This window comes from Dyadobacter sp. CY326, assembly GCF_021390515.1.
GTDB lineage: Bacteria > Bacteroidota > Bacteroidia > Cytophagales > Spirosomataceae > Dyadobacter.
The window spans coordinates 57,672-114,745 of the sequence record NZ_JAJUXI010000011.1 but is presented as its reverse complement, the minus strand read 5'-3'; the positions used below and the strand labels follow the sequence as shown (position 1 = coordinate 114,745).

The 57,074-nt window shown below is 43.5% G+C and carries 63 protein-coding genes (2 of these 63 cut by a window edge); 13 read left to right on the top strand and 50 right to left on the bottom strand.

From position 1 onward, the window contains the following. From LZG73_RS21265 to LZG73_RS21245, 5 genes are all read right to left on the bottom strand, one after another. On the bottom strand, window positions 1-268 hold the 5' portion of the coding sequence (locus tag LZG73_RS21265; RefSeq protein WP_233854365.1) for a LytTR family DNA-binding domain-containing protein. The gene continues 515 nt to the left of window position 1, outside the view; only the first 268 of its 783 coding nucleotides appear in the window; the start codon lies at window positions 266-268; its stop codon lies off the left edge, out of view. Next, the gene (locus LZG73_RS21260; protein WP_233854363.1) at window positions 252-1,700 is read right to left on the bottom strand and encodes a histidine kinase; all 1,449 of its coding nucleotides are present in this window, start codon (window positions 1,698-1,700) and stop codon (window positions 252-254) included. The genes LZG73_RS21265 and LZG73_RS21260 overlap by 17 nt, the downstream gene beginning before the upstream one ends. 21 nt (window positions 1,701-1,721) lie before the next feature. Further along, window positions 1,722-2,381, bottom strand: coding sequence for a hypothetical protein (locus LZG73_RS21255; RefSeq protein ID WP_233854361.1), 660 nt, complete (start codon window positions 2,379-2,381; stop codon window positions 1,722-1,724). A gap of 32 nt (window positions 2,382-2,413) precedes the next feature. Continuing rightward, window positions 2,414-4,573, bottom strand: coding sequence for a TonB-dependent receptor (locus LZG73_RS21250; RefSeq protein WP_233854359.1), 2,160 nt, complete (start codon window positions 4,571-4,573; stop codon window positions 2,414-2,416). Window positions 4,574-4,699: 126 nt separating this feature from the next. Further along, entirely contained in the window at window positions 4,700-5,335 is a 636-nt protein-coding gene (locus LZG73_RS21245; RefSeq protein WP_233854357.1) for a DUF1080 domain-containing protein, read from the bottom strand. A 95-nt stretch (window positions 5,336-5,430) separates the two neighbouring features. On the opposite strand from LZG73_RS21245, the gene LZG73_RS21240 reads away from it, so the two are divergent. Continuing rightward, entirely contained in the window at window positions 5,431-5,940 is a 510-nt protein-coding gene (locus tag LZG73_RS21240) for a fasciclin domain-containing protein (protein WP_233854355.1), read from the top strand. Between the two features lie 65 nt (window positions 5,941-6,005). Here LZG73_RS21240 and LZG73_RS21235 read toward each other — a convergent pair whose 3' ends face one another. After that, window positions 6,006-6,425, bottom strand: a complete 420-nt coding sequence (locus LZG73_RS21235; RefSeq protein ID WP_233854354.1) for a nucleoside-diphosphate kinase — start codon at window positions 6,423-6,425, stop codon at window positions 6,006-6,008. A gap of 202 nt (window positions 6,426-6,627) precedes the next feature. Between LZG73_RS21235 and LZG73_RS21230 the strand changes: the two genes are divergently transcribed. From LZG73_RS21230 to LZG73_RS21215, 4 genes are all read left to right on the top strand, one after another. After that, complete coding sequence (locus LZG73_RS21230) at window positions 6,628-7,662, top strand: bifunctional oligoribonuclease/PAP phosphatase NrnA (protein WP_233854352.1); 1,035 nt, start codon at window positions 6,628-6,630, stop codon at window positions 7,660-7,662. Window positions 7,663-7,719: 57 nt separating this feature from the next. Then, entirely contained in the window at window positions 7,720-8,619 is a 900-nt protein-coding gene (locus tag LZG73_RS21225) for an FKBP-type peptidyl-prolyl cis-trans isomerase (protein WP_233854350.1), read from the top strand. A gap of 85 nt (window positions 8,620-8,704) precedes the next feature. Beyond that, window positions 8,705-9,280 carry a non-canonical purine NTP diphosphatase gene (locus LZG73_RS21220; protein ID WP_233854348.1) on the top strand — a complete coding sequence of 192 codons (576 nt, stop codon included), beginning with the start codon at window positions 8,705-8,707 and terminating at the stop codon, window positions 9,278-9,280. A gap of 28 nt (window positions 9,281-9,308) precedes the next feature. Further along, a complete protein-coding gene (locus LZG73_RS21215) occupies window positions 9,309-10,205 on the top strand; it encodes a PPK2 family polyphosphate kinase (RefSeq protein ID WP_233854346.1) in 897 nt (298 codons plus the stop codon). A 64-nt stretch (window positions 10,206-10,269) separates the two neighbouring features. Here the strand turns inward: LZG73_RS21215 and LZG73_RS21210 are convergent, their stop codons facing one another. From LZG73_RS21210 to rpsL, 39 genes are all read right to left on the bottom strand, one after another. Further along, window positions 10,270-11,223: a hypothetical protein gene (locus tag LZG73_RS21210; protein WP_233854344.1), complete on the bottom strand. Its 954-nt coding sequence runs from the start codon at window positions 11,221-11,223 to the stop codon at window positions 10,270-10,272. Between the two features lie 324 nt (window positions 11,224-11,547). Further along, window positions 11,548-12,141 (bottom strand): hypothetical protein, encoded by a 594-nt coding sequence (locus LZG73_RS21205; RefSeq protein ID WP_233854343.1) that lies wholly within the window; start codon window positions 12,139-12,141, stop codon window positions 11,548-11,550. Between the two features lie 101 nt (window positions 12,142-12,242). Further along, complete coding sequence (gene gpmI / locus LZG73_RS21200) at window positions 12,243-13,775, bottom strand: 2,3-bisphosphoglycerate-independent phosphoglycerate mutase (RefSeq protein ID WP_233854341.1); 1,533 nt, start codon at window positions 13,773-13,775, stop codon at window positions 12,243-12,245. A gap of 43 nt (window positions 13,776-13,818) precedes the next feature. Beyond that, window positions 13,819-14,151, bottom strand: a complete 333-nt coding sequence (locus tag LZG73_RS21195; protein ID WP_233854339.1) for a septum formation initiator family protein — start codon at window positions 14,149-14,151, stop codon at window positions 13,819-13,821. Window positions 14,152-14,205: 54 nt separating this feature from the next. Then, on the bottom strand, window positions 14,206-15,477 hold the full coding sequence (eno, locus tag LZG73_RS21190; RefSeq protein WP_233854337.1) for a phosphopyruvate hydratase: 1,272 nt from the start codon (window positions 15,475-15,477) through the stop codon (window positions 14,206-14,208). Window positions 15,478-15,568: 91 nt separating this feature from the next. After that, window positions 15,569-16,672: a glutamine-hydrolyzing carbamoyl-phosphate synthase small subunit gene (gene carA / locus LZG73_RS21185; protein WP_233854335.1), complete on the bottom strand. Its 1,104-nt coding sequence runs from the start codon at window positions 16,670-16,672 to the stop codon at window positions 15,569-15,571. A 150-nt stretch (window positions 16,673-16,822) separates the two neighbouring features. Further along, entirely contained in the window at window positions 16,823-17,401 is a 579-nt protein-coding gene (gene rplQ, locus LZG73_RS21180; protein WP_233854333.1) for a 50S ribosomal protein L17, read from the bottom strand. Between the two features lie 72 nt (window positions 17,402-17,473). Beyond that, a complete protein-coding gene (locus LZG73_RS21175) occupies window positions 17,474-18,463 on the bottom strand; it encodes a DNA-directed RNA polymerase subunit alpha (RefSeq protein WP_233854332.1) in 990 nt (329 codons plus the stop codon). A gap of 124 nt (window positions 18,464-18,587) precedes the next feature. Next, complete coding sequence (gene rpsD, locus LZG73_RS21170) at window positions 18,588-19,193, bottom strand: 30S ribosomal protein S4 (RefSeq protein WP_233854330.1); 606 nt, start codon at window positions 19,191-19,193, stop codon at window positions 18,588-18,590. Between the two features lie 86 nt (window positions 19,194-19,279). Continuing rightward, on the bottom strand, window positions 19,280-19,675 hold the full coding sequence (rpsK, locus tag LZG73_RS21165; RefSeq protein ID WP_026631249.1) for a 30S ribosomal protein S11: 396 nt from the start codon (window positions 19,673-19,675) through the stop codon (window positions 19,280-19,282). 41 nt (window positions 19,676-19,716) lie between these two features. After that, window positions 19,717-20,094: a 30S ribosomal protein S13 gene (gene rpsM, locus LZG73_RS21160; protein ID WP_233854328.1), complete on the bottom strand. Its 378-nt coding sequence runs from the start codon at window positions 20,092-20,094 to the stop codon at window positions 19,717-19,719. Between the two features lie 4 nt (window positions 20,095-20,098). After that, complete coding sequence (ykgO, locus tag LZG73_RS21155; RefSeq protein ID WP_015813811.1) at window positions 20,099-20,215, bottom strand: type B 50S ribosomal protein L36; 117 nt, start codon at window positions 20,213-20,215, stop codon at window positions 20,099-20,101. Window positions 20,216-20,256: 41 nt separating this feature from the next. Beyond that, window positions 20,257-20,475, bottom strand: coding sequence for a translation initiation factor IF-1 (gene infA / locus LZG73_RS21150; protein WP_026631247.1), 219 nt, complete (start codon window positions 20,473-20,475; stop codon window positions 20,257-20,259). A gap of 12 nt (window positions 20,476-20,487) precedes the next feature. Continuing rightward, on the bottom strand, window positions 20,488-21,285 hold the full coding sequence (gene map / locus LZG73_RS21145) for a type I methionyl aminopeptidase (RefSeq protein ID WP_233854327.1): 798 nt from the start codon (window positions 21,283-21,285) through the stop codon (window positions 20,488-20,490). An 8-nt stretch (window positions 21,286-21,293) separates the two neighbouring features. Further along, entirely contained in the window at window positions 21,294-22,607 is a 1,314-nt protein-coding gene (gene secY, locus LZG73_RS21140; RefSeq protein WP_233854326.1) for a preprotein translocase subunit SecY, read from the bottom strand. A 60-nt stretch (window positions 22,608-22,667) separates the two neighbouring features. Then, complete coding sequence (rplO, locus tag LZG73_RS21135) at window positions 22,668-23,114, bottom strand: 50S ribosomal protein L15 (RefSeq protein ID WP_233854325.1); 447 nt, start codon at window positions 23,112-23,114, stop codon at window positions 22,668-22,670. Window positions 23,115-23,126: 12 nt separating this feature from the next. Next, on the bottom strand, window positions 23,127-23,306 hold the full coding sequence (rpmD, locus tag LZG73_RS21130; RefSeq protein ID WP_031528736.1) for a 50S ribosomal protein L30: 180 nt from the start codon (window positions 23,304-23,306) through the stop codon (window positions 23,127-23,129). A gap of 32 nt (window positions 23,307-23,338) precedes the next feature. Continuing rightward, window positions 23,339-23,854: a 30S ribosomal protein S5 gene (gene rpsE / locus LZG73_RS21125; protein ID WP_082217001.1), complete on the bottom strand. Its 516-nt coding sequence runs from the start codon at window positions 23,852-23,854 to the stop codon at window positions 23,339-23,341. Between the two features lie 14 nt (window positions 23,855-23,868). After that, window positions 23,869-24,222, bottom strand: a complete 354-nt coding sequence (rplR, locus tag LZG73_RS21120) for a 50S ribosomal protein L18 (RefSeq protein WP_233854324.1) — start codon at window positions 24,220-24,222, stop codon at window positions 23,869-23,871. Between the two features lie 43 nt (window positions 24,223-24,265). Next, window positions 24,266-24,823, bottom strand: a complete 558-nt coding sequence (gene rplF, locus LZG73_RS21115; protein WP_233854323.1) for a 50S ribosomal protein L6 — start codon at window positions 24,821-24,823, stop codon at window positions 24,266-24,268. Window positions 24,824-24,844: 21 nt separating this feature from the next. Continuing rightward, window positions 24,845-25,243 (bottom strand): 30S ribosomal protein S8, encoded by a 399-nt coding sequence (rpsH, locus tag LZG73_RS21110; protein ID WP_026350532.1) that lies wholly within the window; start codon window positions 25,241-25,243, stop codon window positions 24,845-24,847. Window positions 25,244-25,319: 76 nt separating this feature from the next. Next, on the bottom strand, window positions 25,320-25,589 hold the full coding sequence (gene rpsN, locus LZG73_RS21105; RefSeq protein WP_233854322.1) for a 30S ribosomal protein S14: 270 nt from the start codon (window positions 25,587-25,589) through the stop codon (window positions 25,320-25,322). A gap of 26 nt (window positions 25,590-25,615) precedes the next feature. Further along, on the bottom strand, window positions 25,616-26,176 hold the full coding sequence (rplE, locus tag LZG73_RS21100) for a 50S ribosomal protein L5 (RefSeq protein ID WP_233854321.1): 561 nt from the start codon (window positions 26,174-26,176) through the stop codon (window positions 25,616-25,618). 73 nt (window positions 26,177-26,249) lie between these two features. Then, window positions 26,250-26,591, bottom strand: a complete 342-nt coding sequence (rplX, locus tag LZG73_RS21095) for a 50S ribosomal protein L24 (RefSeq protein ID WP_233854319.1) — start codon at window positions 26,589-26,591, stop codon at window positions 26,250-26,252. 41 nt (window positions 26,592-26,632) lie between these two features. After that, window positions 26,633-27,001, bottom strand: a complete 369-nt coding sequence (rplN, locus tag LZG73_RS21090) for a 50S ribosomal protein L14 (RefSeq protein WP_026631237.1) — start codon at window positions 26,999-27,001, stop codon at window positions 26,633-26,635. Between the two features lie 3 nt (window positions 27,002-27,004). After that, entirely contained in the window at window positions 27,005-27,268 is a 264-nt protein-coding gene (rpsQ, locus tag LZG73_RS21085; RefSeq protein ID WP_233854317.1) for a 30S ribosomal protein S17, read from the bottom strand. 15 nt (window positions 27,269-27,283) lie between these two features. Beyond that, window positions 27,284-27,478 (bottom strand): 50S ribosomal protein L29, encoded by a 195-nt coding sequence (gene rpmC, locus LZG73_RS21080; RefSeq protein WP_233854316.1) that lies wholly within the window; start codon window positions 27,476-27,478, stop codon window positions 27,284-27,286. Window positions 27,479-27,514: 36 nt separating this feature from the next. After that, entirely contained in the window at window positions 27,515-27,946 is a 432-nt protein-coding gene (rplP, locus tag LZG73_RS21075) for a 50S ribosomal protein L16 (RefSeq protein ID WP_026631234.1), read from the bottom strand. Window positions 27,947-27,990: 44 nt separating this feature from the next. Continuing rightward, the gene (rpsC, locus tag LZG73_RS21070; protein WP_233854315.1) at window positions 27,991-28,848 is read right to left on the bottom strand and encodes a 30S ribosomal protein S3; all 858 of its coding nucleotides are present in this window, start codon (window positions 28,846-28,848) and stop codon (window positions 27,991-27,993) included. A 19-nt stretch (window positions 28,849-28,867) separates the two neighbouring features. Beyond that, window positions 28,868-29,257: a 50S ribosomal protein L22 gene (rplV, locus tag LZG73_RS21065; protein WP_233854314.1), complete on the bottom strand. Its 390-nt coding sequence runs from the start codon at window positions 29,255-29,257 to the stop codon at window positions 28,868-28,870. 53 nt (window positions 29,258-29,310) lie between these two features. Further along, complete coding sequence (gene rpsS / locus LZG73_RS21060) at window positions 29,311-29,589, bottom strand: 30S ribosomal protein S19 (RefSeq protein ID WP_026631233.1); 279 nt, start codon at window positions 29,587-29,589, stop codon at window positions 29,311-29,313. Between the two features lie 9 nt (window positions 29,590-29,598). Next, a complete protein-coding gene (rplB, locus tag LZG73_RS21055; RefSeq protein ID WP_233854313.1) occupies window positions 29,599-30,423 on the bottom strand; it encodes a 50S ribosomal protein L2 in 825 nt (274 codons plus the stop codon). Between the two features lie 41 nt (window positions 30,424-30,464). Beyond that, a complete protein-coding gene (gene rplW, locus LZG73_RS21050; protein ID WP_056280041.1) occupies window positions 30,465-30,752 on the bottom strand; it encodes a 50S ribosomal protein L23 in 288 nt (95 codons plus the stop codon). A gap of 2 nt (window positions 30,753-30,754) precedes the next feature. Next, complete coding sequence (gene rplD, locus LZG73_RS21045; RefSeq protein ID WP_233854312.1) at window positions 30,755-31,384, bottom strand: 50S ribosomal protein L4; 630 nt, start codon at window positions 31,382-31,384, stop codon at window positions 30,755-30,757. Window positions 31,385-31,388: 4 nt separating this feature from the next. Continuing rightward, entirely contained in the window at window positions 31,389-32,009 is a 621-nt protein-coding gene (rplC, locus tag LZG73_RS21040) for a 50S ribosomal protein L3 (protein ID WP_233854311.1), read from the bottom strand. 280 nt (window positions 32,010-32,289) lie between these two features. Further along, window positions 32,290-32,595, bottom strand: coding sequence for a 30S ribosomal protein S10 (gene rpsJ / locus LZG73_RS21035; RefSeq protein WP_026631228.1), 306 nt, complete (start codon window positions 32,593-32,595; stop codon window positions 32,290-32,292). Between the two features lie 140 nt (window positions 32,596-32,735). Beyond that, the gene (gene fusA, locus LZG73_RS21030) at window positions 32,736-34,856 is read right to left on the bottom strand and encodes an elongation factor G (protein WP_233854309.1); all 2,121 of its coding nucleotides are present in this window, start codon (window positions 34,854-34,856) and stop codon (window positions 32,736-32,738) included. 226 nt (window positions 34,857-35,082) lie between these two features. After that, on the bottom strand, window positions 35,083-35,550 hold the full coding sequence (gene rpsG, locus LZG73_RS21025; RefSeq protein ID WP_233854307.1) for a 30S ribosomal protein S7: 468 nt from the start codon (window positions 35,548-35,550) through the stop codon (window positions 35,083-35,085). A gap of 117 nt (window positions 35,551-35,667) precedes the next feature. Beyond that, a complete protein-coding gene (gene rpsL, locus LZG73_RS21020) occupies window positions 35,668-36,081 on the bottom strand; it encodes a 30S ribosomal protein S12 (RefSeq protein ID WP_026631225.1) in 414 nt (137 codons plus the stop codon). 411 nt (window positions 36,082-36,492) lie between these two features. Here rpsL and LZG73_RS21015 point away from each other — a divergent pair, with 411 nt between their 5' ends. The 8 genes from LZG73_RS21015 (at window position 36,493) to LZG73_RS20980 (ending at window position 46,562) form a co-directional block, all read left to right on the top strand. Beyond that, on the top strand, window positions 36,493-38,436 hold the full coding sequence (locus LZG73_RS21015) for an OmpA family protein (protein ID WP_233854305.1): 1,944 nt from the start codon (window positions 36,493-36,495) through the stop codon (window positions 38,434-38,436). A 128-nt stretch (window positions 38,437-38,564) separates the two neighbouring features. Next, window positions 38,565-39,758 carry a deoxyribodipyrimidine photo-lyase gene (locus LZG73_RS21010; protein ID WP_233854303.1) on the top strand — a complete coding sequence of 398 codons (1,194 nt, stop codon included), beginning with the start codon at window positions 38,565-38,567 and terminating at the stop codon, window positions 39,756-39,758. A 150-nt stretch (window positions 39,759-39,908) separates the two neighbouring features. After that, a complete protein-coding gene (locus LZG73_RS21005; RefSeq protein ID WP_233854302.1) occupies window positions 39,909-40,490 on the top strand; it encodes a LemA family protein in 582 nt (193 codons plus the stop codon). 37 nt (window positions 40,491-40,527) lie between these two features. Further along, window positions 40,528-40,971, top strand: coding sequence for a TPM domain-containing protein (locus LZG73_RS21000; protein WP_233854300.1), 444 nt, complete (start codon window positions 40,528-40,530; stop codon window positions 40,969-40,971). Window positions 40,972-40,976: 5 nt separating this feature from the next. Continuing rightward, complete coding sequence (locus tag LZG73_RS20995) at window positions 40,977-41,750, top strand: YgcG family protein (protein ID WP_233854298.1); 774 nt, start codon at window positions 40,977-40,979, stop codon at window positions 41,748-41,750. A gap of 177 nt (window positions 41,751-41,927) precedes the next feature. Then, a complete protein-coding gene (locus LZG73_RS20990; protein WP_233854296.1) occupies window positions 41,928-42,836 on the top strand; it encodes a hypothetical protein in 909 nt (302 codons plus the stop codon). Between the two features lie 161 nt (window positions 42,837-42,997). Then, window positions 42,998-44,488, top strand: coding sequence for a peptide MFS transporter (locus LZG73_RS20985; RefSeq protein WP_233854294.1), 1,491 nt, complete (start codon window positions 42,998-43,000; stop codon window positions 44,486-44,488). Window positions 44,489-44,516: 28 nt separating this feature from the next. After that, window positions 44,517-46,562 carry a M13 family metallopeptidase gene (locus tag LZG73_RS20980; RefSeq protein ID WP_233854292.1) on the top strand — a complete coding sequence of 682 codons (2,046 nt, stop codon included), beginning with the start codon at window positions 44,517-44,519 and terminating at the stop codon, window positions 46,560-46,562. Window position 46,563: 1 nt separating this feature from the next. On the opposite strand, the gene LZG73_RS20975 is transcribed toward LZG73_RS20980, so the two are convergent. The 5 genes from LZG73_RS20975 to LZG73_RS20955 form a co-directional block, all read right to left on the bottom strand. Continuing rightward, window positions 46,564-47,727 carry a DNA-binding transcriptional regulator gene (locus tag LZG73_RS20975; RefSeq protein ID WP_233854290.1) on the bottom strand — a complete coding sequence of 388 codons (1,164 nt, stop codon included), beginning with the start codon at window positions 47,725-47,727 and terminating at the stop codon, window positions 46,564-46,566. Window positions 47,728-47,759: 32 nt separating this feature from the next. Continuing rightward, window positions 47,760-49,007, bottom strand: coding sequence for an MFS transporter (locus LZG73_RS20970; protein WP_233854289.1), 1,248 nt, complete (start codon window positions 49,005-49,007; stop codon window positions 47,760-47,762). Between the two features lie 37 nt (window positions 49,008-49,044). Then, window positions 49,045-51,651 (bottom strand): family 20 glycosylhydrolase, encoded by a 2,607-nt coding sequence (locus LZG73_RS20965; RefSeq protein WP_233854288.1) that lies wholly within the window; start codon window positions 51,649-51,651, stop codon window positions 49,045-49,047. A gap of 141 nt (window positions 51,652-51,792) precedes the next feature. After that, window positions 51,793-52,776: a nucleoside hydrolase gene (locus LZG73_RS20960; protein ID WP_233854287.1), complete on the bottom strand. Its 984-nt coding sequence runs from the start codon at window positions 52,774-52,776 to the stop codon at window positions 51,793-51,795. Between the two features lie 84 nt (window positions 52,777-52,860). Further along, on the bottom strand, window positions 52,861-57,074 hold the 3' portion of the coding sequence (locus LZG73_RS20955) for a S8 family serine peptidase (protein ID WP_233854286.1). Its footprint extends 1,192 nt past the window's final position; only the last 4,214 of its 5,406 coding nucleotides appear in the window; its start codon lies beyond the right edge, outside the window — the gene reads right to left on this strand; the stop codon is at window positions 52,861-52,863.

The window sequence follows — 57,074 nt, the reverse complement described above, 5'->3', positions numbered from 1 at the left end:
TTGCATATTGATCATATGCCGTTGAAAAAATCACAAGCGGCATTTTTGTCAGTTTTGAAAGCATTTCGAAACCGTTCAAAAGTGGCATTTCAATGTCCAGGAAAATCACGTCCGGAGCAAACTTGTCAATTTCAACCAGACCTTCGGCGCCGTTTTTTGCTTCTGAAACAATAGAAAACACTTCGCTATGCTTTTCCAAAAGTCGGCGGAGCCGGCTCAGTGCAAGCGGTTCGTCATCAATAAGGATCGTTTTAAGAGGGAATTGCATGGGTGGATTGGTTATTATGCTCGATAGCGGTTCTCTGAATGGAAATATTAACGGATTTGCGCGGCTCATTGTGCAGTTCCAGACGGGCCTCGTCTCCATAAAGCAATTTCAGCTTGTCCTGAACGCTTCGCATGCCGTAACCTGCGCCCATTGTGTCCGGAAACCCTGGCCCGTTGTCATGCACACACAAGTGCAGCCACTCGTCCTTTTCATAAATCATCACGATAATTTCTCCCTGTTCAGCCATTTTTGAAATGCCATGTTTGATTGCATTCTCGACAATGGGCTGCAAAATAAACTTGGGAACCTGTAATTCTTTCAATGCAGGATCGGTGACTTCAACGGTAAATTTCAGCCGGTCACCAAATCTTACTTTTTCAACTTGCAGGTAAGTCGCCACCATTTCAAGCTCATTGTTTATCGTGTCGAAATAGTCATTCGTTTTCCTGCCGGTTGTGTATCGGAAAAGTTTGGAAAGCAGAAGTGTCATTTCCTCCGCCTTATCCGGGTCTTCATGGACGAGGCTTGCAATGCTGTTTAGCGAATTATACAAAAAATGCGGGTTAATGCGTGCTTGCAATGCGTCCAGTTCGGCGCGGGTTTTCAATTTTTCAAGATTAAGCAACTGATATTCCTGATCAGAAATTTTCCGGGAAATCTGTTTGCCTTCCCTGCTTAGGAAATAAAAAACATTTGCAACCACAATCGGCCCCCACATATACCAATACCAGGGCGCGTTTTGGGCCGATTCGTTGGGATACATTGCGCGGTAATTGCTAACAAGTGACACGCCAAACATAAAGTAAATGGCCATGCTCAGCAAATTATTGAAAACCAGCACAATCACCGACAAAATCAAATGCTTGACAAAAGCGCGTTTTATAAACACATCGAGCCAGAGTGTAAGCCCTTGCGTGAGGAGAATCGTAAACACACCGGCGGTAACATTCTGCGAAACCAAATATTGATAAAGCTTGATCCGGACGGGCTCGTCGGTGAAATAGATTTCAGCCGTAAAGTAGGCGATCGCATTGATCCCGTACAAGATCGTCGCGCCGAGGATAACGGCGACCAATGTTCCCATCCAGCCCTGGTTTTGAATGATGCCAATGAGACTGAATTCCCGCCAGTTGAATGACTTTTCTTGTGAAGTAAAACTGAAATTAGCGCCTTCCACTTTCGCGCCAGTCAAATCCACATCAGTGAGGCTGCTGAAACTCAGATCCGCATTTCGCAGGTCCGAGTTTCTGAATGTTGTCCGATCAAGGGCGGAGAAACGGAGCTTGGCATTGCGCAAATTGGCCCCATCGAAATTGATATCTTTAAGGCTGGAAAAGCTGAAATCAGCGTTTTCAAGATCCATATTACTAAAATCCCTTCCATCGAGTGATGAAGCCGTCATGCGCAAGCGCTTCCTTCCTTTATCGTCCATATGCTTGTTATAAGGCGCTTTTTACTGATTACTTTGGGCAAGCATCCATTCGGTTTCCAATTTTCCCCAGTCGGGATGGATGCTGCTTTCGGGCTTGAACGAGGCAAATTTCTGGGTTGCTTTTTCCAGCATTGGCTTCGCCGCTTTCTTTCCGCCACCATATTCTTCGGGTGTAAAGAACAAGCTTGAACCTTCCAGATAATAAATTCTTGGGTTTTCAGCATTTATGGCTTTTGCTGACGAAAGGTAACCATTGAATTTCTCGCCATCTGTTTGCCATCTGTTCATTGCATCTGCGGCCAAATGGATTTGTGACTGAAATGCCCGCATAACCAATATTTCATCATTCGGCTTGCCCGCCAATGTTTCCGCTTCTTTCAATAAGGCATCTGCTTTATCGAGATACTTGTCTTTTTCTTCAAGGCTCACGCCTACAAAGCCGAGCATTACATTACTATATGCTGCATAATATTTCGGGAGCCATTCTTTGGTTTCGGCGGCGGCTATTCTTTCAAATTGATTGGCGATTTCCTGCAAAGCTTTGGCATCCGGTTTTGATTTATCCAAACCTTGCAATGCCTGAATGTTGGCTGTCATAGCCTGCGTGTACTTTTCATTTTGTGCCAAAACCATGCAAACCGTCGCAAGGCAAGCGAAAGCGGTGAGAATTGTCCTTTTCATAATAATTGAGATTTAAGTTGATTTTATGTTGATTAAATGTCATCCTTTGTCACCCTGGCCTTTTTCGAAAGCATGATCTGCATGCCAACGAAGAAGCTTCTATAACTCTGCGGACCAACCGCATAGCGCGATTTGCCGTCGGGCGTGTAGCGGTAAGTGAATACATTTTTGGTGTTCAGAATGTTGTCAACCGAAGCATAAAACACGACCAGGTTGCCCAATACATTCTGCAACTTGCTGGCTTGCAGGTTGACATTGTGTGTGGGTGCTGTTTTGTCTGCCAGGAATTTGTCGTTGTTTGGATTGTAATAGGGCCTGCCGCTTGTGAATGCGTAGGTCATGCTCACATTGGTCGTTATTTTTTCAATCCACTTTTTGGCGATCAGACTAATGTTGTGATTTGAAATAAAGGTTGGCGTGACCGATTTTTCAAACTGCTGGAAAAGCCTTTTGGAATCTACAAAACTGTATGTTACCCAATAATCGAAGTTTTTGATCGTCTTTTGGTCCCGCCAGAAAAAGTCGAAACCGCTTGCATAACCTTTTCCTGCATTGTTGGTTTCGCCCCAGGGAAAGCGATAAGGATCGGCGTCAAAATGCTGTCCTGTGTATTCGCGAACGAGTTGCGCGTAATTTTTATGGAAAGCCTCAATGCGGAATGTGCGCTGGTTTTTAATGATCTGATAGTTGAGTATCAAATGATCGGCGCGCTCATAATGGAGGTTTTTATCGGTGTAAAGATATTTGTAATCAGGGTTTTGGTAAAATTGCCCCGCCGCTAGCGAAAATTGACTATATCTTCCTGTTTTATATGCAAAGGAAAGTCGCGGGGCGAGGTTAGCATCTTTTAGCAATGATGAATATTCCGTTCGCAACCCAATGCGGCCTGCAAGCTGTCTCGTAATGTAAATTTCCGATTCGACAAAAGCGGCTGCGTAACGATCATTGAGTTTATAATACTTCCCGCCAAAGCCATTTTTCAAACGGATTGCATGCGCCTCAGCGCCAATAAGCAATGTGTTGTTTCCGGAAAGCAGCCTGCTCAGGACAAGCCGGGCTTGTGTTCTTTCGTCAAAACGATCAAAATTGAATGCGGCCAGCGTTGTATTATCATTGTTTCTGCTGTAAGAAAAGCCCGAATTCAGCGACCAGCGTCCATCTTTCCACGAATCGGTGTAAGTGCTGGTGAAGAATGCATTCTTATTTTCAAGATCGAGCCGGGTTTTGCCGGATTCGCTGAGTGGATCGCTGGAATTCATACTCAAATGACTATCCGAATACATTCCGTAGACTTTTAGGAGGCCATTTTTTGTTGGTTTTAAGCGATAAGTTAATGAAGAACCTTTGAATTCAGGTGCCTGCACCCAGTCCACATTTTGCTTGACCAATGCAAAAAGCGGCTTCAAATTTCCATAATAGGCAACGGCTGAAATGGATTGATTTTTGGTCGCATAATCGTAATTAAGCCCTGCATTGGCCAGGTTCAAACTGATTCCCAAGCCATTGTTATTCACCTTATCTGTCGTGTTAAGCAGCAGAACGGAAGACAAAGCCTGTCCATATTGCGCAGAATAACCTCCTGTGCTGAATGAAGTGCCTTTGAACATGAACGGATTGAACCTCCCGCGCGACTGCACATCGGGCAAGGAGCTGAAAAAGGGATTTTGAACAATCATTCCGTCGATAACGACCTTGGTTTCGAGGCCGGAGCCGCCTCTGACGAAAAGCCCTTCCTGCTCTCCCACCCGCTGCGCGCCAGGTAAAAATTGCATTGCGCCGGTGATGTCTGCGGCTGCTCCGGCGGTGGTTACAATGTCGAGCGGTTTCAGCATTGCCATCCGCTTTTCATCAGAAGCTTCGAATGCCCCAGCCGTGATCACGACTGTATTCAGCTCATTAGCAATCTCTTCTAAGCTGATTGAGAGATCGGTTGCATTATCTTTAACGCCAATATTTCTTTCAAAAATTTCGTAGCCGACATAAGTTGCAGCCAGCGTCGCGGTGTCTTTTTGTGAAGTCTGGAAATTAAATGTGCCATTGGCGTCTGTCGTTGTGCCGTCGTAAGTGCCTTTCAGGAAAACATTGGCGCCCGGCAACGCATTTCCTTTTTTGTCCGTAACCTTGCCGCTGACCGTTTTTTGCGCGTATGCGAATGGCGAGATCAAAAATAATAAACAGTAAAAAAGCTTCATGGCTAACAGCATTGTGTTTTTGATGACACAAAACTATCAGCCATGAAGCCTGTTGTTAAGCGAATTCCGACGAACTGCTTATTTCGAATGTATGAACTACGTCAGAGCCGGAATGAAGAATTTTGTTTAAAGCTCTTCAACCGTAATATTTTTCCAACGCACTTTAATTCCGCCGCCGTCGTGGATCTGAAGGGCGATTGAACCATTACCAGCACCGATTTTTGCATCTGTGAAATCAACCATTGAATTGCCATTCAACCAGGTTTTAACATTATCACCTTCGGCCCGGATCCTGAGCGTGTTCCACTCGCCCATTTTCAGGAAACCTTCTTTTTCGTCAGGAATCTGAACAAGCCAGTTGCGGCCGTATGATTCGTAAATGCCGCCTGTGTCATGATTTGGCGGCGCAACTTCAACTTGCCAGCCCGAAACTTTTGTGCCGTCGACAGTTGAACGGAAAAACACGCCGCTGTTTCCGTTTGCCTCTTGCTTGAATTGAAGGGAAAGGTCGAAGTTTTTGTAAAATTTGTTGGTCGTCAAATAACCATACTGCTTGTCGGGACCGCTTTCGCAGATCAACTCGCCATTTTCCACAAACCATTTTTCGGTTCCGTTGATCTTCCAGCCTGTAAGATCTTTTCCGTTAAATAATTTGACCGGCTTTTTTAACGGACTGGAAACGGGTGCCTTAAAAACAAAAAATGCTGAATTCAGCAGCAGAATGACCGCAGCAAGCACTGTCAGTTGTCTAAACTTTAACATAAGGAATTGGGGGTTAGGATTAAAAAAAACTTGGTTAGAATTCCGTCAAGATACATTTTCCATTAGTTTTACGAAAATTAACCAATGTGAAAGCTATGAAAAAAAACCGTTTTGTAGGGCGTTGTCTGACATTTTTTTTGCTTGTACTCCTGCCATCAGGGCTGATCATTTCGTGCAAGGAAGACGAGGACGACATAGTAAAAGGCAAAACGATCACGGAAGTCATTATTGAAAACGACAGGTTTAGCATTTTGGAAGAAGTCATTCTTCATGCAAAAATGGGCGATGCATTAAGAACAGGTGACGTAACTTTTTTCGCTCCCGACAATGCGGCTTTTGGTAAAGCAAATATTTTTGACTCCAAAGGCTTTATTGCACTTCCAGCCGATTCTGCCAAAAAATTTCTTCAAAACCACATCATTCCGAAAAAGCGAATCGAATATGCACAGTTCGTTGCTGGAAAAGAGAAATCGCTTACGGGAAAAGAAATTACATTCACGAAAACGGATAGCGTGATCATTGTTAATCAAAACAATATCATTGTTCCCAACATTGGCGCTGCAAACGGTGTGATCCACATTATTGACAGCCTGATCGTCAAGTAGGACTTCATATAAAAATAGCGGCCCGGCTGAGAAATCAACCGGGCCGCTATTTTTGTGCTTGTTCCTTAAAACTGCTCAGTCTGCGCAAAGAAGAAGTTTCCTTCAATTTGCGCATTCTCATCAGAGTCAGACCCGTGGATGGCATTTTGCTCGATCGATTTTGCAAATAATTTACGGATCGTCCTCTCGTCCGCATTCGCAGGATTGGTTGCTCCAATCAATGTCCGGAAGTCAGCAACTGCATTTTCCTTCTCCAAAATCATTGGAACAATTGCACCAGAGGACATATATTGGCATAGATCATTGTAAAAAGGACGCTCGCTGTGCACCGCATAAAACGCTCCTGCATTCGCAGGCGTAAGCTGCGTTTTCTTCAAGGCTACAATCCGAAACCCGGCCTCTTCAATCATTTTGATAATTGCTCCGGAATTACCGTCCTGAACGGCGTCCGGCTTAATCATTGTGAATGTTCTATTTGTTGGCATACAATTGGCTAAATTTTATTTTGCTGCAAAACTACAATTTTTCATTTTATATCCTCTGTCCTTTCAAGCGATCAGGTTATCCATGTTAAATCATAGCCTGATAACCAGCCTTTCGGGCGCAACATTGAGCAAATCCCAACAGTTTTATTAATTTTGTGGGCTCATTGAAAACCAAATATTCTTCTTTTCGAATTAAGTAACTGTGAATCAAACCGTTGAAGAGCTAAGCTCTTTTCTTTCCCATTCCCAAAAAATCATCATTACGATGCATCGTGACCCGGACGCCGACGCGCTCGGATCGTCGCTTGGCTGGGCAAGTTATTTAATCAAAAAAGGACACGAAGTAACAGTTATCAGCCCGACCGACTACACGGCTAATCTGCGCTGGCTGTCTGGCATTGAGCATGTGCTGGTTTATGACAAACCGGGGGACCATTCTAAATGCAAGAAGAAAATTGAGCAGTCCACATTGATTTGCTGTCTTGATTTCTCTGCGCTTTCCAGGCTTAAAGATTTAGGAAAAGTGGTTGAAGAGGCTGCTGCACCCAAATTAATGGTGGACCATCATCTGGAACCTGAACATTTCGCAAAATGGATGATCTGGGATACTTATGCTGCCGCAACTGCACAGCTTATTTATGCGCTCATCAAGGAATTAGAAGGCAATTTACCAACACAGGAAATCTTTGACATTCCAATGGCTGAATGTCTTTATGCCGGCATAATGACGGATACGGGATCTTTCAGGCACGGCAATGTGACGCCGGAAGTTCATTTGGCAGTCGCAGATTTAATGTTGACAGGCTTCGATTCGAGCCGGGTGCACCGATTAATTTACGACAATGCACCGCTTTCCCGCCTGCAATTCCTGGGTTATGTCCTTTCTCAAAAACTGGTTGTGCTGCCGGAATACAGAACTGCATATATGGTTTTGACAGAGGCAGAATTGCAGAAATTCAATTCAAGCACGGGGGAGACGGAGGGAATTGTAAATTATGGCTTGCAGGTCGAAAATGTGGTTATGTCTGCCATGTTTATTGAGCGAAAAGGAGAAGTAAAAATATCTTTCCGATCGGTCGGCACTTTCTCAGTAAGGGATCTGGCGAGCAGTCATTTCAATGGCGGCGGACACAAGAATGCTTCGGGCGGAAGATCGGAACAATCAGTGAATGAAACAGTTGCTACTTTTTTAAGTATCCTTCCTTCATACCAACAAGCACTTTTAAACGTTGACTAATCTTAATTTCCAACACCAAAATTCACCAAATATTTTTTTTCCAATTAACACAATCCAATGAATCTTAAAACAATCGGTTATGCGATGGGCATAACTATTCTCGCAGCCGCTTGCAACCAATATAAGACGCAGGTTACTGACTCCGGTCTGAAATATCAAATATTTGACCACAAAGACGACGCAAGAAAAGCGAAACTGGGAGACATCATGACATTCCACTTTGTTTTGAAAAACGGCAGCGACTCTACACTTCGTGACACATACAAAGAAGGCACACCTCAAAAAATGGTTTTGCAAGCGCCTCAATACAAAGGCAGCTTTGAAGAAGGACTTGCTTTGCTCGCAGCCGGCGACAGCGCGAAAATCATGATCAATGCGGACACAATGTTTGCAAAAATTGGTCAGCCGATGCCTCCAATGATCAAAAAAGGATCGGATCTCAACTTTACAGTGAAGGTGGTGAGCGTGCTTACTTCTGAGGAATTCCAAAAGCAACTTTCCGAAGCTGGAACGAAGCAAAAAGCAATCGATGCGAAAGTGATCGAGGATTATCTTGCTAAAAACAATTTGAAAGCAAAAGCGCAAAAAACTGCTTCCGGACTTACTTATGTGGACGAAGTGGTTGGAACGGGCGACAGTCCAAAAGCGGGTGACAATGTGAAAGTTCACTATACAGGAAAGCTTCTCGATGGTAAAGTGTTTGACAGCTCTAAAAACGGCGGCAGACCTCCTATTGATTTTCAGGTTGGCGTAGGAATGGTTATTCCAGGCTGGGAAGAAGGAATTATGTTGATGAAAAAAGGCGGAAAACGCACTTTAATCATCCCATCTGGATTGGCTTATGGAGCTGAGGGATCGCCGGGAGCAATTCCAGCAAATTCTGTTCTGCTATTTGATGTGGAATTAATCGACTTCGGAAAAGCGCCTGCGCAGCAGCCTGGTCCTCCTGCAAGATAATTTAACAGATATTAATAAGACGGCCGCTTCGCAAGAGTGGCCGTTTTTTTATGTAAAATGCATTTTGAACAAACCATAAAAACGAATGAAACTTTGCTTTGCCACCAATAACCTTCACAAACTAAAAGAGATTCAGGCATTACTGGGTAACCAGTTCGAGCTGGTTACTTTATCTGACATTGGCTGCGATGCGGATATCCCGGAACCGTTTGAAACCATTGCTGAAAATTCCGCGGCGAAAGCTCGATATGTTTGGGAAAACTATGGCGTTAACTGTTTTGCGGACGACACTGGATTGGAAGTGAATGCATTGAATGGCGAGCCCGGCGTTTATTCGGCACGATATGCCGGACCCCAGCGGAACTCGGATGATAACATTGCATTGCTTCTTGAAAAACTGGTTAATGAGGATAATAGGGCAGCACGTTTTCTAACCGTAATCACGCTGGTTATCGACGGCGTTTATCAACAATTTGAGGGAACCGTTGCTGGTGAGATCATCAACGAAAAGCGCGGCTCAAATGGTTTTGGGTATGATCCTGTTTTCGTGCCAGATGGATACAGCCGCACATTTGCCGAGATAACATTGGAAGAAAAGTCGCAGTTAAGCCATCGTGCACGTGCCTTTGCACGCCTGGTCGACTTTTTGAGACATTCATAATGCAGTAATTTACTTAAACTTAACCCATATGTCTGACTTCAATTCAGCCGAATATCGCGTTGACGGAACGCAAAAATTTGAGATTAAAAAAGCAAAAACACGATTTAAGGATATTTATAAAGACAAGGATGAATATGAGGCGATGCAAATTGAGATGGCCAAGGAGCTGGACGTTTTGCAAAGCATGATGTATGCACACAATCGCTATGGCTTGCTGGTTATATTTCAGGCAATGGATGCTGCTGGAAAAGACGGCACAATCAAGCACGTGCTTGCGGGCGTGAATCCTGTTGGTGTGAAAATACATTCATTCAAGCGCCCGACAGAAACTGAGCTTGAACACGACTTCCTCTGGCGCAGCAACCTTGTTTTGCCCCAGAGAGGCACAATTACGATTTTTAACAGAAGCTATTATGAGGAAGTTTTGGTCGCAAAAGTAAATCCGGAGATCATTACTGAATCGCAACGCCTTCCCGCCGAACTCACGAAGGATATGGATAAGCTTTGGAAACACCGTTACTCGGACATTCGAAATCTGGAAAAATATCTTTACAGGAATGGCATCAGGGTCATTAAATTCTTCCTGAATGTGTCCAAAGAAGAGCAGGCTTCGAGGCTCATTGAGCGAATTGAAGATCCATCCAAAAACTGGAAGTTCGAAGAGCAGGATGTCAAGGTTCGTGGTCAATGGGACGAATATATGAAGGCTTATCAGGATTGCATTAACAACACGGCCTCAAAGAAAGCGCCTTGGTATGTTATCCCGGCAGACGACAAAAAAAATCTCAGACTCGTTGTGTCAGAGATCATTGTCGAAGAACTGAAAAAAATGGATATGAATTATCCCGCGTCCGGACCCGAGCGAACTGAGGAATTGCGTCACTTCATCGACGTGATCAATGCGCAAAATGATGCTCAGGAATAAAACAAAAAAGGCGGCTGATTGCTCAGCCGCCTTAGATAGTCATGCATGGTGTGAAGTTGAATTCTTATTTCTTGATCGTGAAGTTTCCACCACCAATTTTATATCCTTCTGAGTAAAGCTCCACGTTGTATTTTCCTGGACGGAACTGTGAGCTGTTATCGTACAACATTTCAACTTTCTGATTGTTGTTTTGATATGCAATCGACTCACGTGTTGTGAATTTTGATGGAGCTCCGTCGATTTCGAATTCTCCTGATCCAGTTGCATCATCGGCAACAACCGCTCCTTCTGGATCAAGCACACGAACATAAATGTCTTTCGATTCTTGTGCTGTCAACTCGTTTTCAGGAAGTGTAAATACCAACTTAATTTTATCCACGCGGCTCGATTTGTATTCTTCTTTTTCTTTAACCTTTCCTCTTGAATTAACAGTAAGGATTTTCAAGTTTTGCGCTTTCAAAGAAGCAGCCTTCGTTACTTTTTCGCTAAGCTCCTTGTTAGCAGCAGTAAATGTTACTACTGAATCTGTAAGTTCAGCCTGACGTTGAACCAATTTCTCACGTTCGCTCGTCAATGAACCAACATGCGTGCTTAAAGAGTCATTCGATGCAACCAGGTGTTCGTTTTCAAGTTTCAATTGAGCGATAACCTCATCTTTTTCAACCAGGAATTTTTCGTATTCCTTGATTTTACCAAGATATTTATTAGTCTCAACTTTTTTGCTTCTGCTGAAAGCTAACTTATCTGCTTCAAGTCTTTCTTTAACCTTCGTCAGCTCAGTAACATCACCGCCTAATTTTTCAATTTCAGCAATCTTCGAGTCCAACACTGTCGAAATCGAGTCTAATTTGGTTTTCGTTACAGCCAATTCTCTTGCTTTTTCAACAACCATTGTTTCTTGCTGTGTCAACTCAGTTTTTTGAGTCGTAAACAGATAACCAAACATAGCTGTTGCCAGACCTAAGATGACAACCATTGCCCAGGCAATGCTTTGCTTGTTTTTTTGTTCTTGTTCCATCGATTAGAGAATTTATTATGTGATTTAGTTTTTCATGTGACAGGTTAGAAATTTATCCGGGCCTACATGGTATTTGGTAACAAAAACTCTAATTCTATGCCGATTTGCGATAAGAAGCATTGTGACGATTTCTAACTGCATTGGCATTATGCAAATAATACCAAAAAAGAGCCTCAGGTGAATTCTAAGGCTCTTTTCAATTTCAAATATAAATGATCTAAAACCGACGATTAGACGCCGTAAGGCGACGCCTCAAATCTAAATTGGGTAATGTTTACCCAATTTATGGCGTTACAGAACAATTGAAAATCATTTTGCAACCCGCTATAATCCTATTTTCGCCGTAACATTGAATGTCTTAGCGTCCATCAAGACCAGTTTCTGATAGCCTTGGATCGTATAGCTCGAAACTTCAACCAAATTATTCTTACGCGTACAAGCGAGCTCAATATTTCGCTGTGACTTGTAAATTCTATTTTCAGACTGAACTATGGCTTTTACTCGCACTGGTTGCTGCGTTGCGCTGTCAACTTTGATCATTAAATATCGCACGGGAAGGTTTTCGCCCGCTTTGAGCTTGTATTCAAAAACAGATGAATCACTTTTCGTGACGGTGTAACTCTTAGCATACGCGGGCTTATTAATGTCAGCCTGTGCGAAAAGCTCTAACTCTTTCTTCCAATCAATTTGTGTTTCCTGCTGGCTTTCTTCCTTGCCATTCAATGTCACTTTCTTAGCGACTTTTGGCTTTATTTCGTTGAGATATGTGATTTGATTATCAATGAATCCTTTCAAATCGTAATAAACTTTTGGCTCGTTATCGACCGTGCCAGCCTTGTCACATGCGCTTAACGAAAGGCAAATGACCAAGAGAAGACAAGAAAGTTGTGTGGAAGATTTAATGTAAAGTCTTTTCAAGAAAGCATGCATTGCAAATTGACTGTGTATTCGATGAACGGTAAATAAAACAGAGAGCCCAATGGACTCTCTGAAAACAACATCGTTGAGACGGGTTTAGTTTACAAAATACTAACGCCCGTCATCTCTGCCGGCTTGGCAATTCCCATTAATTCAAGAATTGTAGGAGCGATATCCGCGAGCTTGCCGTCATTTATAGGTTCTTGGTAATTATTGTCTACTAAAATACAAGGAACCAGATTCAATGAATGGGCAGTGTTTGGAGAACCATCATCATTGGTCATATAATCCGAATTGCCGTGATCGGCAATGATAATGGACGAATATCCATGTTCCAAACCTGTGGTTACCACAGCCTGAACACATTGGTCAACTGTTTCGCAGGCTTTAACAGCTGCTTCAAAAACGCCCGTATGCCCAACCATGTCGGGGTTCGCAAAATTCAAGCAAACGAAATCAACTTCCTCTTTTTCTAATTCCGCGACGATCGAGTCTCTGATTCCAAAAGCGGACATTTCCGGTTGAAGATCATACGTGGCAACCTTTGGTGAAGCGCAAAGCAAACGACTTTCCCCTTCGAAAGGCTTTTCGCGGCCTCCGGAAAAGAAAAATGTAACGTGCGGATATTTTTCAGTTTCTGCAATCCGAATCTGTTTTTTGCCGGCTGCTTCCAAAACTTCACCGAGTGTGTTGTTCAAATTGTCTTTGTCAAAAATCACCTCAACGCCTTGATATGTATCATCATAATTCGTCATTGTGATGTAACGGAGGTTAAGCTTGTGCATATTTTGCTCATGAAAATCCTGTTGTGTCAAAACCTCAGTGATCTCACGACCGCGGTCCGTGCGAAAATTGAAGCATAAAACCACATCGCCATCCGCAATCACCGCAACTGGCGTTCCGTCAGGATTAGTTGCAACGATGGGCAAGATGAATTCATCAGTAACGCCTGTTTCGTACGAGTCTTTGACAGCTTTTAGCAAATCAGTTGATGCGACATGCGCGCCTTCGCCATATACCATTGCATCATATGCGAGCTTCACGCGTTCCCAACGCTTATCGCGATCCATTGCATAATATCGTCCTGTAATGCTCGCAATTTGTCCTGTTGTCTGGTCCATTGCTTGCTGCAATTCGGTCAAAAATCCTAATCCACTTTTAGGATCACAATCACGACCGTCTGTAAATGCATGAACGAAAACATTAGAAAGGCCTTTATCCGAAGCGATTTTGCACAAACCTTTCAAGTGGTCAATGTGCGAATGCACGCCTCCATCGGAAACAAGACCAATAAAATGAACCTTTTTGTTATTTGTTTTAGCAAATTCCAATGCATTGGTCAAAACCGGTTCGTTACCAAGTGTTCCTTCCGTTACGGCAAGATTGATTTTCACCAAATCCTGATATACGACGCGGCCAGCACCCAAATTGGTGTGACCCACTTCCGAATTTCCCATTTGTCCGTCGGGAAGTCCAACGGCCAGTCCGCTTGCAGCAAGTTTGCTATGCGGATATTTCTGTAAGATGCTGTCGTAAAAAGGAGTGTTTGCAGCTAAAACAGCGGAACGGTTTTCCTCGCCTACTTTGGCGATGCCCCAACCGTCCATGATTATAAGAATTACTTTTTTGCTCAAAGTCTTGAAAATTAAAAATTAATACGCTGGGATACGTCTTAGGTTAATCACGCTTTTTACTCTCAACGGGCTGATTATTCTCATCCACTATCACATACACCTCTTCATTGGGCCGACGCATCATAAAATTTTCTCTTGCCCATTTTTCTAACATTTTCGGATTTCCGAAAACTTCATTGCGCTCTTTCTTGACATCTTTGATTTTACCCAAAAGAATTTCTTTTTCCTGTTCCAGCTCTTTCATTTTCATCCGGTTGGAGATCACGATCCGCATGTTGTTATTATCAAGAAAAATAATCCAAACGAACCAGGCGAGAAACGTGGCGATGTAGAAATTTTTGAGCGTTTGGAGCGACCAGAATGATCCTTTCTTCATTGGATGGGCCTTATACAAAAACCGGAGCATTTAGCTCCGGTTTCAATGTTATAATCAGAATTTCAATCCTGGGAAATATGCATTTTCGCCAAGTTCTTCTTCAATGCGAAGCAATTGGTTGTATTTCGCCATACGGTCAGAGCGTGAAGCAGAACCCGTTTTGATTTGGCCTGTGTTTAATGCAACTGCCAAGTCAGCAATCGTTGAATCCTCGGTTTCACCAGAACGGTGCGACATAATGCTCTTATAGCTGTTGCGTTTTGCCAGGTTAACCGTGTCAATTGTTTCAGTCAGAGATCCAATTTGGTTAACTTTTACCAAAACCGCATTGGCAATTTGTGATTCGATTCCTTGTTGCAGGCGTGTTACATTCGTTACGAACAAATCGTCTCCTACCAGCTGAATTTTCTTGCCAACTGAGTCTGTAAGTGTCTTCCAACCAGCCCAGTCATCTTCGTCCATTCCGTCTTCGATAGAAATGATTGGATATTTAGCAACCCACTGTGTCCAGTAGTCAGCCATTTCATCAGAGGTCAATTTACGTCCGTCTGATTTTTTGAAGTGGTAAAATCCGTCTTCGAAGAATTCTGAAACAGCCGCATCCATTGCGATAAAGATATCTTCACCAGGTTTGTAACCAGCTTTCTCGATCGCCTGAATTACGATTTCAATTGCTTCTTCGTTTGATTTAATATTTGGTGCAAAACCACCTTCATCTCCTACGTTTGTAGAATATCCTTTGCTTTTCAAAACCGTTTTCAGCGTATGGAATACTTCAACACCCATTCTCAATGATTGAGAAAAAGTGTCTGCTTTTGCAGGCATAATCATGAATTCCTGGAAATCGATGGAGTTATCCGCATGGCTTCCACCATTCAGAATGTTCATCATTGGCACAGGAAGTGTATTTGCATTTGTTCCCCCTACGTAACGATAAAGTGGAAGATTTGCCTCCTGAGCAGCCGCTTTTGCAGCAGCCAAAGAAACGCCAAGAATCGCGTTTGCTCCTAATTTTGCTTTATTTGGCGTTCCATCCAATTCAAGCATGATTTTGTCAATCAGATTTTGTTCAAAAACTGAACAACCGATCAATTCCGGGAAAATAATGTCATTGACATTTTCAACGGCTTTCAAAACGCCTTTTCCAACGTAAACACTTTTATCGTCATCACGAAGTTCAACGGCCTCATGCTTTCCGGTTGAAGCCCCAGACGGAACAGCAGCGCGTCCTAAATAACCATTTTCGGTACGAATATCTACTTCTATTGTTGGGTTTCCTCTTGAATCCAGAATTTGTCTTGCATGTACTGATTGAATCGTACTCATTTGCAGCTTGTGGTTTGATTTAAAATAAAATATGTTAACAATACAAAATAACACAAAAAAATCCTCTGCATTACAGAGGATTTCGATATTTTCAGCTTGCGCTCAACAATTTAATAAATTCATCAAATAGATATCGCGAATCATGCGGACCTGGTGAAGCCTCTGGGTGATACTGCACTGAGAATGCAGGATAATCCTTTCTGCGAATGCCTTCGATCGTTTTATCATTCAAGTTTACATGTGTAATTTCAATGTCAGGATGGTTTTCGATCTCCTCCGGATTTACCGCAAAACCGTGGTTTTGAGATGTAATTTCACAAAGTCCTGTAACCAGATTTTTAACGGGATGGTTAAGCCCTCTGTGCCCGTGGTGCATCTTATAAGTGTTGATGCCGCTTGAAAGCGCAAGAAGTTGATGACCAAGACATATCCCAAAAAGCGGCTTGCTCGTTTTGATCATCTGGTTTACACTTTCAACTGCATAGAGCATTGCGGAAGGGTCGCCCGGGCCATTCGATATAAAGAATCCGTCTGGCTGGAATTTCATTACTTCTTCAAATGGTGTCTTTGCAGGAAAAACTTTGCAATAGCATCCGCGTGAAGTCAGATTGTTAAGAATGCTTTTCTTGATTCCATAATCCATTACTGCAATTCTCCACTTGCTTCCCGCCTCCTGGCCTACGTAATACGCGCTATCAGTAGTTACTTCGGAAGACAATTCAAGACCGTCCATGGAAGGGATTTTTCTGAGTTCTTCCATTAGCAGTTTCTCGTCCAAAATTTCGGAAGAGATGATTGCGTTCATTACACCTTTCTGTCTAACATGACGCACAAGGTGCCTAGTATCCACATTGCTCACGCCAACAATGTGCGCTCTTTCAAAATATTCCTGCAAAGAAAAGTCCGCAGTGTCTCGTGAATAGATTTGCGAAAATGTGTTGCAAACCATTCCGCGAATTTTCACAGATGCTGATTCTTCCTCGTCTTCAAGCTGAACGCCGTAGTTACCAATATGAGAATTGGTGTTGACAATGATTTGACCATAATAGGAAGGATCTGTGTAAATCTCCTGATAGCCTGTCATCCCCGTGTTAAAACAAATTTCTCCGCCGGTGGTCCCGCTCATTCCCAGAGCTAGTCCCCTATAAGCTGTTCCATCTTCCAGTAATAACAGAGCTTCCTTTTTCTGACCCATTTTTATTGTTGAATGTTTTATGCTGTTAATGTTTCGGCAATTGCTCGCCCTCATCTCAATCGTGGTGCAAAATTATAAAATTTTACCCATAAAAAAGGGTTAAACGAAACGTTCAACCCTTTTCCATATATTCTTAATGATTATCCAAGATTATTCCTTTACTGGGGATTCTGGTGAATCATTCGTTTCAGTAGGTTCATCATTGGCAGCAGGTGCTTCGTCAACAACTGGTTCCGTCTCAGCAACTACTGGGTGATCTTCTTTTTTCACAGGAGCAGCATCGACTACTTCCGTACTTCCTTCTTTTTTACCACCTCTTCTGCTACGTCTTGTTTTTGCAGGCTTGTCAGCATTTGCAAGAAGCAATGCATCATTGAAGTCTACAAGTTCGATAAGCGCAGTTTCAGCAGCATCACCAAGTCTGTTTCCCAGTTTGATTATACGCGTGTATCCTCCTGGACGAGATGCAATTTTATCAGAAACAACACCAAAAAGTTCTTTGGTAGATTCTTTATCATTCAGATAAGAAAATACAACCCTTCTATTGTGAGTAGAATCTTCCTTCGCGCGGGTAAGCAAAGGCTCAACATATTGACGAAGTTCTTTTGCTTTTGCTAATGTTGTTTCAATTCTTTTGTGGATAATCAATGAAGAAGCCATGTTTGATAGCATCGCCTTGCGGTGAGATGCTGTTCTTCCTAAGTGATTACCTTTCTTACCGTGTCTCATTGTTTTGTTGTTTAGTTGCTTCGAGCGGCGACTGGCGCGCTACAGAATACATACTTATTATGGAATACTTAATTAATCTTCGTCCAAACGATATTTTGCAACATCCATTCCAAAGGTAAGTTGCTTATCAGCTACAAGCTGCTCCAACTCAGTCAATGATTTTTTACCAAAATTACGGAATTTCATCATATCAGAAATCTCCAATCTCACCAAATCACCAAGTGATTTAACGTCGGCCGATTTCAAGCAGTTATATGCACGCACAGAAAGATCAAGTTCAGACAATGAAGTCTTCAACAGCTTTCTCATACGCAACATTTCCTCATCAACCTGATTATCTTCCTCTGCTTTCTGCTTCTCAAACGTCATTGTTTGGTCAGAGAAAAGCATAAAGTGTTGAATCAAAATATTAGCAGCACCTTTCAACGCATCCTCCGGGTGGATGGAACCATCCGTCTGAATATCAATTAAAAGACGTTCGTAGTCAGTACGTTGTTCAACACGCGTGTTCTCAACAGAATACTTAACATTCTTAATTGGTGTGTAGATTGAGTCCACGGCAATATAACCGAATGGCAGTTCATTGGCACGAGGCTCATCAGCTGGAACGTATCCTCTTCCTTTGTCCAAAAGCAGTTCCATCTCGAACTCTTTTTGGTCATCGATATGACAAATAACTTGCTCCGGATTTAAAACCTCAAATGCGTTGGTAAACTTGCCAATGTCTCCTGCGGTAATAACAGATACATTTTTAAGATTCACCACGATTCTGCTTTCATTCAGATCAGAAACTTTTTTAAAACGAACCATCTTAAGGTTCAGGATGATTTCTGTAACATCCTCAACTATACCTTCGATTGAAGAAAACTCATGAAGAACACCAGGGAACTTCACGCTCGTGATGGCATAACCTTCCAAAGATGAAAGAAGTATTCTACGTAATGCATTACCAATGGTTACGCCGTATCCTTTCTCTAAAGGCTTAAACTCAAACAACCCGTGAAAGTCGTCTGCTTTTTCCATGACGACCTTATCAGGCATTTGGAAAGCTAATATTGACATAGTCCTTGCTCCTTTTATAGTAGTAAATGATAGTTGATCACGCTACCGTTACCTTTGCGATCGCAAAATTGCCGTTACCGGCTAAAAGCACGCCTGGTAAACTAGGCGTGCTGTAATATGAAGATTATTTAGAATACAACTCAACGATAAGCTGCTCGTTGATGTTTTCTGGGATCTGCTCGCGTTCTGGGAACGTCACAAACTTACCGGTCAATTGCTGGCCATCCCACTCTAACCAGTTAAATCCTTTTGAACTGTGACCAGCCAAACTTTCGGAAACTGATTCAAGAGACTTAGATTTCTCACGAACTGTCACAACTTGACCAGGACGCAAAGAATAAGAAGGAATATTTACTATCTCACCGTCTACAAGAATGTGTTTGTGAGAAACAAGCTGACGTGCAGCACGTCGTGTTGGAGCTACTCCCAAACGATAAACAGTGTTATCAAGACGAGCTTCGCAGTATTTCAAAAGGTTTTCACCAGTGATACCCTCTTTAACCGAAGCCTTTTCGAACAAATTACGGAACTGTCTTTCAAGAATACCGTAAATAAATTTCACCTTTTGCTTTTCCATTAATTGTAAAGCATACTCCGATTTTTTAGAGCGGCGACCCTTTCCATGAACTCCAGGAGGGTAATTCTTTTTAGCAAGCGCTTTGCTCGGGCCCATGATGGGTTCTCCGTAACGTCTTGCAATCTTTGATTTGGGACCTGTATAACGTGCCATTAAAAACTTTTTATTTTACTTAAATTATTTAAAAACCATTCTGTAACCCCAGTGTCCAAATTACGAATGGGCAATATATTGAAATACTATACTCTCCGACGTTTTGGAGGACGGCAACCATTGTGTGGAAGCGGAGTAATATCTCTGATTGTAGTTACTTCAATCCCTGCGTTCTGGATCGTACGGATCGCAGACTCGCGACCAGAACCCGGTCCTTTAACGAAAACCTCAGCTTTACGCATTCCTAGGTCAAACGCGACCTGAGCGCAACTTTGCGCAGCCGTTTGGGCAGCGTAGGGAGTGTTCTTTTTTGAACCACGGAATCCCATTTTACCGGCGGAACCCCAGGAAATCACCTGACCGTTATTATTTGTAATAGAGATGATAATGTTGTTGAATGAAGCTTTGATGTGTACCTGACCCACCGACTCCACTACTACAACTCTCTTTTTTGCTTTATCTTTTCTTTTATTTTGTGCCATTGCTTATGGATAGAAATGTGGTTTTACCCACCGCTCACTGATTATTTAGTAGCCTTTTTCTTGTTCGCGATTGTTTTGCGTTTACCCTTACGAGTACGAGAGTTGTTTTTTGTTCTTTGTCCACGTAATGGTAAACCTTTACGGTGACGAAGACCTCTGTAACAAGCGATATCCATTAAGCGCTTAATGCTCAGTTGAACTTCTGATTTAAGTGCACCTTCTACTTTATATTCACCTGCTATAACCGCACGAACTGCACCGGACTCTTCATCATTCCAGTCAACAACCTTCTTATTGATGTCAACTCCTGCTTTTTCGAGAATTTTTTTCGCTGAACTGCGACCAATTCCGAAAATATAAGTTAGTGAGATTTCGCCCCTTTTACGGTCGGGAATATCAACTCCTGAAATACGTGCCATATGATTAACCTTGTCTTTGTTTATACCGTGGGTTTTTCTTGTTGATTACATAGACTTTACCCTTTCGGCGTATAACCTTGCAGTCTTCACTGCGTTTCTTTACTGATGCTTTGACTTTCATCTCGAATGTTACTTGTTGTTAATAATGAGGTGATCTTCTCCTTATTTGTACCGGTAAGTTATTCTTGCCTTTGATAAGTCGTAAGGAGACATTTCCAACTTAACACGGTCGCCCGGTAATATCTTTATATAGTGCATTCTCATCTTTCCAGAAATATGTGCAATCACCTCATGTTTATTTTCTAAAATTACACGAAACATTGCATTGGAAAGCGCTTCTAAAATTACTCCGTCTTGTTCAATTGATGCTTGTTTTGCCATTCGTAGCGTTAATTACATTACTTCAACCATAAGGCTGGTGTTGGCCGTCACTTTTTCTATATAATCGAATGTTGTGAGAATTTCAGCTTTGCCCTTTCTTACAACAACAGTATGCTCGTAATGCGCTGAATATTTCTTATCGGTTGTTCTAATAGTCCAACCATCCCGCTCCTGCATCACTGTCTTTACCCCCAAATTAACCATCGGTTCAATAGCGAGAACCATTCCTTCTTTTAACCGAGTTCCTTTACCACGTTTTCCGTAATTAGGAACCTCGGGGCTTTCATGAAGATCTCTTCCGACACCATGCCCCACAAGCTCCCTCACGACTGAATATCCTTTGTCCTCAACAAAATTTTGAACTGCAAAACCGATGTCTCCAACCCTCATTCCCTCAACAGCTTGTTCAATCCCTTTGTACAATGATTTTTTTGTAGCTGTGAGTAAGTTCATGAGATCCAAACTGACCTCGCCAACCGGATATGTATAAGCGCTGTCGCTGTGAAAACCATTTAATTTAACGCCGCAATCGATCGAAACGATATCTCCTTCTCTCACCGCATAGCTTCCGGGAATCCCATGAACTACAACTTCATTTACAGATATACACAATGAAGCCGGAAACTTGTTAAAACCTTTAAAAGAGGGAATACCTCCATTATCTCTTATAAACTCTTCTGCAACTAGATCCAACTTCTGAGTCGTGACGCCCGGCTTGATCCAAAGAGCTACTTCTGCATGAGCTTTACCTAAAACCTGAGCACTATTCTTGATCAGCTCAATTTCCTCCTCCGTTTTAAGAAAAATCATCTCAAATCTTAAATAGCAACACTTTCCGTTCTGCCCTTAACACGCCCCGACTTCATTAAGCCTTCATATCTGCGCATCAATAAATAACTTTCAACCTGCTGCAATGTATCAAGCACAACACCCACCATGATCAACAGGGATGTTCCACCAAAAAAGTGAGCAAAATCCGTTGATACGCCTAATAAGCTAGCAAAAGCTGGCAAGGTTGCTACGATCGCAAGCATAATTGATCCTGGGAACGTAATTCTATCCAAAATCGAGCTTATATATTCAGAGGTTTGTTGCCCGGGTTTAACGCCAGGGATAAAACCACCGCCTCTCTTCATATCGTCAGCAATCTGCTGTGGATTTACAGAAATTGCCGTGTAAAAGAATGTGAAAACAATTATCAACACAGCGAACAACAGATTGTATTGCCAGGTAGTATAGTTTGCAAAAATCGTCGCAACGTTACTTGCAAAATCACTCTTCTCCGCAAAATACGAAGCACCCAAAGATGGAATAAACATTAAAGCCTGAGCGAAGATAATAGGCATCACACCCGCCGCATTCAATTTCAATGGCAAATATTGGCGCTGGCCACCCATCACCCTATTTCCAACAACTTGTTTGGCATACTGAATAGGAATTCGCCTCACAGCTTGCGTTAGCATCACAGCACCCATTATTACAAAATATAGCGCAACGATCTCCAAGACAAACAATAAAATACCTCCGCTTCCACGAGAAACAAATTCCTTATAAATCGCTCCCGGAAATCTGGAAACAATGCCAATCATAATTAACATCGAAATCCCATTACCAATTCCTTTATCAGTAATTCGCTCGCCCAGCCACATACAAAACATTGTACCAGCCGCTAACACAAAAACCGAAGATATAGAGAAAAGACTTCTAGAAACTAATAAAGCCTCGTCGGGCACAGTTGTGTTAAGATAAGCAGTCCCTTGCACTAAGGTAACGACAATCGTTAATACGCGTGTTATCTGATTCAGCTTCTTTCTTCCTGACTCCCCTTCCTTTTGCATTTTCTGGAAGTATGGCAATGCCATAGTAAGAAGTTGAATTGCAATAGATGCGGAGATATAAGGCATAATGCCTAACGCAAAAATCGAGGCCTTACTGAACGCTCCTCCTAAAAAGGTGTCCAATAAACCTAAAAGCCCCTGAGTGGAAACGTTCATTTGATCTGGCTCAACACCAGGCAAAGCTACGTAAGACCCCAAACGGAAAATAGTTATAAACAAAAGAGTGTTGAGAATTCTCGTTCTCAACTCCTCAATTGCAAATATGTGTTTTATAGTCTCTAAAAATCGTTTCATGTTTTGGGCCTACAAATAGCTATTTGTTATAAACAACCTGTGCTAAGTAAAACAGCTAAATTACAACTTAACTGCTTTACCTCCGGCTTTCTCAATTGACTCAATAGCTGATGCAGAAAATCCATTAGCCTGAACCTCTACGGCCGAAGAGATTTGACCTCTGTTCAAAATCTTCACCAAATCCTTTTTAGCACAAAGCCCATTTTCTCTAATTAGATCCAACGTAATTACAGCTGCATTAGTCTTCTCAGCAAGTGACTGAATCGCGTCAAGGTTAAGTGCTTTGTATTCTACCCGATTTATATTGTTAAATCCGAATTTAGGCAGACGTCTTTGAAGAGGCATCTGACCACCCTCAAATCCAACTTTCCGGCTATAACCTGAACGAGATTGAGCTCCTTTATGTCCACGTGCAGATGTTCCTCCTTTACCGGACCCCTGACCACGTCCAACCCTCTTTCCTGTTTTAACAGAACCAGCAGCCGGCTTTAATGAACTAAGATTCATATTTACTATATGTTAAATTTCTTCTACTTTAACCAAATGGCTCACCTTGCGGATCATACCAGCAATGGCATCACTATTTTCTTTCTCAACTGACCGGTTCAACTTACCCAAGCCTAACGCCTTAATAGTAAGTTTTTGTCTTTCTGGACGATCAATTGTGCTTTTAACTTGGGTAATACGTACTTTTGACATAATCACTTCAGGTAAAGGGACAATCCAATGGATTATCCGTTAAATACTTTATCTAATTTAACGCCTCTCTGGAATGCCACCTGATGTGGAGCTCTCATTTTCAGAAGAGCATCAATTGTAGCTTTGATTACGTTGTGTGGGTTAGATGAGCCTTTGGATTTCGCAAGTACATCTTTAATTCCAGCACTTTCCAGTACAGCACGCATCGGACCACCAGCAAGTACACCTGTTCCAGGCGCAGCAGGTTTGATAAGCACAAATCCACCGCTGAACTTACCTTCCATTTGGTGAGGAACTGTATGTTTCAGCATCGGAATCTGAATCAAATTTTTCTTTGCGTCATCGATTCCTTTGGCAATTGCGTCAGTTACTTCATTAGCTTTTCCAAGCCCGTATCCAACTACACCATTTCCATCTCCTACCACTACGATAGCCGAAAAACTAAAACGACGACCACCTTTTACTACTTTTGCTACCCGATTGATCGCTACTACGCGTTCTTTCAAGTCCGATTCGTTAACCTTTGAAGGTTTTGTATTTGTAGACATAGTCTTTGTTATACTTAGAATTTCAGGCCACCCTCACGAGCTCCTTCGGCCAATGCTTTTACTTTACCATGGTACAAATATCCATTTCTGTCAAAAACGACAGCTTGAATACCCGCCTCTTGTGCTTTTTCAGCTATTTTTTTACCAACCTGCTGGGCTGCCTCAACATTAGAATTTTCTTTTCTTCCGCCAAGATCAACCGATGATGCACTTGCAAGTGTAACACCATTGATATCATCTATAATTTGCGCATAGATACTGGTGTTAGAACGAAAAACCGATAACCTCGGACGCTCAGAACTACCCTTCACCTTCTTACGAATGTGATATTTAAGTCGTTGTCTTCTATCTACTTTTGCGGTAGCCATTTTCAAACTTGTCTTACTTGTTATAAACTAATTCCGTGACTTACTACTTTTTAGAAGCAGATTTTCCAGCCTTACGACGAACAACCTCACCGACAAAACGAATCCCCTTTCCTTTGTAAGGTTCAACCTTACGCAATGACTTGATTTTCGCAGCAACTGATCCAATCAGCTCCTTATCAATGCCTTCTAAAATAACCTTAGGGTTTTGACCCTTTTCGGAAGTCGTTGTAAGCTTAATTTCCTGCGGAATAGCCATAAAAATATTGTGAGAATATCCCAATTGCAATTCGAGCACATTATTTGCCGCGCTTGCTTTGTAACCCACACCAATAATTTCTAACTCTTTCTTATATCCTGCATCCACCCCAATCACCATGTTGTTGATCAAAGATCTATACAATCCGTGAAGTGCTTTGTGACGCTTCTGCTCAGTAGGGCGACTAACTTTCAGTTCACTACCTTCAATTTCAACGCTGATATCGCTATCAACTGTTTGATATAATGTACCTTTTGGTCCTTTTACTGACACCACGTTACCCTCTGCAACTGATACAGAAACACCTGCGGGCAAAACGATAATTTTATTTCCTATTCGTGACATTTCCTGAATAACTTTTAAATATTAATACACGAAACATAACACTTCCCCGCCAACATTAAGCGTTTTAGCTTCCTTATCAGTCATAACACCCTTGGAGGTTGAAATGATAACAGTTCCTAAACCACCTAATACGCGTGGTAATGTTGATGACCCTGAATATTTACGAAGTCCAGGCTTACTAACCCTCTCCAATTTCACAATTGCAGATTGCTTTGTCACAGGATTGTACTTCAAAGCTATTTTGATTACACCCTGAGGACCTACTTCGTCAAATTTATAACTCTGAATATACCCTTTATCAAAAAGTACTTTAGTTATTTCTTTTTTTATGTTGGATGCAGGTATCTCAACAACCCTGTGCTTCGCTTTGATAGCGTTTCTGAGTCTCGTCAGATAATCTGCTATGGGATCCGTTAACATTTTTATGCCTAGTTTAAACACCCCTTTGAAACGGGAGTGCAAAGTTAAGTAATTGAAATCAGAATTGAAAGTATTCTTACCAACTTGATTTTGTAACACCCGGAATCTTGCCGTCAGAAGCCATATCCCGGAAACAAACTCTTGAAATTCCGAATTTGCGCATATAACCCCGAGGCCTTCCCGTGATTTTGCATCTATTATGCAAACGTACAGCAGAAGAATTACGTGGTAATTTATCTAAACCAACCCAGTCACCCGCAGCTTTTAATTTCGTACGCTTTTCAGCAAACTTAGCTACTAAGGCTTCTCTCTTTCTCTCCCGTGCTTTAACTGATTCTTTTGCCATTGTCGGTAAATATCTTATATTAAGAATTATCCTTGTTTGTTCGCATTTGTGAACGGCATACCCAGTGCCTTCAACAATTCATAACTCTCTTCGTCAGAATTAGTTGAAGTAACGAATGTGATATCCATTCCGGTGATTTTATTCACCTTTTCTATACTAATCTCAGGGAAAATGATTTGCTCTTTAACGCCGAAAGTATAATTCCCGCGTCCGTCAAATCCTTTGTCACTGATACCTTTGAAGTCTCTTACACGAGGCATTGCAATCGCAGTCAAACGATCAAGGAACTCATACATGCGATCGCCACGAAGTGTTACCTTTGCTCCAATCGGCATGTTTTCACGCAACTTGAAGTTAGAAACCGCTTTCTTAGAAATCGTTGCGATTGCTTTTTGACCAGTGATCTGGCTCAATTCCTCAACACCAGTATCAACCAATTTCTTGTCAGCTACCGCTGCACCAATGCCTTTATTGATAACAATCTTAGTCAAACGAGGAACTTGCATCACTGACTTGTACTGAAATTTTTCTTTCAGTTGCGAAACAACTTCGCTTACATACTTTTCTTTTAATCTCGGCTGTGCCATCTTTTTGAAGATATTATTGTGGATTACCGACCCACCGTTTATATTCTATTCTAAGTTCAACGTGAACAAAGAATTACAAAATATTTCCTGTCTTTTTAGAAAAACGCTGAAGTTTACCTTTATCATCAGCTTTGCGACCAGTTCTGGTTGCTTCGCCAGTTTTAGGATCAACCACCATTAGGTTACTAATGTGTATTGCACCTTCACGCTTTTCAATGCTTCCTTGTGGAGTTTGTGCATTTGGCTTAACATGTTTTGTGATCATGTTTACACCTTCAACAACAGCTCTTAGCTTTTCAATATCCACCTTCTTGATAACACCAGTTTCACCTTTTGCATTGCCTGAGATTACCTTTACAGTATCCCCGCTGCGAATGTGCAACTTAGCTGGTGCTTTTTTATTTTTGCTTTCCATTTTAGATATTCTCTTATCAGTTCAAAGAAATACTAGAGTTCTTACAACACCTCTGGTGCCAATGAAACGATCTTCATGAATTGCTTTTCACGCAATTCTCTTGCAACCGGTCCAAAGATACGTGTACCACGTGGCTCATCATTGTTGTTTAACAAAACAGCTGCGTTATCTTCAAATCTGATGTAGGTTCCATCCTTCCGGCGTACTTCTTTTTTTGTACGAACCACAACGGCTTTTGAAACCGTTCCTTTTTTCATATTGCTCGAAGAAAGAGCTGATTTTACTGTTACGACGATTTTATCGCCTACTGAGGCATAGCGTTTGCCAGTTCCGCCAAGTACACGAATTACGAGTACTTCCTTCGCCCCACTGTTGTCTGCTACCGACAGTCTTGATTCTTGCTGTACCATTTGTTACTTAGCTTTTTCAAGGATTTCTATTAATCTCCAACGCTTGTTCTTACTAAGCGGACGTGTTTCCATCACGCGGATCGTATCACCGATGCCAACCTGATTGGTTTCATCATGCACCATAAGCTTGGTAGTTTTAGTCATAAACTTACCATACTTGGCATGCTTCACTTTACGCTCCACAGTGATCACGCAGGATTTCTCCATTTTGTTACTCACTACTTTGCCAACTCTTTCTTTACGTAAATTTCTTTCTGTTGCCTCCATAATTTCTAAACTGATTTACTGTTGGTTACTTTTAGCCGACAGCTCGGTTAAGAGTTTTGCAATTTCCTTACGCGAGGTACGAATACGCAAAGGGTTTTCAATGGGTGAAATCGCGTGAGCGAATTTCAATCGCAATAAGCGCTCGCGCTCTTGAGCGATCTGCTCTTTTAATTGATCCTGCGACAGATCCTTAATTTCTTGACTAGTCATTGCTTTAAATAATTAGCGTTCTTAATAACATTCGGGTTAATTCGCCTCTTGATAATCCCGACGTACAACGAACTTCGTTTTGATTGGCAACTTTTGTGCAGCCAAACGCAATGCTTCGTTAGCGGTATCCAAAGTAACACCAGTCGCTTCGAAGATGATTGTTCCTGGCTTAACCGGTGCAACCCAATACTCAGGAGCTCCCTTACCTTTACCCATACGAACTTCCGCTGGCTTCTTGGTAATTGGCTTGTCAGGGAAAACACGAATCCATACTTGGCCTTCACGTTTCATAGCACGAGTTACTGAAATACGTGCAGCTTCGATTTGACGAGCAGTCAACCAACCTGGTTCAAGCGCTTTGATAGCAAAAGAACCAAATGCGATTTCATGTCCGCGAGTAGCCAAACCATTGTATGAGCCCTTGCCTTTTTGTTGCTTGCGAAATTTTGTCCTTTTCGGCTGTAACATGATTTTAATCTATTTGACCCGATACGAAATCGGAAAATGTCTGATTACTTCTTCTTATTCCTATTGTTATTATTGCCTCCGCCGCTGGCGTTGCGTTTACGACGATCAGCTTCGCTTCCGCCGCCTCCGCCTTCACCACGAGGTGCTCCACCATCACGGCCACCACCTCTGCGATCTCTTCCGCCACGGTCATTACCACCACGATCGTTTCCGCCTGATGCGCTTCTTTCTGCTCTATCAGATGCAGCTGTTGCAGCACTTGGTGTCAAATCTCTTTTACCGTAAAGCTCTCCTTTGAAGATCCAAACTTTAATACCGATTTTACCGTAAATAGTTTGTGCTTCTGAGATTGCATAGTCAATATCAGCTCTCAAAGTATGTAGTGGAATTCTTCCTTCTTTGTATTCCTCAGTACGCGCCATTTCAGCACCGCCAAGACGTCCAGCAAGACGAATTTTAATTCCTTGTGTTCCAACCCGCATTGCAGAAGCGATTGATTGCTTCATAGCTCTACGATATGAAATACGAGCTTGAAGTTGTTGAGCGATTGCCTCGCCTACCAATTTCGCATCAATCTCAGGACGTTTGATCTCATAAATGTTGATCTGAACGTCTTTTCCTGTGATCTTTTTAAGCTCTTCTTTGATTTTATCAACCTCGCTACCACCTTTACCAATTACTATACCCGGACGAGCAGTGTGAATTGTCAATGTGATACGTTTTAATGTTCTTTCAATAACTACTTTCGAGATCGATCCTTTTGGGATACGTGCTTTGATGTAATTACGGATTTTCTCGTCTTCAACTAATTTATCAGAGAAGTCTTTTCCTCCATACCAACTTGACTCCCATCCTCGAACAATTCCTAGTCTCAGACCTATAGGATTTACCTTTTGTCCCATTCGATATAAATCGTTTTACTTATGATTCGGTGATTACTGATTCTTTGTCTGCGCTTGCGATAGAAACAGAAGCATCGTCAATCACAATTGTGATGTGGTTCGAACGCTTACGGATTCTATGTGCTCTTCCTTGTGGTGCAGGGCGCAAACGCTTTAACATACGTCCACCGTCAATAAATACGGTTTTCACAATAAGATCAGCGTCTTCCAGCTTGGCGTCTTCATTCAGTTGTTGCCAGTTAGCAACTGCAGAAAGTAAAACTTTGTGCAAAACCGGTGAAGAAGCTCTCGGTTGAAACTTTAATAGTGCCAACGCCTTGCTGACCTTTTGTCCGCGAATCATGTCGGCTACTAACCTCATTTTGCGAGGAGAAGTAGGCACATCTTTTAATATAGCTCTTGCTTCCATGTTCTTTCAGATATAGGCTCGTTCCTGTTACAGAACCAGCTATCGTCGACTAATTATTTTCTACCTTTATCTTTTTTTGCAGTGTGGCCACGGAAGTTACGTGTAGGAGAAAATTCTCCCAGTTTGTGACCAACCATATTTTCAGTTACATAAACTGGAATAAACTTATTTCCGTTATGCACCGCGAATGTATGCCCGATAAAATCCGGCGATATCATAGAGCGTCGTGACCAGGTTTTGATTACTGATTTCCGAGAAGCACTGTTCATCACAGTCACTTTATTCTCTAAACGAAAATCGATATATGGTCCTTTTTTTAATGAGCGTGCCATGTTATACTATTATTTTTTACGACGGCTGATAATCAATTTCTCAGAATGCTTGTTGCGATCACGAGTCTTAAGTCCTTTCGAGAACTGTCCGTTTCTTGATCTAGGCTGGCCCCCTGATGAGCGACCTTCACCACCACCCATTGGGTGATCGACTGGGTTCATTGCAACACCACGGACACGTGGACGGCGACCTAACCAACGTCTGCGACCTGCTTTTCCTAATGCCACATTCATATGACTTGCATTAGAAACCGTTCCAACTGTTGCGATACAAGTTGAAAGTATCATCCGCATTTCGCCAGAAGGCATTTTCAAAACTGCGTACTTTCCTTCTCTCGCTACAAGTTGAGCATAAGCTCCAGCGCTACGTGCAAACTGACCACCTTTACCAGGAGTCAACTCGATATTATGAACAATTGTACCAATTGGCATAGAACCTAATGGAAGGGCATTGCCAACTTCCGGTGCTACTGAACTACCTGAAACAATTACTTGCCCCACTCTCAGTCCGTTTGGTGCAATTACATATCTCTTTTCTTCATCCTCAAACTGCACCAACGCAATACGCGCTGAACGGTTTGGATCGTATTCAATAGAGAGAACTGTGGCGGGAGCATCAAAACGATTTCTTTTGAAATCAATTACACGATACTTTCTTTTATGTCCACCACCAATATATCGCATGGTCATGTGTCCCTGGCTGTTGCGACCACCTGTTCTTTTGATGGTTTCCAGTAGACTCTTTTCAGGTTTCGCGGTAGTAATCTCCTCAAATGTAGGAGCCGAACGGAAACGCTGACCAGCACTTGTCGGTTTTAATTTTTTAACTGCCATTTGCTATTAACTCGTCAAAGATTTGAATCGCTCAACTATTCTTATGCTTCACCGTAGATATCGATGATTTCACCTTCAGCTACTGTTATGATAGCCTTTTTGATAGTTGAAGTTTTTCCACTTACAAACTTACCACCCGATGTACGGGATTTGCTTTTTCCAATGCTGCGCATTGTATGAACGCTTTCTACGGTCACCCCGAACAGTTTCTCAATAGCCTTTTTGATCTCTACTTTATTCGAAGTAAGGGATACTTCGAAGGCATATTTTCCTTGACCACCCTGAGCCGTTACCTTTTCGGTTATAATCGGACGTTTCAGTACACTCATGATTATTTGTTCAATTGGGTTTCCAAAATAGACAGAGCAGATTCACTTATCAAAAGACGGTCTGCATACATCAGGTCATACGTGTTGACCGCGTCCACTGTTGTAACTTTTGCTTTCGGAATGTTACGGCTTGACAGATATACATTGCTGTCAACAGATGGAAGAATAAGTAATGTTTTGGTATTCACTAATGATAGTGAATTCAAAACATTCAAATACGATTTAGTTTTTGGTGCATCAAATGTGAATGCTTCTAGAACAGAGATCGAATCAGACTGCGCTTTAACAGAGAAAGCTGACTTACGAGCCAATGATTTAACTTTCTTATTGATTTTAAAACCATAGTCACGAGGTCTTGGTCCGAAAATACGACCACCACCTATGAACACTGGAGATTTAATGCTACCAGCACGAGCCCCACCGGTTCCTTTTTGTTTTTTGATCTTACGAGTAGAGTGATTAATCTCTGCGCGTTCTTTTGATTTGTGCGTTCCCTGGCGTTGGTTAGCCAAGTACAACTTCACATCGAGATAGATCGCGTGCGTGTTGGGTTCGATGCCAAAAATTTCTTCTGACACACTTACCTTCTTGCCGGTATCTTCTCCTTTTATATTTAATACGGACAGTTCCATCGTGCTACTTCTCAATGATTAGAAATGAATTCTTTGAACCAGGTACCGAGCCACTTACAACCAAAAGGTTTTGCTCAGGGATCACTTTCAGAATACGTAAATTCTGAATTTTTACACGATTGTTACCCATGCGTCCACCCATACGAATGCCTTTAAATACACGTGATGGGAATGAACAAGCACCAATCGAACCTGGGTGACGCGCTCTGTTGTGCTGACCGTGAGTCTGACCACCTACCCCTGCGAAACCATGGCGCTTAACAACACCCTGAAAACCGCGGCCTTTGGCAGAACCAACAACGTCAACAAACTCGCCTTCTTCAAAGATATCCGTAACAGATAATGAAGTTCCAAGTTCATGCTCCACTTCAAATTCCTTAAACTCAACAACCTTTTGTTTAGGAGTTGTGTTAGCTTTTTTGAAGTGACCAATCATAGGCTGGGAAGAGCTCTTTTCCTTCTTTTCACCAAAACCTAATTGAATAGCTTTATAGCCATCCTTTTCTTCGGACCTAACTTGTGTAACAACACAAGGACCAGCTTGAATCACAGTACATGCCAGAGCCTGCCCGTCAGCATTGTACAAACTAGTCATTCCGATTTTCTTACCAATTAAACCAGACATGTTTTGAAATTAAAATTAGCAGGTAATACCCTTATTCTTTAAAACGGACTGCAAAGGTAGGAAATCAAATTCCGGTATCCAAACAGTTACTCAATATTTCTCGCTGATAATCAGCAAAAAAGGTCAGATGATTTAAACCATCTGACCTCAAATTCTGATTACAATTAAACTGCACCGCAATGTGCATACGTTCAATCACTTTCATGAGCTCAGATGTGGTTTCCTAAAAGGACCTTCATCCAATTTTATGTATTTGGCCTAAGTTAATAAGCCGCTTTTACTATACTTTAATCTCGACGTCAACACCGCTTGGCAATTCAAGCTTCATTAGTGCATCAACAGTTTTTGCACTTGTAGAGAAAATATCTACCAAACGTTTGTAAGTACAAAGCTGGAATTGTTCACGTGACTTCTTGTTAACGTGTGGAGAACGAAGAACAGTGAATTTCTCGGTTTTAGTTGGCAAAGGAATTGGACCGCTAACGATAGCACCAGTTGCCTTTACAGCTTTAACAATTTTCTCAGCTGACTTATCAACCAGATTGTGGTCGAAAGAGCGAAGTTTGATACGGATTTTTTGATTCATTTTGTTTTATTATTTCCGGTTCTGAGAACATTTGAACGAAACAAGTTTCGACAATCCACCAGCGAAAGAACCATTTACTTCGCAAGCTTCTATATAAAAATGATCCGTTACCTATTCTCACAGATAGCGGATCATTTCATTTATGCTTTAACTAAACCTTTTGCTTTTTCAATTACAGTCTCTGCGATGTTGTTAGGAACAATCTCGTAGTAAGCGAATGTCAAAGAAGCAGTTGCGCGACCAGATGACATTGTACGAAGATCAGTTACATAACCAAACAATTCAGAAAGAGGCACATCACATTTGATAACCTGCGCACCATTACGTGAATCCATTCCTCTCATTACACCACGACGACGGTTAAGGTCACCCGTGATTGGTCCTGTGTATTCATCAGGTGTAAGCACTTCCACATGCATAATCGGCTCCATCAACTTTGAACCTGCATGACGTGCAGCTTCTTTGAAACCAATTTTCGCTGCAAGTTCAAATGATAGTGCATCTGAATCGACATCGTGGAAAGATCCGTGGAAAATACGCACCTTCATCGAATCCAAAGGATACCCTGCAAGTGCACCATTTGACATAGATGCTTCAAAACCTTTTTGGATCGGAGCGATAAATTCACGAGGAATAGTACCACCTACAATCTGGTTTACAAACTGCAAACCTGTTTTTGGCTCTTTTCCTTCTTCGTTATCATCGCGTGGTCCGATTTCGAATACAATATCGGCAAATTTACCACGACCACCTGTTTGTTTCTTATAAACTTCACGGTGCTCAAAGTTCTTCGTAAGAATCTCTTTGTAAGCAACCTGAGGAGCACCTTGATTTACTTCCACTTTGAACTCACGACGCATACGGTCGATGATGATTTCAAGGTGAAGCTCACCCATTCCTTTGATGATCGTTTGACCAGTTTCTTCGTTACTTTCAACTTGCAACGTAGGGTCTTCTTCGATCAATTTCGTGATAGCCTTAGAAAAGTTATCGCTATCCGCAGCTTTTTTAGGCTCGATTGCGTAACCAATTACTGGCTCAGGGAATACCATTGATTCAAGAACGATTGGATTCTTTTCATCAGATAATGTATCTCCTGTTTTGATATCTTTAAATCCTACAACAGCTCCAATGTCACCCGCTTCAAGACGATCAATTTGATTCTGCTTGTTAGCATGCATTTGGAAGATACGAGAAATACGCTCTTTGTTTCCTGAACGGTTGTTCAAAACGTAAGAACCTGAATCAAGATATCCTGAGTAAGAACGGATAAAGCAAAGACGTCCTACATAGGGGTCCGTTGCGATTTTGAATGCTAGTGCGCAGAAAGGGTCTGAATCCGTTGGTTGACGGGAAATTTCATTTCCTGTGCGCGGATCAGTTCCGATGATGCTTTCGCGATCCTGAGGTGAAGGCAAAATAGCCATCACGTAATCAAGCATCGTTTGAACACCTTTATTTTTGAATGAAGAACCGCAAACCATAGGAACGATTTTCATGCTGATCGTTGCTGCACGCAAAGCTGCAAGAATTTCGTCTTCCGAGATAGAAGCAGGATCTTCAAAATATTTTTCCATCAAAGTGTCGTCGAATTCGGCAACAGCTTCAAGCAATTTTTCTCTCCATTCAGTTGCTTCTTCAAGCATATCATCTGGAATAGGAACTTCTCTGAAAGTCATTCCTTTATCTTCTTCATTCCATTCGATACCACGGAAGTTAACCAAGTCAACCACACCTCTAAATGTATCTTCAGCACCAATTGGCAATTGAAGAGGAACAGCGTAGCTTCCAAGCATTTCTTTAACCTGCGTACAAACCTTCAAGAAGTCTGCACCAGAACGGTCCATTTTATTTACGAAACCGATACGGGCTACATTATAGTTGTTAGCCAGACGCCAGTTCGTCTCAGACTGAGGCTCAACACCGTCAACTGCACTAAAAAGGAATACAAGACCATCCAACACACGAAGCGAACGGTTTACTTCAACTGTAAAGTCAACGTGTCCGGGTGTATCGATAATGTTAATGTGATATTTTTCACCACGGTAATTCCAATCAACTGTTGTTGCAGCAGATGTAATGGTAATCCCACGCTCTTGCTCCTGCTCCATCCAGTCCATTGTAGCAGCACCATCATGCACTTCTCCAATTTTGTGGCTAACACCTGCGTAGTAAAGGATACGCTCCGTTGTTGTTGTCTTACCGGCATCAATGTGCGCAGCAATACCAATGTTTCTTGTTAATCTTAGATCACGTGCCATGACTGATGGTGATGTGTTATATTTTATTCGATGTGCAATTCACTCTGAAGCAATTTGAATCATAGGAGAGCCGTAAAAACGCACTACTTCCAAAAATTCAGAGCGCAAAAGTATAAATTGTTGATTATAAAAACAATTGTGTGAACATTAAATTTTAGAAAAATCTCAAATAAAAATCGGAAGCCCGGGTAAACCCGAACTTCCGATTAATAATATCACTTTGATCCTAGAATCTAAAGTGCGAGAACGCTTTGTTGGCATCTGCCATACGGTGCGTATCATCTTTCTTCTTAACAGCAGCTCCTTCACCTTTTGCAGCAGCAATGATCTCACCAGCAAGACGGTCAACCATTGTTTTTTCTCCGCGCTTACGTGAATAGTTGATCAACCATTTCATACCAAGAGATTGCTTACGCTCAGGACGAACTTCCGTTGGAACCTGGAATGTAGCACCACCGACACGACGGCTTTTTACCTCAACAGATGGAGTTACATTGTTCAATGCTTTTTTCCAAGTTTCAAGACCGCTTTCGCTGGTTTTTTTCTCAACCAACTCCAACGCGTCGTAGAAGATTGTGAATGCAATGCTTTTCTTTCCTTCAAACATCAGGTTGTTAACAAACTTAGTAACCTGAACATCCCTGAACTTTGGATCAGGAAGGATATATCTTTTCTTTGGTTTCGACTTTCTCATTTTAACTTAAAATTTTACACGAGGTTTCGTTTTGCAACTTATTCACCCAGGCCATTAGCTTGGATTACTTCCCTTTTATCAGATTAATTCCTTAATAAAAGCAGAGAGAGTTACTTTTTATTTCTTTTTACCTTTTGTTGGTGCTGCTGCAACTTGTCCTGGTTTTGGACGCTTAGCACCATATTTCGAACGACGTTGTTTACGTCCGTTCACACCAGCTGTATCCAATGCACCACGGATAATGTGGTAACGCACACCTGGTAAATCTTTAACACGACCACCACGGATCAACACGATCGAGTGCTCTTGCAAGTTGTGGCCTTCACCTGGGATGTAGGCATTCACTTCTTTGTTGTTTGAAAGACGAACACGAGCTACTTTACGAAGTGCTGAGTTCGGTTTTTTTGGCGTTGTCGTGTACACCCTGGTGCACACACCCCTACGCTGAGGGCAAGAATCCAAAGCCGGTGACTTTGATTTCCATGTAATGGTCTCTCTACCTTTACGGACTAATTGTGAAATAGTTGGCATTTAACAAATTGATTTTGATCTGGTTAATGCACCAGTCTATTGTTTTATAAACAGTTTTCCCGAAAAATCGGACTGCAAAAGTAACAGGCTGGCATTGATTTACAAAACGTTACTTTCTTTTTTTACAAAATCCTTCGCAACAAATAATCCAATGCGTGTCAAAAAGCGATACCAAACATGCTTATATTGCTCATCTCAAGCGCGAAAAACAGACCAAATAAAAATCTTGGCTGTAAATACCCGGAATTTTATTTCCAAACGTTGTTTATTAGTATTGTCTTTCTATAACCCAACGTGCGCGTCGAATCATTTGATTTTATACATTACATTATGAAACCTTCTCGGAGTTATTTTACCCTCATATTTAGCCTTATTACTATATGTGCGTATCTAACCGGCTGCAACTCCGCTATGCAGGCCTATAAGGACGGACAAAAGAAATTTGCTAACGGAGAATATGATCTGGCTATCAAAGGCTTCGAAAAAGCTGCGGCAGAGAACTATGAACCCGTTCAAACCAACTATTTAATCGCCGAATCTTACCGACTGTCTAACCGCTTCAAAGAATCCATTCCATTTTATAAAAAGGCATTCGATGGAGGATTAACCAATGCTGATGCAAAGTTCCAATATGCATATGCGTTGAAAACAGCAGGTCAATATGAAGAAGCGTCCAACCAGTTTGCTTTGTATGCAAAGGACACTGCCGCTTCTCAAAACTTACAACAGCGCGCTTTGAGGGAAATTGAAATCCTGCGCATTGCCGACCGCCTGCGCACGACGAAGATGGAAGTTGAGATTAAAGACATTCCGCTAAACACGCCCGGCTCTGAATTTTCCCCTGCTATTCTCGGAAACGAGCTGGTTTTTTCATCGTCCAAAAAAGAAAAAATTTACAAAAACAATGGCCAGCCAATGCTCGGCCTTTATAAAGTGAACATTGCTGAGGACGCAGGCGCAACACAGGGAACGCCGGTTTTGCTAAGCAATGAAATTCTGGATCCGGATGCCAATGAAGGCTCGCCAGCGTTTTCTCCTGACGGAAAAACGCTCGTCTTTGCGCGTGGCAACACGGGCAAAAAGAAAGGAACTGCGGATGTCGATTTGTATTTAAGCCGCAATGTAAATGGCCAGTGGACTGCCCCAGCAATCCTTCCTGTTAATGATTCCCTTTCCTGGGACGGCTCGCCTGCATTTTCACGTGATGGCAAAACGCTCTATTTCGCATCAAATCGCGCGGGTGGATCGGGCGGAATTGACCTTTACCGCACCAATATGGATGCTTCGGGAAGATTCAGCAAGCCTGTGAATATGGGAAAGGACATTAATACAGCGGGGGATGAAATGTTCCCATATGTTGCAGAGGGCGGGAAGCTCTATTTTGCTTCCGATGGTCATCCTGGTTTAGGTAAATTGGACTTGTTTTCTGCGACGCGGACGCAAGGAGTAATTTCGATTGAGAATATGGGCCTTCCCTTTAATAGCCCGCAGGATGATTTCGGCCTTGTTTTTTATAAGGATCTTAACAAAGGATTTTTCTCGTCAAACCGCGAAGGCGGCAAAGGGGATGATGACATCTATTATTTCGCGGGGCCGGATGAAGTGGATAGCACTACAATTGCCCGGAACAATGATCCAAACAACCCTTTAAATCCGAATAACCCTAACTACATTAATGGTAAGCCGAAAGTCGTCAGATATTTTCTGGCTGGCAATGTGGTTGCAAATGGAGCAACGAACACGCCGATTGACTCAGCGACCATCCGCATTTACCCAGATACGGCCGATACGCAAATTGCAGAACTGCCATCCAATCGCGACGGCAAATTTGGCACACAACCCATCGAAGAGGGCAAGTCTTACAGTCTTTTGGTTCAGCGCAGAGGATACATTAGCAAGCGTGAGCCGTTCTCCATGGACGGACGTTCGATTCCGCCGATATTTTTGACAAAAGAATTGACAGACACAACATTCAATGTGACGATTCGGTTGGACAAATTGGAGCTGAACAAAACTTTCGTTCTCGAAAACATATATTACGATTTAAACAAATACAACATTCGTCCGGATGCAGCGGTTGAATTGGACAAACTTGTCCAAATCCTGAAAGACAACCCCACCATGAACATCGAGCTTAGCTCACATACAGATGCGCGCGCAACGGATGCCTACAATATGACACTTTCGCAGAACCGCGCCGAATCAGCCGTAACCTATCTGAACAGCAAAGGAATAGACGCAGACAGAATGGTTGCCAAAGGTTATGGAGAGCGTGAGCTGATCATTCCTAATGCAAAAACAGAGGAAGAACACCAGCGAAATCGTAGAACAGAGTTTACAATTTTGAGTTATTGATTTTTAGAGAATCAATGAGCAGCCCGGTCCTAGCAATGTCTTGGACCGGGCTGCTTTCGTTATGCCCAGGCACAACTTTCGTATGTTTGCATTCTCACAATTGATTTCTCAAATATTTAATTTTATAAATGGCTCAGCGCATCATTTATTGGTTTAGAAATGACCTGCGGTTACGTGATAATGAAGCGCTGTTTGCGGCTGTCGCATCGGCCAGTGAGATTTTACCTGTTTACGTTTTCGATCCCCGGCAATTTGATAAGACAAAACTTGGCTTTCGAAGAACAGGCGCAATGCGAGCTCAATTCCTCATTGATGCGGTCGTTGATCTTCGGAATCGGTTAAGAGAAAAAGGCGGTGATCTGCTCATCCGCGTTGGCGATCCAGAAAAGATCATTGCGCAAATGGCGGAAGATTTCCACGCCCAATATGTTTACACCAGCAAGGAAATCGCCCCGGCTGAAACAAGAATCGAATCGTCATTGAGCAAAAACCTCAAACTGGTTAACATTGACATGAAGCTGTTCTGGATGGACACGCTCATGCACGCCAGCGATTTGCCATTTTCGATTGCCAAGCTCCCGGCTAATTTTTCCGCTTTTCATGACCGCATTAAGGAACATTTGGCTGTTAAACATCCATTGGCTGAGCCGCAGCAATTCACGCTTCCGAATAACTATGAATTAGGTGAAGTTCCGACAATGAAGGAACTGGGGATAGCCCAGGATGAAGTCACAAATAACGCGGACGCTGACAATCGCGGAGCCGGCGAAACATTGGCCCAAGATCTCCTAAGCCAATATTTAGATGATTTTGTCAAAGCTGGAAGACGTTACGATTCCCCTGATCCGCTAACCGATACGCGGCTGTCTGACTGGCTCTCCCTGGGCTGCATTTCTGCTCGTTACATTTATTATCGGGTCAAAAAAGAGCAATCCGATGGGTCGCAGGATGAGCCTATGATTGAGAACTTGCTTTCCCGAGATTATTTCCACTGGACATTGCTTCGTTATGGGCCAAGATTGTTTAAACCAAGTGGCGTAAAACACAACTTCCTGCAACGCTGGGAGAATGATAATGATGTGTATGAAACCTGGACCAATGGTCAAACTGCTGATAATTATATAAATCAGCTGGTTAAAAAGCTTAAAACAACCGGATTTCTGACTTCCTCTGAACGGACTGAATGCGCCAATTATCTCGTTAATCAGCTTGGCATTAATTGGACCTGGGGAGCCATGTTCTTTGAAAGTCATTTGATGGATTATGAGGTTTCAGTCAATTGGGGAAGGTGGAATAACATTGCCGGAGTCGGCGAAAATTGATGCCAAAGCCTCAGAAATATTCAAAAAACCTATTATCCGGTTATTTTGGTGTATAAATCCCCCTTTATCCGGCTATGTAGTTTTTCTTCAGGATTTCGCTAGCTTTGGGCAACTTTGAAATAGAATCATTAACTCTAACTAAATATTAAAATGTCAAAAGGACTGATTGCAGTTATCGTCGTAATTCTTATTCTTGGATTCGTAGGCTGCGGTAAATATAATGGCCTGGTAAGCAAGGACGAGGTCGTAAAAGAATCATGGGCAAAAGTGGAAAGTCAATATCAACGCCGTGCCGACCTGATCCCTAACCTGGTAAGCACGGTTAAAGGAGCTGCTGATTTTGAAAAAGGAACATTGACAGCAGTAATTGAAGCACGTAGCAAAGCGACACAAACTACAATTAATGCAGGCGATCTTACACCGGAAAACATTGCCAAATTTCAGGGAGCGCAGGATCAATTGAGCGGCGCACTCTCCCGATTATTGGTTACGGTTGAACAATATCCGCAATTGAAAGCCAATCAAAACTTCCTTGACTTGCAAGCGCAGTTAGAAGGCACAGAAAACCGCATCACAGTGGCCAGAAACGATTTCAACACGGTGGTTAAGGATTACAACCAGGAAGTGCGAACATTCCCAAACAACTTATTTGCGGGCGTTTTCGGCTTTTCTCAAAAAGGATATTTCACAGCCGCTGCCGGTTCAGACAAAGCTCCGACCGTCCAGTTTTAATTATCAGGTTGGGTTAAATATCAAAAAACGAATTGTCATGGCCACAGATTCGCTCTTTTTTTCTGAAAAAGATCAGCAACTCATTATTGAAGCAATACAGCAAGCTGAGACCCAGACTTCCGGAGAAGTGAAGGTGCATATTGAAAAGAAATGCCCTAATCCGGATGTGATGGACAGAGCGAAAGAGGTTTTTGTGTTCTTGAATCTTCACAGGACAGCATTGCAAAATGGTGTCCTGTTTTACCTGGCTTACGAAGACCGCAAATTTGCTGTCTTGGGCGACAAAGGAATTGACGAGAAAGTGCCTGCGGATTTTTGGAACAGCACAAAGGAGCTTCTCAAACAGCATTTCGCCAAAGGCCAGTTCAGGGAAGGACTTGTAAGCGGAATCGGTGAAGCAGGTTATCAGTTAAAAACGCACTTTCCATACAACGCCGACGACATCAACGAACTGCCGGACGATATTTCGTTTGGAAAATGAATCCTATGAAGAGAATCCTCATTGTTTTAGTGCTGCTCGTAACCGCGTTCATACATGCGGCAGCCCAAGATATTCCCAAAAAACCAAATCCACCCAAACTCGTTAATGACTTCGCAAACCAGCTTAGCGAGTCTGAAAAAGCGCAATTGGAACGAAAACTTGTTGCATACAATGATTCTACTTCTTCACAAATCGTCATCGTCATTGTGCCAACAACCGGTGACTATCCGATTGCAGATTATGCGCTGAAACTGGGTCGTGAGTGGCAGGTTGGACAAAAAGATAAGGACAATGGGATCGTCGTTCTGTGGGCGCCAACGGATCGAAAAGTTTACATTGGAACAGGATATGGCCTGGAAGGCGCAATCCCGGATGCAATTGCGAAAAGGATTGTTTCGCAAGTCATCACACCACAGTTCAAAAGTGGGCAGTATTACGAAGGTCTGGACCAAGGCGTGGACATGCTTTTCAAATACGCAACGGGCGAATATAAGGCAGATTCGAATCAAGACAGCGGAGACGGCTCCTCGTCTCCATTCCTGATTTTAGTCGTCATTTTCATTATTATCATGATCATCATGTTCCGAAACCGTAATAATGGCGGCGGACGTGGCGGATTCAGAGGTTTTGGAGGAGGGCCTTTATTTTTCCCATATACTACACATTCTGGGGGAGGAAGCTTTTCTGGAAACTGGGGCGGTGGCGGAGATTCCGGCGGTGGCTTTGGCGGATTCGGAGGAGGAAGCTTTGGCGGCGGAGGAGCAGGCGGAGATTACTGAAAAAATTCATTATCAGCGCGTTATGCGCGATATATTATTATCATGGAGCAGCCCAATGTAAGCACTGACTTGCACTGGGCTGCTTTGTTATGATCCGGTCCAATGACAACGTATAGTGGTGGCATAGTTTTTTGAATTCATTCCATGATTGATATTATTTAACCTAAATAAATTTCTATGGAAAGGAAGAATAACACCGGTCTATTGGTCGGCTTGATCTTAATGACAATCCTCGCCGCAGTGTTCGGCTATTTGTATTACAATGAAAGAACCGTCACCACAAAGCAGGCAACCGACATTCAGGCCAGAGTAAATGAGCTTGCATCGGCAGAAATTAAACTCGATTCCATTTCAAAACAATTAGACGCAAGAATCCAGGAAGTGCAGGGACTTGGTGGCGACATTGAAGAACTGCAAAAAGTGAAGGCAGACCTTGAAAATGACCGCATCGCCCTGCGCAAAGGCAATGTAACCATGGGCAAAAAGGTTAAAGAATATGAGGCATTCCTGACGAAAAAAGACGAGGAGATCGCGCAGCTTAGAGAAGAAAACCAACAGCTGATTAGTCAAAATGAAACATTGGTCCAGGCCAAAACAGAGCTTGAAACAAGCAAACAGGCCATTAGTGATTCGCTAACGGGCGTAATTTCGAAAAACACCGAGCTGGAATCCAAAGTTACGATGGCCGCAGCATTGCGTGCGCGCAATGTTAAAGTGTATGCAGTTTCCTCAAAAGGCAAAGTTCGCGAAGGTGAAAATGTAAAGGCAAAAAGGGTCGATAAAGTCCGGGTTGATTTCATTTTGGAAAAAAACCCATTGACATTGACCGACAACAAGACCATTTACATGCGCATCATTGACCCGACCGGCGCAACGATTTCTGATACAAAAACGGGCTCTGGCGTATTTGACTTAAATGGTCAGGAGCAAGGATTTACCATCAGTAAAGATGTGTCTTACAGCAATAACAATCAGGATGTAAGCATATTATATGACCGGGATGCGCAATTCCCGTCCGGAAAATATACCGTTGAACTTTATGCGGAAGGCTTTCCAATTGGTGAAGGCTCATTCTCAGTGAAATAGAATATTTGGCAATTTTTTAGAATAGTAAAAGCGGTAATCGGCATAAAGGCTGGTTACCGCTTTTATTTTTTCGTTTCATTTATATTTCTCCTAATTTCCTATCTTGTGCGATAAAATTTTCAATAAATAACCCATAAAACCAAATAAAACACTTCTCTTCTATGTCTGGGCAGATTTCTCAAAAACATCCCACAGGTTTATATGTGCTATTCTTTGCTGAAATGTGGGAGCGTTTCAGTTACTATGGAATGCGTGCGATCCTGCTACTTTTTCTACTAGATTCGGTTAGAGGAGGAATGTCCATGAATGCAGCGGAGGCGGCGGCGATCTATGGTATTTACACAGCTTCAGTTTACTTGCTAACATTGCCGGGCGGCTGGCTTGCGGATAACATTCTTGGGCAGAAAAAAGCCATTTGGTATGGAGGAATCGTGATTATGATTGGCCACATTATCCTGGCCATTCCGGGCGGCTCGGAATTGTTCTTTCTGGGACTTACGACCGTTGCAGTTGGAACAGGCTTGTTAAAACCCAATATCAGCTCAATCGTAGGAGAATTATATCCCGAAGGCGGCGCCCGTCGTGATGCAGCGTTTTCTATCTTTTATATGGGCATTAACCTGGGTTCTTTCCTTGGAATTGCCATTGTGGGTTACCTGGGAGAGCGTGTAAGCTGGCATATGGGCTTCGGCGCGGCCGCAATTGGCATGTTCCTCGGCTTAATCGTCTTCCGCATTGGAAGTGCACGCCACTTAAAAGGAATGGGCGACGTCCCTCCTGCCAAAATTGCGACAGAAGAATCAATTGCACAATCCGGAACAAACAAAAAGCTTGGTTATGGCCTTATTGGTGCGCTCGTTGTCCTATTAATCATCCTGCAAACGTCCGGTGTAATTGACATGACGACTGCACAAGGATTAGCAAAAGGAGCCGGTGTAATCATTGTCATCATCTCTGCATCTTACTTTTTGTTTATCCTCATCGCGGGCGGACTTACGCGCGTTGAACAATATCGCGTGCTCGTTTTGATCATTTTGTTTCTAGCCATATCACTCTTTTGGGCCGGTTACGAGCAAGCCGGAACTTCATTGCAAATCTTCGCAGAGCGTCATACGGACAGAATGATAGGCGGTTGGGAAGTGCCTTCGAGTTGGTTCCAGAATTTCCAGCCAACATTCGTGCTGCTTTTCGCGCCTGTGCTAGCAAGTTTGTGGATCTATCTTTCAGCGCGTAACCGCAATCCTTCCATTCCTGTCAAATTTGCGGCTGGGTTGATCTTGCTCGGATTGAGTTTCTTCGTCATGGTTGCCGCCTCCAACATTGCGGTTACAGGCCAACTCACCTCCCCGCTTTTCCTTACATTCACTTACTTTTTACATACAATTGGCGAATTGTGCGTGAGTCCGGTCGGGTTGAGCTCTTACACCAAACTGGCCCCGAAACGATATGTGAGCCAGTTAATGGGGATCTGGTTTGTGGGCGCCTCGCTCGGCAACCTCATTGCCGGAATATTTGCCGGCGGATTTGACGAGGAAAATATCATGCAAATGCCGGCATTATTCAGTCAGGTCGCAATAATTACAACTGTATTTGGACTTATCCTGCTTGTTTTCTGGAAACCGATTAAGGGCTGGATGGGCGGAATTCAATAATTGACAACTTAACACATCACAATTATCAATGAAATTAGCTGGTTTATGTTACGCAGCACTTGCTATGACGCTCGTCGTGGCGGGTTGCAAAAAAGAGAATGAGCAGGAATCCGCCGCGGAGGCTGTGCCAGGATTTGACCTCACTTCCATTGATTCCACGATCAAAGCGTGCGATGACTTTGACAGTTATGCCAATGGAGGCTGGAAAAAGAAAAACCCGATTCCCGGAACAGAGAGCCGTTGGGGCGCTTTTGGCATTCTTGACAAAGAAAATAAAGAAGTAAGGCTGAAAGGGATCATTGCGGAAATTGTAAAACTCGAAGACCGCAAAAACGGAAGCGAAGAACAGCAGATCGCAGATTATTACCAATCTTATCTCGACACCGCAACCATTGAAAAACGCACAATTGAACCATTGAAGCCCTATTTGGATAAAATAAATGGTGTGCAATCATTGAAAGATCTTGCCTCTGTTTCGGGAGAGCTGCAAAAGGTTGGCGTTTCCTCGGTCATCGGGTTGGGCGTGGATGCGGATTTGAGAAATAGCAAAATCAATGTGCTGTATCAAGGTCAGGATGGACTGAGCCTTGGTGAGAAAAGTTATTACGAGCGTGCAGATTCGAGCACGGTAAAAGTGCGCAGTGAATTTGTAAAGCACGTGGACAAAATGTTCGCCCTTGCATCTTTTGCAGATCCAAAACCAGGTCAGACCATTCTCGATTTCGAGACCAAGCTTGCCAAGCTGCAACTCAGCAATGTCGAGTTGCGCGACCCGGTAAAAACTTATAATAAAATGTCGTTTGACGGTTTTAAGACATTGACACCTGATTTTGATCTCGAAGAATTTGTTGACAGACAGGATATCAAAACCGACAGCATTGTTGTTCAAAACAAGCCTTATCTGCAAAATCTGAACAAATTGCTAAAAGCAACGCCATTGCCAACATTGAAACTTTATACAAAATGGCAATTACTGACGCGCTTCGCAGGTTATCTCCCAAAAAGCTTTGATCAAGAAAATTTCCGCTTTTTCAGCACGGTTATGCGCGGAACGAAGCAGCAAAAAGCAAGATTGGAACGGGCAATCCGCTCAACGGACGGTCTGCTGGGAATGCCTTTGGGAAAACTGTTTTCAAAAAAATATTTCCCGGAAGAAGACAAAAAGAAAGTGTCTGACATGATCGAGAATGTTCGGACCGTTTACGGCGAGCGCATTGATAAGCTTACGTGGATGAGCGATTCCACAAAGGCAAAGGCTCACAAAAAACTAAAAGCATTTACTTACAAAATTGGCTATCCAGACAAGTGGAAGGATTATTCATCCATTAAAGTGGAGAAAGACAAATTGTTTGAAAACGTTATTTCTGCCTCGCTTTTCGCGCATAAGGAGGAAATTGACAAGATCGGAAAGCCCGTTGACAAAGCAGAATGGCTGATGACGCCGCAAACTGTGAATGCTTATTACAATCCGTTGAACAACGAAATCGTATTCCCGGCCGGAATATTGCAGCCGCCGTTTTACAACCGCAATGCGGACGACGCCATCAATTACGGAGGCATTATTGCGGTAATCGGACACGAATTTACGCATGGCTTTGACGATCAAGGCTCGCAGTTTGACGATGAAGGAAACCTGAAAAACTGGTGGACGGCAACGGACCGCAAGAACTTTGACCAATTGACCAAGAAATACATTGATTATTTCAGCGGAATCGAAGCATTGCCCGGTTTCAAAATCAATGGCGCATTGACAATTGGCGAGAATGTTGCTGACTTGGGCGGCTTAACGCTTGCTTATTATGCATTGGAAAAATCATTAAAAGGAAAAGCGGAGCCTGCTCCTATCGACGGGTTCAACTGGAAACAGCGCTTCTTCCTGGGCTGGGCGCAGGTTTGGCACATGAACACGACCAACGAAGCATTGCAAAACCAAATTCAAACCGATCCGCACTCACCAGCCAAAGACCGGATCAATGGCCCGATGCCACATTTGAAAGAATTCCAGGCGGCCTGGAACTGTTCACCGGGAAGCAAAATGATCCTGCCTGATTCAGCCCGGATCGTGATTTGGTAACTTATTTGCCCGCAACATATTTGTTGCGATAAACACTTGGACTACAACCCTTAGCCTGCCTGAATTGGCGGGCTATATTTTTGCTATCCGTAAGGCCCATATCGAGCGCGATTTCAAACACGGACATATCCGTATCGAGCAGTTTTTGCGTGAATTTCTCAATGCGGAGATTGAAAATGTATTTGTAAATCGGGTAACCCGTTATTTCCAAAAAGCGCTTTTCCAACGCGCGGCGCGACAGCGGCACTTGCTTGACGACTTCATCCACGTGGAGGTTTTTGTCAATGTTCTGGTGAATGTATTTCAATGAAGAAGCAATGTGGTCATCATTGGTCGCGTAAATGTCTGTGGAATAGCGCGTAATCACCTGAACGGGCTTGACAACAATGTCGTAAAAATCAGTTGTAGTGCCATGTTTTATCATGTGATCGAGCAACTTAGCCGCGTCATAACCGCCTTTCTCGGCGTCCAATGCAATGCTGGACAATGGCGGATCGGACAAATCGCAGATCATTTCATCATTGTCAACGCCCAGAACCGCCACTTCTTCGGGAATGCGGATGCCTAGCTGCCGGCATGCTTCTGTGATGTGCTGCCCTTGATTATCGTCGCAAGTCATGAGCCCGATCGGCTTTGGAATCGATTTGAGCCAGCGGCTCAGCGAGCTTGGCTTGTAATACCAAAGTTCTGTTGACCGCGCTTTTTTATGCTCAAAATAATGCACTTTATGCCCCCGCTTTTTCAATCTTTCTTCAAATCCTTCCGCCCTTTCACGTGACCAGACAATGTCATTAAAACCATAGAAAGCGAAATTATTAAAACCTTTTTTCAGGAAATAATCAGCGCCTAGTTGCCCCGCCTCGTGATAACCGCCTGTAATGTTCGGAATTTCGGTAAAGCGTTCTTTGAAATCCTGCGCGATAACCGGAATGCCCGCCTGGATGATTTTTTCAATATCCTTATTATAAAGCTGCCCGACAATCCCATCGGCTCCCCACTCCAACGCCCATTTCAAAATCCCATCGATCCCGACAGTTTCGCGGTGGAAAAGCGGCATGCGGCAAAAAATCCACGGCCCAAATTCCTTGGAATAAGTGTTAATCCCCTTCATCAGGCTCTTGCTGTATTCTTCGGCAAAATCGAGAAGCAGGATGATTTTGTACATGGTTGCTTGCGAAAGTGAGCGAAGACTTTGGCCTAAAAAATGTCTTTGAGGCTCGTGATGGTGTCGTTGTTAACCAATGGTTTGGCCCAAATGCCAATGCTGAAAATGTATCCAAGCGGAATGAAGAGGAACAACATGGCAAGCTGCAAACCAAACAACTCCCCTAACCCACCGACGATCAGCGGCACAACCGCCCCGCCCGCAATGCCCGCACACAGGATTCCGGAAAACGTGCCATGATGCCTCGGAACAGAATTCAACGCAAGCGAAAAAATCACAGAATACATTACAGAAGCAAAAAAGCCCGTAATCGGAAATGCATTCAGTGCAACTGCTTTTGATCCAAATAAGGCAAAAGCCAATGCAAATATGGCGCCGGATGTGAAGAATAACAGCACTTTACGGCTGTCAAATATTTTTAAAAGGATCAGTCCGAGAAAGCATCCGATGGTCAGCAAACCCCAGAAATAGGAAATAACCGCTGCGCCTTGTGTCGCCGGATCAACGCCATGATACGTTTGCAAAAATTGCGAAATCCAATTTGCGATGCCTTGCTCAGTGCCCACATAAGTGAATATGCCCAGGAAAAAGAGCCAAACCGAGCGGTTCGCAACGAGCTCTGTAAATGAATTGCCAACGTCAATGCGCTCATCTTCAAGCAAGTCAACTTTTGGGAACCTTACCAAACCAATCACCAAAATCATGGCAAGCGCGATGACCGAAAACACCCAATAAAGTGAAACCCATTTCAGATTTTCCGGCACAAGCTCATTCAATGTATCAAACAAAAAGCCCGAACGGCCCGAGTGTACGTTTAGCACGAGATAACTATAAAGCATGGGGCTGAGAAAAGATGCGCCGCCAAAAAAGAGCTGCGCTAAAACGGAAAAAAAGGCAAACTTCTCCTCCCCACCCGCAACCCTGAGCAAAGGATTAATCACCACTTGAAGCATCGCCATGCCGATTCCGATCAGGAAAAGTGAGGTTAATGCAATGTAAAAGCTTGGGACAAGCGCAAAAAGAAGGGCGCCAATGAAGGCCAGAAAAAAAGCCAGCATTAACACTGGCTTTTCTCCATATTTTTCTACCATAAGCCCCGCAGGGATCGACATAACGCCATAGGCGACAAAGAACGCAAAAGGAAGAAATCCGGCAAGTCCAATGCTCAGGCTAAAACTCTTCACAATATCCGGGATGATTGGCCCCAGGATATTGGTCAGAAATGAGATTACAAAAAAGATCAGCAGGATTAGAATTACAATAAAAATATTCCTTTGCATGAGGGGGGTGTCTTACTTTTTAATGTATCTCAGCTGCCTACTTCACAGTCAGCACGCTCGTCCGGCTTGATTTTCCTGCCATATCGAAACTTTTCAGTTTAATGGTCCCCGCCGCTTTAACCGGCGCTTCGAAAACCGTTGATTTCGCCGTCGGCTCCGAACCGTCGGTTGTGTAATGAATGGCTAGTCCTGGTAATTCAACATTGGCTTTTAGTAAGCCGTCTTCTACAACAGCGCCCGGCATCGGAAGTCTGTAATTGTAACCACCGTTTTGGAAGCTCAGCCTTGGAATGTGCTTCTGTGCCATGCTGTTTGCAAAAACATTCCAGCCCTCGTCAATCATTTTCTTTCTTGAAGCTTCGTCAGCAACATTCTCCCATTTGCGTTCAGCGGACCAGGCGCTTTCGGCAAAGCCCAGCAATTTTGGCAAAATAGAATATTCCATCATATCGCGGCCCTTAATCGTCTCACCCCAAAGTTGCGCTTCAATGCCAATCACATTCTTGCGCGCTTCGGGCTTCATCGCTTGTTTACCCACAAATTCCTCCTTCATCGGTTTTCCCAGCGCCGTTTGCTCCGTTGTGCGGAACATATTGAATGGTGCAAAAGCCCAGTTGTCGCGTGTGTCCACAAATCCGCCCCAATACAAGCCAGGCTCTTTCGGGTCATTGTTATAAGACATATCAAAGTAGAAATTCGTCACATTACAAAGTACAACCTCATAACCCGCATTGGCGAGGCGGTTGCCCAGGTCCACATCATACACATTATTCCAGATGTAAGGCACCACCGAACGACCCACAAATTCCGGGTTCGCATTGTAAATGCCTGCATTGGTTTTGGTCAAAGCAACTTCCTCCCAGCCATGGACTTTGAGATTTCGTTTTTCGAGCAGCGGCAATAATTTTCTGACAAAGTAAGTTTGCAGATCACGGAATTCTTTAATGTCCGGATGCGCGTTCTTCAACTTAATGGCCATCGGCGATTTAGTCCAGACTCCTTCTGCAACTTCGTCACCGCCCGTGTGGAATGTGTCGAGGGTCAAACCTGCCTCTTTGTACATTTTGGTAATCTCATCGACCACTTTTTCATAAAAATGGTAAGTCGATTCACGCGCAACGCTCACTGTGTTGTTTTTGTAACCCTGCGCTGAAATGTAAACTGACTTGTCATCCGGATCGATCAGGCGATATTCATTCGCCTCTTTTTCTTTGCCTTCTTTCATCAAACGATCATACCGCGCTTCCATGGACTTGATCGCGGCCAATGCGTGGCCCGGAAAATTCACTTCAGGAATCACTTTAATGTGCCTGTCATTGGCATATTTTAGGATTTCAATAAAATCAGCTTTGGTGTAAAATCCACTCCCATATTTGCCTTCATCATTGGCGACCGGCCCTGATCCATAACCCGGATGCAATGCAGAAGCGCCCATCCCGGACGTGTGCGCACGATGTGCGCCAACTTCTGTAAGCTCAGGCAAGCCGTCAACTTCCACACGCCAGCCTTCATCTTCCGTAATGTAAAACAACAAGTGATTAACCTTATAAGACGCCAGTAGATCAACCACGCGTTTCACGGATTCCTTGGTCTGGAAATTCCTCGCAACATCTAAATGCAAGCTTCTGAAATGAAACCGCGGCGCGTCCTCCACCTGAACGTGCCCAAGCACAATTGCAGCAGCAGGTTTTTGATAAAGCTCAGTCGGAATGAGTTGTAAAAGGCTTTGAACACCATAAAACACACCAGCCGCGTCGCTTCCGGTAATGGTAACGCCGCTTGCATTCACGCCAAGCTTGTAAGCTTCTTTCGCAATGCCATTCACCGAAACACTTCCTGTATTAAGCACAATGGATGGCGCCGCGGGCGTTGTAGCCGTTGGCAATCCTTCGCGGATCGGAAAGTCTGTTCCTGTTACGGATTTTAGTTTTTCAATTAAATATTTGGCCTCCTTTTCAAGTCCTTTCTGATAATAAACAGTCGCTTTGTTGTCCAGCGAGAATGTTTCCGTGCCGGCGCTCATCTTTACGGGGCTTGGAATGATCTTCAATAATTGCTCCGCGCCAAGTTTCGTAAATTTCAGATTATCCTTATAACGCTGTTCCGGCGTCTGCAAAGGAACCAGGTCGTCTTTGCTGCGCAGTAGCTGCTCCTTGGCAACAAACGGCTCCACTACAAAATCCGCAACCTGAACAATTTCCTTTTCCTTGCCTTCCTTATCATAAAAAACAAAATACAAGCCCATAGGCGCATCCGTTTCCTTTATAATGCCTTCTGAACCAGTATATTCAATGGTTATGGAATCACCCGGAGCAAGTTTGAAATCCTTTGCAGCAATCATTTTATACCAATCGCCGTTAATGTGCTCAACAACAGCGGGCTGAGGCGTTTTGTTGCTTTGGATCGGGCGGGGCGACATGTTGAAAAACAGCGCCCAGTTGCTGCCGTCCAATGTAAAATCACTGCCGTTTTTGATGGTAAATTTTGCCTGAAAACTATGCGCAGGCTCTATCAGGTTAGAAATGAGCTTCCAGGAAATGCCGATCTTTTGCGCTTGCTCTTTTGAAATGTCATTGGTTCCTGTGCATGCGGACAACAGCAAAAAACAGGCAATCAGGAACTGATAAGGGGAAATTTTCTTCATTGGGTCAGGATACAAGGATTTTGTTAATTCTATTATAGGATGCAGGCGGGTTTTATTAGCGCAATAATATTACTGATAAACTGGCGAAAAATACTAGTATTTCTTTCGCCAATGGCCTTAAAACGACCATTTTCATATTCATTACTTCTTGCCTTCCCACATCATTAAGCCTTCGATCAGTGCGGTCAGCTGTGGCGTTGGCATGCTCGGCGTCAGATATGCGTGCGGGCCCATGGGGTCATCCTGCCAGGTGTTGTTGCCGTCCTGCATAATCATTTTACCTCTTTTTAATCCAAAATAAGGCTGCACGCCACGAACGCCAACCAGCACCGCAGTCTGGTCCCAGCTTTGACGGCCATTGACATCTTCCGGACTTTTGGCCATGGCCATTGCAAACACATCTTTAACCGGACTTTTCAGCCGCTCATTCGCAATTACTTTCACGCCCGTTTTGATCTCCTCTCCGATCTCAAAACCACTGAAAATAATCTCAGTCGGCCATTCAGCAAACACCTTCTGCGAAGCGAGGGAATCAACATAGACATTGTATTCACGACCGGCTGGAAATTTTCCGGCCATGCTAACCAGCCCGGCAACCTTTTTGCGCACAAGATTAAGGCCAGACAATGGCGAATTTTCATCGGGTTTTGAATCCAGCAAATCAGCCAGATTGGTCAGAAATCCAACCGTAACGATGGTCACGCTCTGATCCGGTTGCTTGGCTAAAATCTTACGGTAAATCTGCACCGCATCGGGCAAATCCGCCGTTTTTGTAATTTTATGCGGATATTTTTCGACCAGCATTTCAGGCCATTTCTGGCTCGCTCCGAAGCTTGGATCAGCCGCGCCTTTCGGGGCGCCGCTTGGCAATTCCGGCCTGCCGAAATAGGTGTTCAAGATCTCGATCGTTGGTCCCACATATTCATTTTTATTGCACGAAATCACCGCCAGCGGCCGCACTTCGCCTTTGTCCGCCAATGCATGCAGGACGGCCATTGCGCCCACATCGTCATAATCCGGGCCAATGTCCGTGTCCAATATTAATGTTTTTGGGAGCCTGCCGCCCGTTTGCGCGTGTGCCAGCGAGGCCATCAGAAGGGAAATTATCAATAATATTTTACGCATGGCAATCATTAAAAAATGGCTTACAATATAGCTTTATTCGCTGCATTCGGCGAATGTGCTGCAAATTGCGCAATTTTTATGGCTTTAATTCTTAAAAACCTGAAACACCTGTTTTTCTTTGCCGCTAACGATTTCCAACAGGTAAATCCCGGAAACATATTCCGGTCCGGTCAAATCCAGTTTGTGTTTTTGGACAAAACCGGTGGCAGCAGATTTGGAGCTCTGAAATTTTCGCCCGCCATTGTCATACACATTTACAACCACTTCGGCGCCTGTGCTTGCCTGATACAGCATATAAAATATTCCCGCAGAAGGATTTGGGTAAACTTGCCATGCAGGTTTATTATCAAAGAAGACCGGCTTCACGCTCGAAAACTGGTAACTGCCATCTGAATCCACCATTTTCAAACGATAATAAAGCACGCCAGTTTTTCCCGCACTTTTATCCGTAAACGCATATTCCTGCGTCATGTTCAAGCCGCCATTTGACGCCATTTCTCCGATCTTAACAAACTCATTTTGCCGATAAGCGGCATTTCCGGCGGCAACTTCAATGTCGAAATGATTGAAATTCTCTTCCGAAGTCGTTTTCCATTCCAGTTGCACTGCCTCAGCCGCACCGTCCGTCGGTTTCTTTTTTGCAGAAAAACTGATCAGTGAAACAGGCAATGCGTCACCGGATCCAATGTAATTTTTGGCCAGCCAGAACTCCGAAAAGCTTTTCATTTTCAGCTCTGCGTAATAACCTTTGTCGTAAGGCACCTTCACCACCTTCCCTGATGGATAAAATGCCCAGCTTCCCGCAATGCTGTTTTCAATATTGCCATCCTCGTTTGCAGCATTGCCATTCCGATATTTCGAAACGCCCAATTCGTATGCATGCGTAGGCTTATCGCAAGTAGCGCATCCAGCAGCATTCAAAAGCGCAACCGTTTCGGATTCCAGGAAATAAAGCCTCACAATGGTTGAATCGGCGAGATTTGAATTCTGCGGTTTGATCGTAAAATTTCTGTCGAGATAATAGTTCTTGTTAAAACTTCTGACCGCGCCTGCATTAATGTAAGCCTGCACCTGCGTGTTACCCATGTTCTGACCTTTGGTGTTAACCGAAGCAACGAGCTTGCCATTTTGTAAAAAATTAACCCAGTTGCCCGAAGCAGGAACATTCTGTGTCACGGGCGCGGCCATGCTGCCTTCGTCATAAATGTCATTTACCTTATCGTAAATGTGAATGTCGTCAATGGCAATCCCGTCCCGGTTTGTAAAGGAATCGGAGATGAAAACGAATCGAAGTTTCAAATTTGAAAAGCCTTTTGGAAGCGGAATGGTGGCCACATGCCATCTTACAAAATCCTGAATGCTCCAAGCGCCTTTGGCAGAATACGTTTTGTTATACCAATTAGTCCCCTCGCCCTGCGCTCCGAGACGCGTCCACGCACCGCCGTCACCTGAATATTCGAGATAGGCAAAGTCGCAGGGAAGCGGATCGCAGACTTCCATATCCAATGCAACGCTAAAACTCAAAGTGGGCGTCGCAAGCCCGGAAACAGCGAAACAAGGTGAATTCAAGTATGATTCTTCGCGATCATTGTTAGGTCCTGCCAGATTGGTTTTCCAAATATTACTGCCACTTGGCGCAGTGTTAACCTGCGCGGAAACGGGCTTTCCGTGCTGCCAGGAGCTGTTTGTTCCTTTGGTAAACCAATATCCGTCGTTGGTTTCAAAGTTTTCCAGATAAGGATAAGTCGCAATGGTGGGTGCATTGTGAATCTCAATTTTCACCGTGTCGTTCAAACGGTAACTGTCCGTTCCGAGGGCAGCCCAGACTTTCACAACATGCCACCCATAAGCCGACAGATTCGCCTTGTTTTGAAATGCGTAATCCAATGTTGTCCGTTTGGCAAGGCTGGGAATGGTTTCCTGAATAACCGTTCCATCATTTAATTGCAAAAAAACGGGAATGTCTGTGATCGTGCGGGAGGAGCTGTTTCGGATTTGCGCGACAACGGTTTCTGCATTCCCTAATCCGCAATTTTCGGCTGCTGGCTGTGAAATGCTTAGCAACTGAATGTCGTCCGTAACAACATACAACATGATGTCGTCAAAACTGTAACCGGCCCCCGATCGGTCATCGGCAGCAATGATTTTGCCCCATTGGCCCCAGCGGACCTGGAAACTGGATGAAAAATTTTTGTTATTAGCCGCCAGCAAATTACTCAGTTCTATGCCCGGCGTAATCTTGTAACCGTCCTGCGGCAAATTTTGATTGGCCACCAGGTCATATGCCAATATCCAGGGATCAGAATCTTTTCCCCGGATCCAGACGCGGTTGTCCGCATGCGATTTCTGACCATGGTTTTTGTATTTAAAATTCAACCGGACATCAACCGCTTCAATGTCATAACCTGACAAATTAAAAGTCCCGTCCAAGTAACTCGTGTTGCCCGCCGAAAAATAGCGGTTCGCATCCAAAATCAATGCCCTTTGCCCGGAAGCAGCCATGCCGGAGTTCAAAAACGTCCGCAAACGCCCCGCATTGGTTGTCGCGCTGAAATCATATCTGCCATCGCCAATGAGCCCAACCTGATTTTTGACCCAGGTTTGAACAGGCAAATTCTCCATGTCATCGGTAAATGGCAATGCAATCGCATCATTCGGCAACTGGCGGAAAACTCTGGTAAGCGTGTCATTAGCAGTGACCTTGTCTGCCGGGTTGTGGATGAAAACCTGCAAATTGTAATCCCGAACTGCACTGAAATCGGCGCCTATGCTGAAAGTATGGTCGTAAGTTTTTCCTTTTTCGATAAATGGCGTGATCGTCTGCAACGGAATGGCTTGTCCATCCAAAATGTAACCGACTTCAACTGGCTGATTGGAATCGACATCATCCAGATTTTCAATTCTGATTTTGATAAAAACAGCATTACCAAGCTCCGACGACGTATTTTTCCTTCCCGAACCGACAGGTGTCACAATGGATTCAAGCTTTAAATCATTGTCCGAGATCGTGCCGGCACAAGTTCCCGTGTCGGGCCTACGCGAAATGGCGAGCCCTCGCCTGCCCGGATGACCATTGAACCGCGCCCGCACGGAAAGCGAGTAAGTAGAATCCTTGGACATGCCGGTGAAAACAAATTTATTCTGTGTCGTAATGCCCGCAGGAACCATCTCGTCGCCTTTGAGAATCATAACTTCGTAATCCGTCGCACCTGTTACAGCCGTCCAGTCGAGTGAAATATAACCTTCGCATTGCAAGCCAGACAAAGTTACCGTTGGAACGCCGATGATCGTGAAAGCTTCGCTGACACTCTCGGCAATGACATTGTTATTTTTCTTTTGAATGATTTTAATTTTTGCCAAATCCGTCGCAGCCGTTCCAGCAGGAATGGTCCAGGCAAGCTGCCTTGTCGCGGCAGGCAAATTGACACCGATATCTGTCCAGATTCCGTTTTTCAGCATTGCCTGCACATTGTATGTGCTTTGTGCATCCGCATAGGAATCCCAGCTGATAATCAATGCATCACCATCCTTTAATCGCTCATTACCAATGGGATAAGTGATCACCGTCGTTGCCGGAATGAAGTCGTAAACCACAAAATATTCTTGTGTTGGATTCTGTGGAACCGCAGTTCCCTGCACAGAAATCGTGTAAGCCCCTGCCGCAGGATTGTTGATAATCAACTGTTCCATATTGTTGATGTGGTCAGCGCCGGTGGTGGCCGTAACATTGACTTTCGAAGGCGTTGCATCCAGCAATCTCGGCAAAGTCGTGCTGTTGGAAGGGCTGGTCAATGTCAAATCAAGGTCATTCACCAGGTTTTGCGAGGACAAAACGGTGGCAGCGGGATCATTGTAATAGAGCATTACTTTCACCTGCGCCGTGCCAGCCGGAACATTGATCACATGCGTTGCGGTTTTTGCGTGCGCCACCGAGCCATTCACATATTGCTTGTCGTCCAGCATTTTCAATGACCGCGACAGATCCAGCCACCCAAATCCATACTTATAATCCGGCCCGTCATTTCCTTTATCCGTTGCGCCATTGCAGATCAATGCTTTCATCAACGCATTTTTCGGATTCGGTTCATTATTAATTTGCCTATAACGTTCGTATAGCAATGCGAGCCCACCCGCAACTGCGGGGCACGACATGCTTGTTCCACTGCCGTTGGTGTACAAATTTGTGGGGATTGTGGAGCGCACGGAAGAGCCCAGGGCGGTAATTTCGGGCTTAATGCGGCCATCGCGCGTGGGGCCGACGCTTGAACTAACGGCAAGCAATCCGGTGTCAAAAGTAT

Excerpts from the sequence above, each read along its gene's own strand:
- LZG73_RS21260 (WP_233854363.1), bottom strand. The coding sequence starts at position 1,700 with ATGGACGATAAAGGAAGGAAGCGCTTGCGCATGACGGCTTCATCACTC.
- LZG73_RS21255 (WP_233854361.1), bottom strand. The coding sequence starts at position 2,381 with ATGAAAAGGACAATTCTCACCGCTTTCGCTTGCCTTGCGACGGTTTGC.
- LZG73_RS21250 (WP_233854359.1), bottom strand. The coding sequence starts at position 4,573 with ATGAAGCTTTTTTACTGTTTATTATTTTTGATCTCGCCATTCGCATAC.
- LZG73_RS21245 (WP_233854357.1), bottom strand. The coding sequence starts at position 5,335 with ATGTTAAAGTTTAGACAACTGACAGTGCTTGCTGCGGTCATTCTGCTG.
- LZG73_RS21240 (WP_233854355.1), top strand. The coding sequence starts at position 5,431 with ATGAAAAAAAACCGTTTTGTAGGGCGTTGTCTGACATTTTTTTTGCTT.
- LZG73_RS21235 (WP_233854354.1), bottom strand. The coding sequence starts at position 6,425 with ATGCCAACAAATAGAACATTCACAATGATTAAGCCGGACGCCGTTCAG.
- LZG73_RS21225 (WP_233854350.1), top strand. The coding sequence starts at position 7,720 with ATGAATCTTAAAACAATCGGTTATGCGATGGGCATAACTATTCTCGCA.
- LZG73_RS21220 (WP_233854348.1), top strand. The coding sequence starts at position 8,705 with ATGAAACTTTGCTTTGCCACCAATAACCTTCACAAACTAAAAGAGATT.
- LZG73_RS21215 (WP_233854346.1), top strand. The coding sequence starts at position 9,309 with ATGTCTGACTTCAATTCAGCCGAATATCGCGTTGACGGAACGCAAAAA.
- LZG73_RS21210 (WP_233854344.1), bottom strand. The coding sequence starts at position 11,223 with ATGGAACAAGAACAAAAAAACAAGCAAAGCATTGCCTGGGCAATGGTT.
- LZG73_RS21195 (WP_233854339.1), bottom strand. The coding sequence starts at position 14,151 with ATGAAGAAAGGATCATTCTGGTCGCTCCAAACGCTCAAAAATTTCTAC.
- eno (WP_233854337.1), bottom strand. The coding sequence starts at position 15,477 with ATGAGTACGATTCAATCAGTACATGCAAGACAAATTCTGGATTCAAGA.
- carA (WP_233854335.1), bottom strand. The coding sequence starts at position 16,672 with ATGGGTCAGAAAAAGGAAGCTCTGTTATTACTGGAAGATGGAACAGCT.
- rplQ (WP_233854333.1), bottom strand. The coding sequence starts at position 17,401 with ATGAGACACGGTAAGAAAGGTAATCACTTAGGAAGAACAGCATCTCAC.
- LZG73_RS21175 (WP_233854332.1), bottom strand. The coding sequence starts at position 18,463 with ATGTCAATATTAGCTTTCCAAATGCCTGATAAGGTCGTCATGGAAAAA.
- rpsD (WP_233854330.1), bottom strand. The coding sequence starts at position 19,193 with ATGGCACGTTATACAGGTCCCAAATCAAAGATTGCAAGACGTTACGGA.
- rpsK (WP_026631249.1), bottom strand. The coding sequence starts at position 19,675 with ATGGCACAAAATAAAAGAAAAGATAAAGCAAAAAAGAGAGTTGTAGTA.
- rpsM (WP_233854328.1), bottom strand. The coding sequence starts at position 20,094 with ATGGCACGTATTTCAGGAGTTGATATTCCCGACCGTAAAAGGGGCGAA.
- ykgO (WP_015813811.1), bottom strand. The coding sequence starts at position 20,215 with ATGAAAGTCAAAGCATCAGTAAAGAAACGCAGTGAAGACTGCAAGGTT.
- infA (WP_026631247.1), bottom strand. The coding sequence starts at position 20,475 with ATGGCAAAACAAGCATCAATTGAACAAGACGGAGTAATTTTAGAAGCG.
- map (WP_233854327.1), bottom strand. The coding sequence starts at position 21,285 with ATGATTTTTCTTAAAACGGAGGAGGAAATTGAGCTGATCAAGAATAGT.
- secY (WP_233854326.1), bottom strand. The coding sequence starts at position 22,607 with ATGAAACGATTTTTAGAGACTATAAAACACATATTTGCAATTGAGGAG.
- rplO (WP_233854325.1), bottom strand. The coding sequence starts at position 23,114 with ATGAATCTTAGTTCATTAAAGCCGGCTGCTGGTTCTGTTAAAACAGGA.
- rpmD (WP_031528736.1), bottom strand. The coding sequence starts at position 23,306 with ATGTCAAAAGTACGTATTACCCAAGTTAAAAGCACAATTGATCGTCCA.
- rpsE (WP_082217001.1), bottom strand. The coding sequence starts at position 23,854 with ATGTCTACAAATACAAAACCTTCAAAGGTTAACGAATCGGACTTGAAA.
- rplR (WP_233854324.1), bottom strand. The coding sequence starts at position 24,222 with ATGGCTACCGCAAAAGTAGATAGAAGACAACGACTTAAATATCACATT.
- rplF (WP_233854323.1), bottom strand. The coding sequence starts at position 24,823 with ATGTCACGAATAGGAAATAAAATTATCGTTTTGCCCGCAGGTGTTTCT.
- rpsH (WP_026350532.1), bottom strand. The coding sequence starts at position 25,243 with ATGTTAACGGATCCCATAGCAGATTATCTGACGAGACTCAGAAACGCT.
- rpsN (WP_233854322.1), bottom strand. The coding sequence starts at position 25,589 with ATGGCAAAAGAATCAGTTAAAGCACGGGAGAGAAAGAGAGAAGCCTTA.
- rplE (WP_233854321.1), bottom strand. The coding sequence starts at position 26,176 with ATGGCACAGCCGAGATTAAAAGAAAAGTATGTAAGCGAAGTTGTTTCG.
- rplX (WP_233854319.1), bottom strand. The coding sequence starts at position 26,591 with ATGGAAAGCAAAAATAAAAAAGCACCAGCTAAGTTGCACATTCGCAGC.
- rplN (WP_026631237.1), bottom strand. The coding sequence starts at position 27,001 with ATGGTACAGCAAGAATCAAGACTGTCGGTAGCAGACAACAGTGGGGCG.
- rpsQ (WP_233854317.1), bottom strand. The coding sequence starts at position 27,268 with ATGGAGGCAACAGAAAGAAATTTACGTAAAGAAAGAGTTGGCAAAGTA.
- rpmC (WP_233854316.1), bottom strand. The coding sequence starts at position 27,478 with ATGACTAGTCAAGAAATTAAGGATCTGTCGCAGGATCAATTAAAAGAG.
- rplP (WP_026631234.1), bottom strand. The coding sequence starts at position 27,946 with ATGTTACAGCCGAAAAGGACAAAATTTCGCAAGCAACAAAAAGGCAAG.
- rpsC (WP_233854315.1), bottom strand. The coding sequence starts at position 28,848 with ATGGGACAAAAGGTAAATCCTATAGGTCTGAGACTAGGAATTGTTCGA.
- rplV (WP_233854314.1), bottom strand. The coding sequence starts at position 29,257 with ATGGAAGCAAGAGCTATATTAAAAGATGTGCCTACTTCTCCTCGCAAA.
- rpsS (WP_026631233.1), bottom strand. The coding sequence starts at position 29,589 with ATGGCACGCTCATTAAAAAAAGGACCATATATCGATTTTCGTTTAGAG.
- rplB (WP_233854313.1), bottom strand. The coding sequence starts at position 30,423 with ATGGCAGTTAAAAAATTAAAACCGACAAGTGCTGGTCAGCGTTTCCGT.
- rplW (WP_056280041.1), bottom strand. The coding sequence starts at position 30,752 with ATGAGTGTACTGAAACGTCCGATTATAACCGAAAAGGTAACGGCTCAG.
- rplD (WP_233854312.1), bottom strand. The coding sequence starts at position 31,384 with ATGGAACTGTCCGTATTAAATATAAAAGGAGAAGATACCGGCAAGAAG.
- rplC (WP_233854311.1), bottom strand. The coding sequence starts at position 32,009 with ATGTCTGGTTTAATTGGTAAGAAAATCGGAATGACTAGTTTGTACAAT.
- rpsJ (WP_026631228.1), bottom strand. The coding sequence starts at position 32,595 with ATGAATCAAAAAATCCGTATCAAACTTCGCTCTTTCGACCACAATCTG.
- fusA (WP_233854309.1), bottom strand. The coding sequence starts at position 34,856 with ATGGCACGTGATCTAAGATTAACAAGAAACATTGGTATTGCTGCGCAC.
- rpsG (WP_233854307.1), bottom strand. The coding sequence starts at position 35,550 with ATGAGAAAGTCGAAACCAAAGAAAAGATATATCCTTCCTGATCCAAAG.
- rpsL (WP_026631225.1), bottom strand. The coding sequence starts at position 36,081 with ATGCCAACTATTTCACAATTAGTCCGTAAAGGTAGAGAGACCATTACA.
- LZG73_RS21015 (WP_233854305.1), top strand. The coding sequence starts at position 36,493 with ATGCAGGCCTATAAGGACGGACAAAAGAAATTTGCTAACGGAGAATAT.
- LZG73_RS21010 (WP_233854303.1), top strand. The coding sequence starts at position 38,565 with ATGGCTCAGCGCATCATTTATTGGTTTAGAAATGACCTGCGGTTACGT.
- LZG73_RS21005 (WP_233854302.1), top strand. The coding sequence starts at position 39,909 with ATGTCAAAAGGACTGATTGCAGTTATCGTCGTAATTCTTATTCTTGGA.
- LZG73_RS21000 (WP_233854300.1), top strand. The coding sequence starts at position 40,528 with ATGGCCACAGATTCGCTCTTTTTTTCTGAAAAAGATCAGCAACTCATT.
- LZG73_RS20995 (WP_233854298.1), top strand. The coding sequence starts at position 40,977 with ATGAAGAGAATCCTCATTGTTTTAGTGCTGCTCGTAACCGCGTTCATA.
- LZG73_RS20990 (WP_233854296.1), top strand. The coding sequence starts at position 41,928 with ATGGAAAGGAAGAATAACACCGGTCTATTGGTCGGCTTGATCTTAATG.
- LZG73_RS20985 (WP_233854294.1), top strand. The coding sequence starts at position 42,998 with ATGTCTGGGCAGATTTCTCAAAAACATCCCACAGGTTTATATGTGCTA.
- LZG73_RS20980 (WP_233854292.1), top strand. The coding sequence starts at position 44,517 with ATGAAATTAGCTGGTTTATGTTACGCAGCACTTGCTATGACGCTCGTC.
- LZG73_RS20975 (WP_233854290.1), bottom strand. The coding sequence starts at position 47,727 with ATGTACAAAATCATCCTGCTTCTCGATTTTGCCGAAGAATACAGCAAG.
- LZG73_RS20970 (WP_233854289.1), bottom strand. The coding sequence starts at position 49,007 with ATGCAAAGGAATATTTTTATTGTAATTCTAATCCTGCTGATCTTTTTT.
- LZG73_RS20965 (WP_233854288.1), bottom strand. The coding sequence starts at position 51,651 with ATGAAGAAAATTTCCCCTTATCAGTTCCTGATTGCCTGTTTTTTGCTG.
- LZG73_RS20960 (WP_233854287.1), bottom strand. The coding sequence starts at position 52,776 with ATGCGTAAAATATTATTGATAATTTCCCTTCTGATGGCCTCGCTGGCA.